Annotated in this window: 51 protein-coding genes and 1 riboswitch (1 of these 52 running past the window's edge); of the genes, 37 read left to right on the top strand and 14 right to left on the bottom strand. The window is 28.2% G+C overall.

Annotation, left to right across the window (positions count from 1 at the left end; translation table 11 throughout):
- Window positions 1–93: 93 nt before the first annotated feature.
- The gene (locus NNC19_RS09820; protein WP_310938467.1) at window positions 94–678 is read right to left on the bottom strand and encodes a hypothetical protein; all 585 of its coding nucleotides are present in this window, start codon (window positions 676–678) and stop codon (window positions 94–96) included.
- Between the two features lie 237 nt (window positions 679–915).
- On the opposite strand from NNC19_RS09820, the gene NNC19_RS09825 reads away from it, so the two are divergent.
- The gene (locus NNC19_RS09825; RefSeq protein ID WP_310938468.1) at window positions 916–1,275 is read left to right on the top strand and encodes a hypothetical protein; all 360 of its coding nucleotides are present in this window, start codon (window positions 916–918) and stop codon (window positions 1,273–1,275) included.
- Window positions 1,276–1,357: 82 nt separating this feature from the next.
- On the opposite strand, the gene NNC19_RS09830 is transcribed toward NNC19_RS09825, so the two are convergent.
- Both NNC19_RS09830 and NNC19_RS09835 read right to left on the bottom strand, forming a co-directional pair.
- Complete coding sequence (locus NNC19_RS09830; RefSeq protein ID WP_310938469.1) at window positions 1,358–2,560, bottom strand: ATP-binding protein; 1,203 nt, start codon at window positions 2,558–2,560, stop codon at window positions 1,358–1,360.
- Window positions 2,561–2,587: 27 nt separating this feature from the next.
- Entirely contained in the window at window positions 2,588–3,262 is a 675-nt protein-coding gene (locus NNC19_RS09835; RefSeq protein ID WP_310938470.1) for a response regulator transcription factor, read from the bottom strand.
- A gap of 151 nt (window positions 3,263–3,413) precedes the next feature.
- Between NNC19_RS09835 and NNC19_RS09840 the strand changes: the two genes are divergently transcribed.
- The 4 genes from NNC19_RS09840 to galU are packed head-to-tail and all read left to right on the top strand — an operon-like array spanning window position 3,414 to window position 7,726.
- A complete protein-coding gene (locus NNC19_RS09840) occupies window positions 3,414–4,352 on the top strand; it encodes a glycosyltransferase family 2 protein (protein WP_310938471.1) in 939 nt (312 codons plus the stop codon).
- A gap of 14 nt (window positions 4,353–4,366) precedes the next feature.
- A complete protein-coding gene (locus tag NNC19_RS09845; RefSeq protein WP_310938544.1) occupies window positions 4,367–4,786 on the top strand; it encodes a GtrA family protein in 420 nt (139 codons plus the stop codon).
- A gap of 17 nt (window positions 4,787–4,803) precedes the next feature.
- Window positions 4,804–6,843: a glycosyltransferase family 39 protein gene (locus tag NNC19_RS09850; RefSeq protein WP_310938472.1), complete on the top strand. Its 2,040-nt coding sequence runs from the start codon at window positions 4,804–4,806 to the stop codon at window positions 6,841–6,843.
- Window positions 6,844–6,868: 25 nt separating this feature from the next.
- Entirely contained in the window at window positions 6,869–7,726 is an 858-nt protein-coding gene (galU, locus tag NNC19_RS09855; protein ID WP_310938473.1) for a UTP--glucose-1-phosphate uridylyltransferase GalU, read from the top strand.
- A 64-nt stretch (window positions 7,727–7,790) separates the two neighbouring features.
- On the opposite strand, the gene NNC19_RS09860 is transcribed toward galU, so the two are convergent.
- The gene (locus NNC19_RS09860) at window positions 7,791–8,354 is read right to left on the bottom strand and encodes a TetR/AcrR family transcriptional regulator (RefSeq protein WP_310938474.1); all 564 of its coding nucleotides are present in this window, start codon (window positions 8,352–8,354) and stop codon (window positions 7,791–7,793) included.
- Window positions 8,355–8,680: 326 nt separating this feature from the next.
- On the opposite strand from NNC19_RS09860, the gene NNC19_RS09865 reads away from it, so the two are divergent.
- From NNC19_RS09865 to NNC19_RS09905, 9 genes are all read left to right on the top strand, one after another.
- Window positions 8,681–9,511, top strand: coding sequence for a TIM barrel protein (locus tag NNC19_RS09865; RefSeq protein ID WP_310938475.1), 831 nt, complete (start codon window positions 8,681–8,683; stop codon window positions 9,509–9,511).
- Window positions 9,512–9,825: 314 nt separating this feature from the next.
- Window positions 9,826–11,793, top strand: a complete 1,968-nt coding sequence (locus NNC19_RS09870; RefSeq protein ID WP_310938476.1) for a glycosyltransferase family 39 protein — start codon at window positions 9,826–9,828, stop codon at window positions 11,791–11,793.
- 64 nt (window positions 11,794–11,857) lie between these two features.
- On the top strand, window positions 11,858–12,376 hold the full coding sequence (locus tag NNC19_RS09875; protein ID WP_310938477.1) for a ferritin-like domain-containing protein: 519 nt from the start codon (window positions 11,858–11,860) through the stop codon (window positions 12,374–12,376).
- A gap of 46 nt (window positions 12,377–12,422) precedes the next feature.
- Window positions 12,423–12,522: riboswitch (purine riboswitch) on the top strand.
- A 63-nt stretch (window positions 12,523–12,585) separates the two neighbouring features.
- A complete protein-coding gene (gene add, locus NNC19_RS09880; RefSeq protein ID WP_310938478.1) occupies window positions 12,586–13,578 on the top strand; it encodes an adenosine deaminase in 993 nt (330 codons plus the stop codon).
- A 197-nt stretch (window positions 13,579–13,775) separates the two neighbouring features.
- Window positions 13,776–15,545, top strand: a complete 1,770-nt coding sequence (locus NNC19_RS09885; protein WP_310938479.1) for a DUF4173 domain-containing protein — start codon at window positions 13,776–13,778, stop codon at window positions 15,543–15,545.
- 71 nt (window positions 15,546–15,616) lie between these two features.
- A complete protein-coding gene (locus tag NNC19_RS09890) occupies window positions 15,617–16,105 on the top strand; it encodes a DUF2975 domain-containing protein (RefSeq protein WP_310938480.1) in 489 nt (162 codons plus the stop codon).
- Between the two features lie 8 nt (window positions 16,106–16,113).
- Window positions 16,114–16,320 (top strand): helix-turn-helix transcriptional regulator, encoded by a 207-nt coding sequence (locus tag NNC19_RS09895; RefSeq protein WP_310938481.1) that lies wholly within the window; start codon window positions 16,114–16,116, stop codon window positions 16,318–16,320.
- Between the two features lie 70 nt (window positions 16,321–16,390).
- The gene (locus NNC19_RS09900) at window positions 16,391–17,221 is read left to right on the top strand and encodes an AraC family transcriptional regulator (protein WP_310938482.1); all 831 of its coding nucleotides are present in this window, start codon (window positions 16,391–16,393) and stop codon (window positions 17,219–17,221) included.
- Window positions 17,222–17,324: 103 nt separating this feature from the next.
- Complete coding sequence (locus tag NNC19_RS09905; protein WP_310938483.1) at window positions 17,325–18,518, top strand: multidrug efflux MFS transporter; 1,194 nt, start codon at window positions 17,325–17,327, stop codon at window positions 18,516–18,518.
- A 63-nt stretch (window positions 18,519–18,581) separates the two neighbouring features.
- Here NNC19_RS09905 and NNC19_RS09910 read toward each other — a convergent pair whose 3' ends face one another.
- From NNC19_RS09910 to NNC19_RS09920, 3 genes are all read right to left on the bottom strand, one after another.
- Window positions 18,582–20,858, bottom strand: coding sequence for a SpoIID/LytB domain-containing protein (locus tag NNC19_RS09910; protein WP_310938484.1), 2,277 nt, complete (start codon window positions 20,856–20,858; stop codon window positions 18,582–18,584).
- 315 nt (window positions 20,859–21,173) lie between these two features.
- Window positions 21,174–21,854, bottom strand: coding sequence for an ABC transporter ATP-binding protein (locus NNC19_RS09915; protein ID WP_310938485.1), 681 nt, complete (start codon window positions 21,852–21,854; stop codon window positions 21,174–21,176).
- Window positions 21,847–23,004 carry an FtsX-like permease family protein gene (locus NNC19_RS09920; RefSeq protein ID WP_310938486.1) on the bottom strand — a complete coding sequence of 386 codons (1,158 nt, stop codon included), beginning with the start codon at window positions 23,002–23,004 and terminating at the stop codon, window positions 21,847–21,849. The genes NNC19_RS09915 and NNC19_RS09920 overlap by 8 nt, the downstream gene beginning before the upstream one ends.
- 177 nt (window positions 23,005–23,181) lie before the next feature.
- On the opposite strand from NNC19_RS09920, the gene NNC19_RS09925 reads away from it, so the two are divergent.
- From NNC19_RS09925 to asnA, 3 genes are all read left to right on the top strand, one after another.
- A complete protein-coding gene (locus tag NNC19_RS09925) occupies window positions 23,182–24,057 on the top strand; it encodes a helix-turn-helix domain-containing protein (RefSeq protein ID WP_310938487.1) in 876 nt (291 codons plus the stop codon).
- Between the two features lie 133 nt (window positions 24,058–24,190).
- The gene (locus tag NNC19_RS09930) at window positions 24,191–25,186 is read left to right on the top strand and encodes an HD domain-containing phosphohydrolase (RefSeq protein ID WP_310938488.1); all 996 of its coding nucleotides are present in this window, start codon (window positions 24,191–24,193) and stop codon (window positions 25,184–25,186) included.
- Between the two features lie 180 nt (window positions 25,187–25,366).
- The gene (gene asnA / locus NNC19_RS09935) at window positions 25,367–26,380 is read left to right on the top strand and encodes an aspartate--ammonia ligase (protein WP_310938489.1); all 1,014 of its coding nucleotides are present in this window, start codon (window positions 25,367–25,369) and stop codon (window positions 26,378–26,380) included.
- 40 nt (window positions 26,381–26,420) lie between these two features.
- On the opposite strand, the gene NNC19_RS09940 is transcribed toward asnA, so the two are convergent.
- Entirely contained in the window at window positions 26,421–28,013 is a 1,593-nt protein-coding gene (locus NNC19_RS09940; protein WP_310938490.1) for an FMN-binding glutamate synthase family protein, read from the bottom strand.
- A 290-nt stretch (window positions 28,014–28,303) separates the two neighbouring features.
- Here NNC19_RS09940 and NNC19_RS09945 point away from each other — a divergent pair, with 290 nt between their 5' ends.
- On the top strand, window positions 28,304–29,221 hold the full coding sequence (locus NNC19_RS09945) for a 2-dehydropantoate 2-reductase (RefSeq protein WP_310938491.1): 918 nt from the start codon (window positions 28,304–28,306) through the stop codon (window positions 29,219–29,221).
- 1 nt (window position 29,222) lies between these two features.
- Here the strand turns inward: NNC19_RS09945 and NNC19_RS09950 are convergent, their stop codons facing one another.
- Window positions 29,223–29,690 (bottom strand): hypothetical protein, encoded by a 468-nt coding sequence (locus NNC19_RS09950; protein ID WP_310938492.1) that lies wholly within the window; start codon window positions 29,688–29,690, stop codon window positions 29,223–29,225.
- Window positions 29,691–30,537: 847 nt separating this feature from the next.
- On the opposite strand from NNC19_RS09950, the gene NNC19_RS09955 reads away from it, so the two are divergent.
- Window positions 30,538–31,884, top strand: coding sequence for a glycoside-pentoside-hexuronide (GPH):cation symporter (locus tag NNC19_RS09955; protein WP_310938493.1), 1,347 nt, complete (start codon window positions 30,538–30,540; stop codon window positions 31,882–31,884).
- Between the two features lie 30 nt (window positions 31,885–31,914).
- Here NNC19_RS09955 and NNC19_RS09960 read toward each other — a convergent pair whose 3' ends face one another.
- The gene (locus tag NNC19_RS09960; protein ID WP_310938494.1) at window positions 31,915–32,844 is read right to left on the bottom strand and encodes a glucosaminidase domain-containing protein; all 930 of its coding nucleotides are present in this window, start codon (window positions 32,842–32,844) and stop codon (window positions 31,915–31,917) included.
- A 233-nt stretch (window positions 32,845–33,077) separates the two neighbouring features.
- On the opposite strand from NNC19_RS09960, the gene NNC19_RS09965 reads away from it, so the two are divergent.
- Entirely contained in the window at window positions 33,078–33,446 is a 369-nt protein-coding gene (locus tag NNC19_RS09965; RefSeq protein ID WP_310938495.1) for a hypothetical protein, read from the top strand.
- A gap of 101 nt (window positions 33,447–33,547) precedes the next feature.
- Here the strand turns inward: NNC19_RS09965 and nudC are convergent, their stop codons facing one another.
- On the bottom strand, window positions 33,548–34,369 hold the full coding sequence (gene nudC, locus NNC19_RS09970) for an NAD(+) diphosphatase (RefSeq protein ID WP_310938496.1): 822 nt from the start codon (window positions 34,367–34,369) through the stop codon (window positions 33,548–33,550).
- A 210-nt stretch (window positions 34,370–34,579) separates the two neighbouring features.
- On the opposite strand from nudC, the gene NNC19_RS09975 reads away from it, so the two are divergent.
- The 9 genes from NNC19_RS09975 to NNC19_RS10015 all read left to right on the top strand — a co-directional run bounded on the left by NNC19_RS09975 (window position 34,580) and on the right by NNC19_RS10015 (window position 44,946).
- Window positions 34,580–35,248 (top strand): response regulator transcription factor, encoded by a 669-nt coding sequence (locus NNC19_RS09975; protein ID WP_310938497.1) that lies wholly within the window; start codon window positions 34,580–34,582, stop codon window positions 35,246–35,248.
- A complete protein-coding gene (locus NNC19_RS09980) occupies window positions 35,235–36,215 on the top strand; it encodes a sensor histidine kinase (RefSeq protein WP_310938498.1) in 981 nt (326 codons plus the stop codon). Before NNC19_RS09975 ends, NNC19_RS09980 begins: the two co-directional genes overlap by 14 nt.
- 160 nt (window positions 36,216–36,375) lie before the next feature.
- Window positions 36,376–37,131, top strand: a complete 756-nt coding sequence (locus NNC19_RS09985) for an ABC transporter ATP-binding protein (protein ID WP_310938499.1) — start codon at window positions 36,376–36,378, stop codon at window positions 37,129–37,131.
- Window positions 37,132–37,229: 98 nt separating this feature from the next.
- A complete protein-coding gene (locus NNC19_RS09990) occupies window positions 37,230–39,101 on the top strand; it encodes an ABC transporter permease (RefSeq protein WP_310938500.1) in 1,872 nt (623 codons plus the stop codon).
- Window positions 39,102–39,125: 24 nt separating this feature from the next.
- On the top strand, window positions 39,126–41,105 hold the full coding sequence (locus NNC19_RS09995) for an ABC transporter permease (protein ID WP_310938501.1): 1,980 nt from the start codon (window positions 39,126–39,128) through the stop codon (window positions 41,103–41,105).
- 9 nt (window positions 41,106–41,114) lie between these two features.
- On the top strand, window positions 41,115–42,635 hold the full coding sequence (locus tag NNC19_RS10000) for a glycosyltransferase family 39 protein (RefSeq protein WP_310938502.1): 1,521 nt from the start codon (window positions 41,115–41,117) through the stop codon (window positions 42,633–42,635).
- Between the two features lie 86 nt (window positions 42,636–42,721).
- Window positions 42,722–43,264 carry a GNAT family N-acetyltransferase gene (locus NNC19_RS10005; RefSeq protein WP_310938503.1) on the top strand — a complete coding sequence of 181 codons (543 nt, stop codon included), beginning with the start codon at window positions 42,722–42,724 and terminating at the stop codon, window positions 43,262–43,264.
- 175 nt (window positions 43,265–43,439) lie between these two features.
- Complete coding sequence (locus NNC19_RS10010) at window positions 43,440–44,174, top strand: MBL fold metallo-hydrolase (RefSeq protein ID WP_310938504.1); 735 nt, start codon at window positions 43,440–43,442, stop codon at window positions 44,172–44,174.
- A 529-nt stretch (window positions 44,175–44,703) separates the two neighbouring features.
- The gene (locus tag NNC19_RS10015) at window positions 44,704–44,946 is read left to right on the top strand and encodes a prolyl oligopeptidase family serine peptidase (protein ID WP_310938545.1); all 243 of its coding nucleotides are present in this window, start codon (window positions 44,704–44,706) and stop codon (window positions 44,944–44,946) included.
- Between the two features lie 79 nt (window positions 44,947–45,025).
- Here the strand turns inward: NNC19_RS10015 and NNC19_RS10020 are convergent, their stop codons facing one another.
- Complete coding sequence (locus NNC19_RS10020) at window positions 45,026–45,409, bottom strand: L,D-transpeptidase (protein WP_310938505.1); 384 nt, start codon at window positions 45,407–45,409, stop codon at window positions 45,026–45,028.
- A 511-nt stretch (window positions 45,410–45,920) separates the two neighbouring features.
- On the opposite strand from NNC19_RS10020, the gene NNC19_RS10025 reads away from it, so the two are divergent.
- The 3 genes from NNC19_RS10025 (at window position 45,921) to NNC19_RS10035 (ending at window position 49,020) form a co-directional block, all read left to right on the top strand.
- Entirely contained in the window at window positions 45,921–46,946 is a 1,026-nt protein-coding gene (locus NNC19_RS10025; protein WP_310938506.1) for a pectinesterase family protein, read from the top strand.
- A gap of 191 nt (window positions 46,947–47,137) precedes the next feature.
- Entirely contained in the window at window positions 47,138–47,596 is a 459-nt protein-coding gene (locus NNC19_RS10030; protein ID WP_310938507.1) for a MarR family transcriptional regulator, read from the top strand.
- A complete protein-coding gene (locus NNC19_RS10035; protein WP_310938508.1) occupies window positions 47,593–49,020 on the top strand; it encodes a DHA2 family efflux MFS transporter permease subunit in 1,428 nt (475 codons plus the stop codon). Before NNC19_RS10030 ends, NNC19_RS10035 begins: the two co-directional genes overlap by 4 nt.
- 166 nt (window positions 49,021–49,186) lie before the next feature.
- Here the strand turns inward: NNC19_RS10035 and NNC19_RS10040 are convergent, their stop codons facing one another.
- A complete protein-coding gene (locus NNC19_RS10040) occupies window positions 49,187–49,924 on the bottom strand; it encodes a LysR family transcriptional regulator substrate-binding protein (RefSeq protein WP_310938546.1) in 738 nt (245 codons plus the stop codon).
- 4 nt (window positions 49,925–49,928) lie between these two features.
- Window positions 49,929–50,090, bottom strand: a complete 162-nt coding sequence (locus NNC19_RS10045; RefSeq protein ID WP_310938509.1) for a LysR family transcriptional regulator — start codon at window positions 50,088–50,090, stop codon at window positions 49,929–49,931.
- A gap of 344 nt (window positions 50,091–50,434) precedes the next feature.
- Between NNC19_RS10045 and NNC19_RS10050 the strand changes: the two genes are divergently transcribed.
- The 5 genes from NNC19_RS10050 to NNC19_RS10070 form a co-directional block, all read left to right on the top strand.
- Window positions 50,435–51,733, top strand: coding sequence for an MFS transporter (locus tag NNC19_RS10050; RefSeq protein WP_310938510.1), 1,299 nt, complete (start codon window positions 50,435–50,437; stop codon window positions 51,731–51,733).
- A 61-nt stretch (window positions 51,734–51,794) separates the two neighbouring features.
- Window positions 51,795–53,807: an FAD-dependent oxidoreductase gene (locus NNC19_RS10055; RefSeq protein WP_310938511.1), complete on the top strand. Its 2,013-nt coding sequence runs from the start codon at window positions 51,795–51,797 to the stop codon at window positions 53,805–53,807.
- Window positions 53,808–53,839: 32 nt separating this feature from the next.
- Window positions 53,840–54,604 carry an SDR family oxidoreductase gene (locus tag NNC19_RS10060; RefSeq protein ID WP_310938512.1) on the top strand — a complete coding sequence of 255 codons (765 nt, stop codon included), beginning with the start codon at window positions 53,840–53,842 and terminating at the stop codon, window positions 54,602–54,604.
- A 173-nt stretch (window positions 54,605–54,777) separates the two neighbouring features.
- Window positions 54,778–56,718 (top strand): hypothetical protein, encoded by a 1,941-nt coding sequence (locus NNC19_RS10065; protein ID WP_310938513.1) that lies wholly within the window; start codon window positions 54,778–54,780, stop codon window positions 56,716–56,718.
- A 69-nt stretch (window positions 56,719–56,787) separates the two neighbouring features.
- Window positions 56,788–57,671, top strand: the 5' portion of a protein-coding gene (locus NNC19_RS10070) for a hypothetical protein (RefSeq protein WP_310938514.1). The gene runs 529 nt beyond the window's last position; the window shows 884 of its 1,413 coding nt (coding positions 1–884); the start codon lies at window positions 56,788–56,790; its stop codon lies beyond the right edge, outside the window.

A 57,671-nucleotide genomic window follows, 5' to 3' on the forward strand; every position in this document is an offset into this window, starting at 1 on the left:
TCTCAGATTTGTAGAATCTGGGGTTTATTTTTTTCACAAAAATGAGCTGTGCACTAATTATTTAGTGCGACAGCCCCTACAATATATTCTATTCTATTTATATTGGCCTATTGAAAATTGTGAAACTTTCCATTCTTTATCAAAAGCAAAGCCGCATTCTACTTTGCTAAAGGTTTTTCCACTTTCTTTAGAATTTTTATCATTAACAACTCTAACAGTTGCAATAAAATTCACTGCAATTAAACTCTTATCTTCATCTCTTGTAATCTTTGTGTAATTAATATCTTGTAATTTAGATACATGTTCATTACTAACTAAATTATCAATTTGTTTTTGAAGTATATCATCAGAGAAATTGATTTTTAAGTTATCATCCATATAATTTACAAAAGTCTTTAATGTATCTATATTATCTGTTTTATAATCATTGTTTATAGTTAATTTTGCAAGAGTATCAGTCATTTCAACTATTTTGGATTTTTCTTCATCTGTAAATGTTCCACTAAAAGAGGTATCTTTTAATGCTTCCTTAGGATCCTTTGAAGTATATACTACATTTACATCAATAGAATTAGTGGGCTCAGTTCTTGATGAAAAGTTGTAGTAAAAGTAACTTATAATTCCAACAAGTGCAATTAGTATAAATATAATGTTTTTTTTAGTAATTTTTTTCTCCATTTAACTTCACTCCAATTTAATCAAATAGTACATTAGAACAAAAGTTGTCCTAATACACTATGTTTTTTATAAATTTTATCTTTTGTTGTATAGATGTGAATATTTTATATATCCATAGTATCATTTAGTTTTATAGATGCCAAGTAGTTTTTTGAATAGGTTATCATTTGATAATTTTCAATTCACAATCCAACACTAGCTTGAATATCATGGTAATCGAAAGGAGTTGGCTATAATATGGAACAACAACAAAATAATTACAACAATAACTTAGGTAATATGCATGAACAATGTGAAAAATGCATTAGTTTTCATATTACCATAACAATGAAAGATGGAAATACATTTGATGGAATAATTGAAAGAGTAGGAAATGACCACGTTGATATGCTAGTTGGTGAGGATGTAATGGAAGAAAATATAGGGAATGAACCTAATATGCAACGTCAATATAATTATGGTCGTCCAAGGAGAAGATTTAGAAGATTTAGACGTAGAAGATTTCCACTTGGAGCTTTAGCCGCATTGTCATTATTAGCATATCCACCATATCCATACTATCCACCATACCCATATTATCCATATTACAATTATTAAAATAAGAGATAGTTAATAATATACTTAAGAAGTTATAGATATATATCCTGTAGCCTACATAGATAGAAGGTTACAGGATTTTTCAACTAACTTTATTGGGTATTGTTATATGAAATTCTGTACCCTTTCCAACAGTACTAAAAACATTAATTTTACCTTGATGTTCTTCAACTATACATTTAGCTATAGATAAACCTATACCATATCCTCCTTGATTTCTAGAACTAGATTTATTAACTCTATAAAACCTTTCAAAAATTTTATACAGAGAATCTTTAGGGATTCCCTCACCATTATCTTTTACAATTAATTGAAATGTATTTTCTGCAATCTGCAAATCTACATGAATGTTACCACCAGGTGAAGTATGTTTAATTGCATTATCCATTAGAATGTTAATAAGTTGCTGTATCCTCCCCATGTTTCCATTAACCACAATATTGGGGGAATAATTAAAGATTAAGTTTAAATCTTTTTTTTCAGCAAGAGGCTTAAAAGATTCATAAACTTGAGATAATATTTTACTTATATCAAAGGGGTAAATTGGCATTTGTTCAATACCAGCTCTAGCTAAAAACAGAAGATCCTCAACTAAATTAGTCATTTTTGAAATTTCTCTTTGAATATTATTAAGCCACTTAATCTGGCTTTTTACAGTTTCCTCTTCATTTTCTAATACAATTTCAATATTGGAATTTAATATAGCTAGAGGAGTTCTTAATTCATGAGAAGCATCTGATATAAAGTTTTTTTTCTTTTCCCAAGAAATTCTAATGGGTATAATTGCTTTATTTGCAATATAAAAACTTATTATAAATACCAAAACTAGACTTATTAGACCAATAACTAAGGAAGTAATAATTAGATAGTTTAAAACATTACTTTCTATGCTATAATCTATAAAAACAATAATAAATCCGTAACTTTTAGGGGCTTTTAGAAATTTCAGGTGATAATTCTTTGTTGATATGTTTCCTTCTTGTACACCTTTTGAAATAACTATTTTTTTTAATTCTTCAATTTCTTCATTTGGAATATTAGAGTCAGGAGAGCAATTAAGTGTATTTTCTTCTGAATCTATTTCAATAAAAAAGCAACTTGATAACCCTTTCTCTATATCTGATAAAATAATTTCTTTTTTTGCAAATTCATTCATAACTAATGAAGCTTTCTTATCCATTGCTAATTTAAGACTAAAGTATAATCCAGAAAAAATCATTATAAGTACTATTGAAAGAAGTATAACATTCACTAATATTAAATGTATTTTTAATTTTTTAAACATATTCAAAAAGACCTTTCTCTCAATTCATTAAGTTTCTTTTAAACAATAACCACTTCCTCGAATTGTTTCAATGATAAATCCACAATTTATAGAGCAAAGTTTTTTTCTAAGATAAGATATATAAACCTCAATATTATTTAATTCTATTGAGGATTGAAATCCCCAAATCCTATCTAGTAAGTGCTCTCTAGTTATAACAATATCTTTATTTTTAATCATGATTTCTAAAATTTGAGATTCTTTTGAGGAAAGTTTTATTAGTTCGTCTTCAATTGTAAGTTCTCCTTTTAGTGGGCTAAAAATAGTTAGACCAACTTTAAGTTCTTCGTTATCTATTTTATCAGTTTGACGCCTTCCTAATGCCCTAACTCTTGCTAACAATTCAGCTTTAGAAAATGGTTTAACAAGATAATCATCAGCTCCACTATCTAGTCCTTCAACTCTATCTTCAATAGAATCTTTGGCAGTAAGAATAAGGATAGGAGTTAAAATTTTCTCGTTACGCAATTGTTTTAAGACTTCAAGACCATCTTTTCCTGGAAGCATACGATCAAGTATAATCAAGTTATAAGTGGCACTCTTTGCCATATTTTCCCCATCTATGCCATTGAATGCAGTGTCTACAATGTAGTTATTTTTCTTTAAAGTATAAACAAGTGCCTCTGAAAGAGGTATTTCATCTTCTATAAGTAAAATTTTCATCTATAAATTATTCCTTTCGTCAGTATTAACTAATATTATACAGTAAAGGCAAAAAAATATTAACAGAAAGTTAATAATTTTTTTAAGAAAAGATTAAGACAATAACTTTAGAATTTTGAGTAGAAAATAAATAAAGGAAAGGATGATATTTATGAATGATAAATCCATTCAATACTCTGTAGTAGTTCCACTTTATAATGAAGAATTAGTAGTAAGTGAATCATATAAGAGGCTTAAAGAAGTAATGGATTCAACAAATGAAGAATATGAGATTATCTTCGTAAATGATGGTAGTAAGGATAAGACAGCAGAATTAACAAAGGATATATGTAGCAAAGATAGTAGAATCAAATTTATTAGCTTTTCAAGAAATTTTGGACATCAATTAGCTATAACTGCAGGAATGGATAATTCTTCTGGTAAAGCAGTTATAGTAATAGATGCAGATCTTCAGGACCCACCAGAAGTAATGTTAGAAATGATTAAAAAGTGGAAAGAAGGGTATGAAGTTGTTTATGGAAAGAGAATAAAGAGGAAAGGAGAAACCTTTTTTAAAAAAGTTACAGCAAAAATATTTTACAGAACTCTTAGTAGTATGACTGATATTGACATCCCTGTAGATACAGGAGATTTTAGGCTTATTGATAGGAAAGTATGTGATGCACTAAAAAAAGTTCCGGAAAGGAATAGGTATGTACGTGGGCTTGTTAGTTGGTTAGGGTTTAAACAAGCTGGAGTTGAATTTATTAGAGAAGATAGATTTGCGGGAGAAACAAAATATCCTTTAAAGAAAATGATTAAATTTGCTACAGATGCCATTACCTCATTTTCATATAAGCCACTTAAAATAGGTACTTATTTAGGAGGATTAGTGTCAGCATTTAGTTTTTTGTATTTATTATTCATACTTTTTCAAAAAATGTTTACAAACTCTACTGTGCCAGGATGGACTTCTATTATAGGGATATCTTTATTTTTTAATGGAGTAATGTTTATGATGCTTGGAATAATTGGAGAATATGTAGGTCGCATCTATGATGAAGCTAAAGGTAGGCCTCTTTACATAATAGGAGAAAAGAAGGGGTTTTAATGGAAAAATCAAAAATTAAAATAATAAATAGGGGTATAGATTATATTTTTAATGGAAAACTAAAGCAAATAATTAGGTTTTCTTTTGTAGGTGTAATGAATACTTTGGTAGATTTTGTTATGTTTTCATTATTTAATGGACTTTTAGGTGTTAATTATACATTCAGTCAAATTATAGGATATAGCTCAGGGGTTATTAATAGCTATATATTTAATAAGAAATGGACATTTTCAAGTAAGAATAGAAAACAAAAAACTAATATAGAATTAATTAAATTCGTAATAGTGAATTTATGTTCTCTTATCATTACATTAGTAGTAATGAATATGTTAATTTCAAATTTTGGGGTTAATGTGTATTTATCAAAAGTAATAGTTATGTTTATTGCTCAAGTAGTGAACTTTTTGTCATATAAGATTTTGGTATTTAATTAGAAATTGGAGGAGAAAGAATGAATAAATTTAAATTAAATAAAGAAAGGATTGGATTGATTCTAATTTTAATTTTATCTGCTATATTAAATTTAGTAAACTTAAATATTCAAGGTTATTCAAATGAGTATTATTCAGCTGGAGTCAAAAGTATGCTAAATAGCTTTAAAAATTTCTTTTTTGTGTCATTTGATCCAACAGGTTTTGTAAGTTTGGACAAGCCACCAGTAGGATTCTGGATGCAAGCAATTTCAGCTAAAATATTTGGCTTTAATGGTTGGAGTATAATACTTCCACAAGCTATTGCTGGGGTTATTTCTGTAGGACTTTTATATTGTATTGTAAAAAAATACTTTGGAGGCATGGCAGGACTTATTTCGGCATTATGCCTTGCAATAACTCCAATTTTTGTTGCAACAAGTAGAAATAATAATGTTGATATTCAATTAGTTTTGGTATTATTAGTTGCCAGTTACTTCTTTTTTAAGGCAATTGAAAGTGAGAAACTTAAACATTTAATAATATGTATAATATGTGTTGGTATTGGCTTTAATATAAAAATGTTAGAAGCATATTTGATATGTCCAGCAATTTACTTTACATATTTAATTGCATCTAAGATTGAATTTAAAAAGAGAATTATTAATCTTGTTATTTGCTCTTTTGTGCTTGTTGCTGTATCACTATCTTGGGCTATTATTGTAGATTTGATGCCAGCATCAGAAAGACCATATGTAGGAAGTAGTTCTACCAATTCAGAAATTCAACTTATAGTTGGACATAATGGAGTAGAGCGAGTTAGTAGTAATTCAAACATGATGTCTCAAGCTATAAAAGGAATGCAAGGTATGCTTAAAAAGGCTGGAATGAAGACAACTAGTTTTGGTGGAGGTGAACCTGGAATAACCAGATTATTTTCAGCTCAAAATAGTCAATTGCCTGATCAGATTAGTTGGCTTTTACCATTTGCCATATTTGGATTCATAGCAGCTGCTTTAAAGGAAAAATTAAAGAAACCTTTTGATAATGAAAGAAAACTATCGATAGTATTTTGGATAACTTATCTTGTTCCACAATCCATTTATTTTAGTATTACAAGTGGTACATTTGAACCATATTACTTAACTATGATGGCAGTGCCAATTGCAGCTTTAGTTGGGATTGGAATTAAGTATATGATAGAACTTTACAAGGGAAATACATGGATGAGTTATATTTTACCAGTTGCCTTTATCATAGATGGCATTTTGGAGCTAGTAATACTTTCAGCATATTTAGATATTTCAAATGTTACCAAAGTATTGATGATAGCAATCATGTTGTTAAGTTTTGGAAGTGCGATTTTTCTTATTGTTAACAAAATAAAAAATAAAGTAAATATAGATCTTGGAAATGAAATTAATTTAAAAAAAGCATCAATAACTTTAGGATTAATAGGGCTTTTAATTACACCAACTGTTTGGTCAGGAACTACTTTAGTTTATAAGATGTTCGGGAGTGCTCCATCAGCAGGATTACAACTTAGAAAAAATGCAGAAAGTAAGATGATGAGTTCTATAATGAACATGGTAACTGGAAGTGCAGATGAAAATACATTTAAGCTTATAAGTTATCTTGAAGCTAATAAAGGAAATGAAAAATATTTGCTTGTTAGTTCCAGAACATCAGAAGTGTCAAGTATTATACTTAATACAAATGAGTCTGTTATGGCTTTAGGTGGATATATGGGAACTGATAAGATTATTACCTTAGATGAATTTAAACAAAAGGTTAAGGATGGAGAAGTTAGATTTGTCATTACTGATGGAATGAGTAATATAAAAGCTGGAAATAAAGAAACTTCTAGTAATACTGATATGTCAAAAAAAGCGGTGATGTCTTTAGGGGGAATGGAAAAGTCTAGTAACACTGAAATAGTAAATTGGGTTAAAGAAAATGGACAACTTGTAAATCAAAATAAGTGGTCTAATTCTACAGAGAAAGGTAAGGAAGGTTCTCAAGGGGCTATAATGGCAGGGTCTAAAGAGCTTTATGACTTAAAAGATTGTATAATTAATTAACTTTAATAAAGAGGAGTGGTGCCATATGAAAGTAAGAAAAGCAGTAATTCCTGCAGCTGGTCTAGGTACAAGGTTTTTGCCAGCTACAAAAGCACAACCAAAGGAAATGTTACCTATAGTAGATAAACCAACAATACAGTATATAGTAGAAGAAGCTGTTGCATCTGGTATAGAAGAAATATTGATAATTACAGGAAGAAGTAAAAGAGCTATAGAAGATCACTTTGATAAATCAGTAGAACTTGAAAATGAACTTGAAAGCAAGGATAAAGAAGAGTTACTTAAATTAGTAAAAAATATAAGTAATCTAGCTGATATATATTATATTCGGCAAAAAGAACCAAAAGGCCTTGGGCATGCTGTAAGTCTTGCAAAGACTTTTATTGGGAATGAACCTTTTGCAGTAATGCTTGGAGATGACATAGTAGATAGTGAAACTCCATGTCTTAAGCAACTTATGAACTGTTATGATGAATATAAAACTACAATATTAGGAGTTCAACCAGTTGATAAGGAAAATGTGGATAAGTATGGAATAGTAGATGGTGTTGAGATTGAAAATGAAGTTTATAAGGTGAAAGATATGATAGAAAAACCTAGAATTGAAGAAGCACCAACTAATATAGCTATTTTGGGAAGATATATAATAACACCTAATATATTTAATGTGCTTGAAAAGATTGAACCTGGAAAGGGAGGAGAAATACAATTAACTGATGCTTTAAAAGAATTAGCTAAAAAAGAAGCTGTATATGCTCACTGTTTTGAAGGAAAAAGATATGATGTTGGAGATAAGTTTGGATTTATACAAGCTACTATAGATTATGCTTTAAAGAGAGTAGAATTAAGAGAAAAACTTATTTCATATATTTCAACAATTTAATTTGAAAAAGACATTCCTAGAGTAATACTTTAGGAATGTTTTTTACATATTTACTTACATTACCTTAACTGCCAATTGTTCTTCCTGCAATATATAAAATTAATTTTGCTTCTTCTTCTGGTGGTTTCAAGCAATCTGAGAAAATCCATTCTTTAAGAAGTCTTACTGTTCCGTGCTGAACAAAGGAAGCAATTGCCTTCTTGTCATCCAAATCAAGATCTTCTGGAAGATGCTTAATAACCATCTCATCAAACTGTGGAAGTGAAATTTTGATGTGGGTAATTAGGTCATAATTATCTTGATCCAACACAAGCTTTGCAAATTCAAGATGGTCTTTAATATATTGTAGAACCTTGGTCAAACATTCATAGAAATCTTTACCTGCTGCAATATCATTTATAACGGCAAATGAGGTATTTTGTATGTACATTTCAGCAATTTCGTTTAATACATCATATTGACTACCATAGTGGTTATAGAACGTAGTACGATTAATTCCTGCAACTTGGCATAATTCTCGTATTGATATTTTTCTAATGTTATGTATTTTTAACATTTCTAATAAAGCCTCACGAATCAAGCGTTTTGTTAGCATGACCCTTTGATTGATATTATTCTTTTCTGACATAGCTCCTCCATTGAATTCGACACTTTTAAATCATCTGTCGGTTGTAAAATCGACAGATGTTGATATCATTATAGAGTACTTATGAAATAAGTCAATGAAAAGGGGATGTGAAAATGAAAAAATATATAAAAAAAATATTAAAAGTAATCATTGTGTGCATTATTTTGGTGATAATATTTATTACTGGATATGAAATCAAGGAAAATGTGAGAATTAATAAAATTGTTAACTCACACAAAACAGAGCAAAACGCAAACCAAAACTATGCTGTAAGAAGTAATGATGAGAATGACTCTAAACATATTACCACTGCAGTTCAACAGATTATGATAGGAACAATGTGTAATAATTATGATAATGCTTTACAGACATTAATTGATATGAAAAACGCAGGTTATGAATCTATAGAATTAAATGATTTTATGATCCACAAGTCTTCTATTATGGTAAAATTAATGACAAAGTTCTCAGGAATGCCTATTGGCAATGGTGGCAAGCTTGATTGGCCAAAGTTGATTAAAGAAAGTGGACTAAAGGTCATAAGTCTTCACAGTGATTTGGCAAGCATTGAGAAAGATGCTAAAGCTATAGCAGATGAAGCAAAAAGTTTTGGGACAGATACTGTAGTTATTACTGGTATGTACAAATTCGATTATAGTAGTTTGGAGGAAATAGAAAAACTTGCTGAACGTCTGAATCAGGCAGGAAAGGCTCTTTCTAAGGAAGGAATAAATCTTTTGTATCATAATCACAATTGCGAATTACAAAAGGTGACTCATGAAAAAACAGCTTACGACGTTATAATTGAAGAAACAGATCCTAAATATGTCAACTTCGAGTTTGATAGTTATTGGATGGCAGATGGTGGTGCTAATGTTTCAGCTTTGATGGAAAAACTGGGTAGCAGAATGAAATTATGGCATATTAATGATCGTGGTTGTACCAAATCGGGTCCCTATATGACGCCAATACTTGAAGAAAATGCTACAGAATTAGGAAATGGAAATATGGACCTAGATACGCTATCAGCAATAGCTATAAAAAACGGAGTAAAGGGTGTTGTATTAGAAACTCATAAGAATTGGGTAGATAAAGATCCAATTAAGAGTCTACAGGTTAGCGCAGAGTACATGCAGAGGAAGTTTGGTGACAAATAAAGTTATATTTTAAATAGGTTTCTTAATCTCTCAACTTCTAGTTTAAGATTTGAACCATACTCAAAAACAAACTATTTAGAATTAAATACATAAAAATTTATGAATTCAAAAAAAGTGTACCACTTTAAGTGGAGTTTTATAAAAAAGGACTACACAAATTCTAAAGAATTTCTATAGTTCGCAAATAAAATACCAATAAGATATAATGTTTATGTAGAAAATAGGTATTTTAGTAATTTTTTATTGCACTATATTACTGAAAATAATAATATTAATAAATAGTTTGTATTTTTATACGAGTAGGAGGATAAAATATGAAGAGATTTAAACTAACTAGAGAGAGGACTCAAATAACTTTAATTTTGATATTATCAACAATTTTAAATATAACCAATTTAAATATTCAAGATTTTGCTAATGAATATTATTCTGCAGGAATAAAAAGTATGCTAAAAAGTTTTAAAAATTTCTTTTTTGTATCTTTTGATCCAACTGGATTTGTTAGTGTAGACAAGCCACCAGTGGGATTTTGGATTCAGGCAATTTTTGCGAAAATATTAGGATTTAATACCTGGAGCGTTATTCTTCCACAAGCCATAGCGGGAGTAGTTTCTGTTGGCCTTATTTATTGCCTTATAAAAAGATATTTTGGAGCAAAGGCAGGAATTATTTCAGCTTTATGTTTATCAGTAACTCCAATTTTTGTAGCAGCAAGTAGAAATAATACAATAGATAATCAATTAGTTATGATAGTTTTAATAGCTAGTTATTTCTTATTTAGAGCAATAGAAAGTGGAAAACTTAAACATTTAATAATAAGTTTAATTTTGATTGGAGTTGGATTTAATATAAAAATGCTACAAGCATATCTTCCACTTCCAGCAATATATTTAACATATTTTATTGCATCTAAAATTAATTTGAAAAAGAGAATGATTAATCTTTCAATTTGTACAGTTATACTGTTAATTGTTTCATTATCATGGGCTGCTATTGTGGATTTAGTACCAGCATCAAACAGGCCTTATGTAGGAAGTAGTTCTAATAATTCAGAAATTCAGCTTATATTTGGACATAATGGAGCAGAACGTTTTAGCAAATCAAAAGAAGATGCAATTAGCACAATTCCAGTAGGGACTGGAGGAAACAAATCATCAATTGCTAGATTTTTTTCAAAGGGAGATGTATCAGATCAAATTAGTTGGCTTTTACCATTTGCATTGATAGGATTTTTAGCAGCGGCTTCAAAAGAAAAATTAAAGAAACCTTTTGACAATGAAAGAAAACTATCATTAGTATTTTGGATAACTTATTTTGTTCCACAATTTTTATATTTTAGTTTTACCAAAGGCACATTCCATTCGTATTACTTGACTATGCTAGCACCAGCAATTGCTGCTTTAGCTGGTATTGGAATAAAGTATTTAATAGAATTATATAAAGAATCCACATGGAAATGTTATCTTTTACCTATTGCATTTATGATAGACGGAGCTTTGGTATTAGTAATACTTTCATACTATTTTGAATCCTATAGTATTACCAAAATACTCATGGCAATGGTTATTGTTTTAACTTTTGGAAGTTCTATAGCACTTATCATTAATAAAAATAAAGATAAGTTGGAAGTTAGTACAAATTCAAATTTCAGAAAGGCTTTAGTTACTATAGGATTTATAGGACTTTTAATAGTACCAACTGTTTGGTCTGGAACTACAGTGCTTTATAAAATGTCGGGAAGTTCACCATCAGCAGGATTAGAGCTTACAAAGCCTAAAAATTCTAATAGTGAAGATGATGAATCAAATGAAGAGTCAATAAAACTTATAAATTACTTAAAAGCTAATAAAACTAACGAGAAATATTTATTAGTTACTTTACGAACATCAGGATTTGCTTCAAAAATTATTCTTGAGACCAACGAATCTGTTATGTCTATAGGAGGCTTTTTGGGAACTGATAATATAATTACTTTAGATCAATTTAAACAGATGGTGAAAGATGGAGATGTTAGATACATTATGGTAGAGAGTATAAATGATAAAATGAATGAAGGAATCTTTAAAATTCCAAGTACATCACAAGGTTCTACTTATGGGAAAAAATCTGAAAATACTGAAATAATGAATTGGGCTAAGGAAAATGGACAACTTATAGATAAAAGTGAATGGTCTAATTCCTCAGATAATAAAATTGCTAATAGCATGCCTGTATTCAATGAATTTAATGTGGGAGGGCAACTCTATGAACTTTATGATTTAAAAGGGTGTGTAGATAAGTAATATACACATAATCTTTTTGGTGTATTAATATAATATAAGAAAATAGAGTAGTAGAGGTGGAAATATGAGTTATACCACTATGAGGCAACCACAAGGTGTGCCAGTTTTTCAAACTAATTTAATAAGAGAAGCAATGATAGGAGAAATAGTTGCAATAAATGACTATAACAAACATATTGCAGATTCTAATATTGGTGAGATAAACGAAATATGGGAACATATTATGAAAGAAGAAAAGAAGCATTATAACATGTTTTTTGAAGTATTAAGAAGATATGATCATGTTCAATTACATAAGTTTAAGGAAACTAAAGAGCATATGCAAATTAAAGGTGAGAGATATCATGATTTGTATTGCCCTAAATATTCCAATGAACTAATATTAAATAATTTGAGAAATGATATTAAAGGAGAATTAGAAGCTGTTATACTTTATGAAAATAATTTAATGCAAATATCTTCAAGTGATGTGAGAAAAGTATTTAATGAAATTATTGCTGATGAAAAAGAACATGCTGAAGAATTAACAATAGTTTTAAATAAATATGATTCTCATGGTTATGGAACTATTGAAATGGAATGATGATGTAACTTGACAATGAGAATAAAATTCAGTATAATTCTATAAATTAATATTATAAATGTATTTTCGTATAACTCCAATAATATGGTTTGGAGGTCTCTACTAGGAACCAATAATTCCTAATTACGAAGAAGATGTATCTTGTATAAAGATATGTCTTCTTTGTAATTAGGAATTTTTTTATACAAAAATATATGTAGGAGGATAAAATGGATTTTTTAGAATTGCCAAAAATTGAACTTCACTGTCATTTGGATGGTAGTGTTAGAGCAGAAACAATAATAGATATAGCCAAGAAAGAGAATATAGTTATTCCTTCTTATGAAACTGAGGAAATAAAGAAATGTATTATTGCACCAAGTGAATGTACATCACTTGATGATTATTTGAAAGCTTTTTCTTTACCTAATTTAGTAATGCAATCAAAAGAAAGCTTAAGAAGAATTACATTTGAACTTTTTGAAGATGCTGCAAAAGAAAATGTGAAATACATGGAAGTAAGGTTTGCTCCTGTTCTTCATACAGTAAGAGGGTTAGAGATTGAAGAAATCATAGAAAGTGTAATTCATGGGATTAAAGAAGCAGAAGAAAAATATGAAATAAGTGGAAACTTAATTTTATCATGTATGAGAAATATGTCAGAAGAAAAAGCCATTGAAGTGATTGAAAAAGGTAAAAATTATTTACATAAAGGTGTTGTTGCAGTAGATTTGTGCGCAGGAGAAGAAGCAGGATTTTGCAGGAAGTTCAAGAATGCTATGGACTTAGCTAGAAAATATGGATATAGAATAACAATTCATGCAGGGGAGACTGGGATAGGAGAAAATGTATTAGAAGCAGTTGAACTTTTAGGTGCAGAAAGAATTGGACACGGTGTATTTATAAAAGATTGCCCTAAAGCATATGAAGTTGTTAAAGAAAAAAATATTACTCTTGAAATGTGTCCTACAAGTAATGTACAAACAAAAGCTGTAAAAATCATAAATGAACATCCAATTTATGATTTTTATAAAGATGACATAAGAGTAACCATAAATACAGATAATAGAAGTGTTTCAGATACTTGTATGTCTAAAGAAGTTCAAATAATATCTAAAGAGTTTGATATTACATATGAAGATTATAAGAAGGTTTATTATAATAGCATTGAAGCAAGTTTTTTAGATTTAGATTCTAAAGAAAATTTGAAAAAATTAATATAAAATAACATATATTTTGAAAGTCATATCATTGTTTTGATATGGCTTTTTCTATTGAAATTTGTCTTTCAATTAACTCCAAATAGAAATTCAAATAATAATTATCAATATATTTTTATTGAAAAACAATAAAAATATATTGATAATTGAAAAAGAAGGTGGTATTATTTAAGAAAATAATAAATTGGGAGAGACGTAATATGAAGAAAAATTTATACATTTTAAGGAATAGAAATTCATCCATATTAATTTATGAAGGGGAAAAATTGAAATACTTTGAAGAGGATGGTGAAGTAAATTTAGAAGAATTAGAAAAGTACTTAAAAGGTAAAATAGAATATAATTATTTAAGATTAATTTCAAAAAAAGAAGTTGTATATTACAGAGAAGATTATAGAGTTATATTAATAGATATTGTTGAATTTAAAGAAATTAAAGATGTAAATTCTATTAGAGCTTTAAATAAGATAACTTCAAAAGATATAGATTATAAAGATTTAAATCTAATTGAAATATTTTGTTCTTATGAATGTAGATTAAGTAATTTCAACAATGTGGAACTTAATAAAAAGGAAAAAGAGGATACAATAAAAAATACATTTATAGCAATAGCAATAGCACTTATTACAATTATATTTTTTATAGGAAGAGATGGGCTAAATTATTTTGGAATATCTGTCCCTCTAATAGTAGTGCTAACTTCTTTAATGTTCATCTTTTCTTTAGGAAAAGTAAAAAAAATAAATATTACTGGTGTATACTTTTTAATAATATCTATACTACTAAGTGCAACATATGGAATATTTACAAATACTTTTTTTAGGGTAATAAATATATTTATGATACCAATATCCTTATTAACAGGAATATATATGATGAGTTTTTCAGAAATGAAATTAAGCAGTAAAGATTTATTTGGTAATATTTTTCCTAATGTAACTATAGGAGTTTTTAATAAGCCCCATATTAAAAAGATTAGAAAAGCAATAAATGGAAAAGAAATTCTCAATTTAAAAAACAATAAATATAATGGAATATTAAAAGGAATTTTAATTTCTATTCCACTACTAATTATTCTTACACTTTTGTTATCATCAGCAGATGAAATGTTTGGAAGTATATTTGGTAATATCATAGCTAGTATTACAAATACGATTTTTATGATAAGTCCAAAAGGAAGTATATCAAAATTAATTGTATTTATCATAGTATTTATATACTTATTCTATCTATTTTCAAGTTTAAAATTTACAGTTAAATCAATGTATATGAGAAAAATAAATAAGTTAGATAAGAGTATGGTTAATACAATTTTAGTTCTAATAAATATACTTTATTTGATATTTACTTATATACAAATTAAATATTTATATATAAAGTATAATAGAGTTGATTTAACAGCAGAAGAATATTCAAACTATGCAAGAAGTGGATTTTTTCAATTAATTGTAGTAGTGATTTTAAATATTATTATAATTATTTATTTTAAAAGCAAAATAGACAAAAATAAATTAACATGTGGTTTAAATACTTTAATGACTGTAATAAGTATGAATATGGGCTTAACATCATTATATAAGATGAACCTTTATATAAAAGAATTTGGTATGACACAATTAAGATTTGTAACTAGTGTTTTTATGATATTTGTATTAATAATGCTAATTTTTATAGCTATTTCTTTATGGAAAAGCATTGATTTATTTAAATCCTTTGTGCTTATAGGCAGTATAATTTATTTAGGAATTAACTTCTGTAATATGGATAAATTAATTGCTGAATATAATCTAAATACAGTTATAAAAGAAGTAGATATGAGATATTTATCTAACTTATCATTAGATAGTTATGATGTTGTATTAGAAGCGTTTAATGAAGGGAAATTAGATAAAAATGATTTTAAAAAGTATATAAATCAAAAGAAAATTACTTCGAAGTGGTATGAATATAATTATTACAATAATAAATAAAATGTAAAGTATGCATTTATGTGGTATTATAGTGTTATAAATATGTTTAAAGTATACATTGGAGGATAGAAATGAACTACTATGGTAAAAAATCTTTATCAAGCATATTAAACATTATTCTTAGTATAATGCTTTTCTTTGGAGTTATATTAACAGGAGTTACTTATTATAAAACATTTTCTAGCGATATAATAAAAAATGTTCATGGGATAATATTAATTATTCTTTTAACAATAGGTGTTATTTCTACTTTTACAGTAGTTATAGAGCTTAAAAAGGTTATTAAAACTTTGGTTTTAGAAAATCCTTTTATTTGGGAAAATGTAAAGGCCTTAAAAAAAATAACTATTAGTTGTTTTACAATAGCTGGATGTTATTTGATAAATTTCTTGATGAATATAGGAAAAGAGAGCTTTAATATAATTTATATAGATGCAAAAGGTGTGCATACAGATGCTGAAATATTTATATTTTTACTAGTAGGATGTTTTGTTGGTATACTTTCCAAAGTATTTGAGCAGGCAGTTAAATATAAAGAAGATAATGATCTAACAATATAGGTGAGTATATGGCTATAATAATTAATTTAGATGTCATGATGGCAAAAAGAAAAATATCACTACAAGATTTGGCTCAAAGAGTTGGCATAACAAATGCTAATCTTTCAATACTTAAGAATAATAAGGCAAAAGCTATAAGGTTTTCTACATTAGAAGCAATATGCAAGGAATTAGAATGTCAACCTGGAGATATAATCGAATATACAGAAGAATAGTTTAGGGGTTATTTCATTTGAAGTAACCTCTTTATTAATTAATAAGCTTATTGAAGAATGGAGAGAAACGATGAACATAAAAAACTTATTTTTTCACATTCATTATTGTAATATGAGGCAATCGAATAGACCATGGGACTTTAATGCTAGGATATCAAGAACTCTTGACCACCATGAACTTATTTTTTTTACAGGAGGGATTGGAAATGTTACTGTTGAAAATAAAAAATATCAAGTTAAAGAAGGTATGATATTTTACTTTTATCCAAATTTATTTCATTCAATAGAGTCAAATAGTAAAGATCCTATATGTTTTTTTTCGGTACATTTTAGTTATATAAATGTACTGTTTAGTGAAAATAAATGGGATGTCAAACAGGAGACTAAGATGTTGCCTTTTAGTCATATGCAGGAATTAAAGGATTGCTACAAGATAAATGATATATTTAAAAAATTAGTTGATAGTTGGAATGATAAATTACCTGGATATGAGTTTATTACTAAGGCATTTTTGCAACAATTAATTTATGAAGTTTATAGAAATAAAAAAAGTGAAAGTCACAATTATTCTGTATCAGCTAAGGTAGAAAACATTATTAGTTATATGCATAAAAATATAAATAGTAAGATAACTTTAGTAGAATTATCTGATATGGTAGAGTTATCCCCAACTTATTTATCAAGAACCTTTAAAGATATCACTGGATATTCTGTAATTGAATTTTTTAATAAAATAAAAATTGATAAGGCTAAAGAACTTATTATTGATGGAAATAATAAAGTGAAAGAGGTAGCTAATAAACTTGGATTTAGTGATGAATTTTATTTCAGCAGAATATTTAAAAAAATAGAGGGTATGAGTCCATCAGAATTTTATAGCAAAAATGTCCATGAAGTTTAATATAGTGCATGGTATATAGCCAGTCTTTTGGTTAAAATTATGATAGTATTGTTAATCAGTTTTACAATAACATAAGTACAAAAGAAAGAAGGCTTATATATTCATGAAAATGTGGAAAAGAAATTTAATAGTTTGCTGGTTTGGTATGTTTGTAACAAATGTGGGAATGAGCCAAATAGCACCTGTAATGCCTCTATATATAAGGCATCTTGGAGTTCAAGATACAACTTTGATTGAACAGGTTTCAGGAATTGCTTTTGGGATTACTTTTATAGTTTCAGCTATTTTTTCTCCAATTTGGGGACGTGCTGCTGATAAGTTTGGAAGAAAGCCTATGCTTCTTAGAGCAAGTCTTGGAATGTCAATAGTTATATTTACTATGGGATTTGCACAAAATGTATATCAGCTTGTGGGACTAAGGATATTACAGGGAATTATAACAGGGTATAGTACAGCGTGCACAACACTTATTGCTACACAAACAGATAAAGAACATGCAGGATGGGCATTAGGTTCACTTTCAACAGCATCTATTGCAGGATCATTGCTTGGGCCAATGATTGGTGGGTACATAGAGGAGAACTTTGGCTTACAAAATGTATTTTTTATAACAGGGTCGCTAATGATGATTGCATTTATTACAACTGTAATTTTTGTAAAGGAATCATTTAATAAAGAAGAAAAGAAAGTTCTTAGCGCTAAAGAAGTATGGAGCTTAATGCCAGATACAAGTATAATTATTACAATGTTTTTAACATCTTTTGTAATAACATTAGCATTATATTCTATAGAACCAATTATAACTATATATGTTACTCAGTTATCCAGTCCAAATAGTAGTCATATAGCTTTAATATCAGGAATGGCATTTTCAGCTTCAGGATTGGCAAGTATAATTGCAGCACCAAGACTTGGTAAGCTTTCAGATAAAGTGGGACCACAGAAGGTTATGTTAGTGACACTTATAGTAGCAGGAATAATTTTCATTCCCCAAGCATTTGTAAATAATCCTTGGCAACTAATGGGTCTTCGCTTTTTGTTGGGACTAGCAACAGCAGGTCTTATACCTTCTGTTAACACATTAGTAAAGAAAATTACACCAGATTCTATTACTGGTAGAATTTTTGGATTTAGTGTATCAGCACAGTATTTAGGCGTATTTGGTGGTTCCATTTTAGGAGGTCAAGTATCAGCCTTATTGGGAATAAGATATGTATTTTTCATTACAAGTATATTACTAATTATAAATGCTATATGGGTTTATAATTCAGTGTATAAAAAATTAGAATTAATATAAAAATAATGCACCTCTAAATATTAGAATTTGAATCTAATATTTAAGGTGCATTTTTTTATTTCATTATTTTATGCCAGTAATTTTAAAAATAAGAGCATCATTTAGAGCTTTTAAGGTAACTGCGTCAACAATGCCTGTTGGCATAATGAATTTTGATTTTTGGAAACTTACTACTGCATTGTAAGTTTTCGTTCCAAATACTCCATCAATAGTGCCTATTTTATATTTTAAGTTACTTAAACCAGTCTGAATTTGTGTAACATCATTTCCAGTCATTCCAATGGAAATAGGAAGTGTTGATACTACAACTGGCTCTCTTTTTATAGTCAAAGTATATTCATTAACATCATCATAGTTAATATCAGTTAGTGTACTTTTTACAAAAACTTTTACCAAATAATCTCCATACGTAGCTGGTGTAAATACACAATTATATGATGCACTATAATCTTGAGAATATGTTAATATTCCAGATGAATTATATACTTCAAATCTATAGACTGGTGAAGTTGTATTATCATATTTAGCCTGTGTGGACATTGTTACAGGTCTCTTTTCATATAAAGTGCCACTAAATGTAGTGTTTATAATTTGTGGCTTTGAACCTACAGTAAAATTCAAATTGGCAGTATTATCAAAAGTTTCAGTAGAAATTTTATCTCTTATATATAAGGATAATGTGTAATTACCTATAGTAGTTGGAGTGTAGGTTAATGTGCTTAACTCACTAAAATCTTGAGTTAATAACACTACACCATTGCTACTTAATTCATATTTATATAAGTAACCTGAACCTGAACCATCACTAATAATGCTACTAAAGTTTATTGGTTGATTAACTGAAATTGTTGAGTTATTAACAGTTAAACTATTTATAGTTGGTTTGTTATAAGCTATAAAAGAAACAACTTTTTGTTTATCAAAATCATTTTTGGAAAGCTTATCTTTAACATATAATGTTACATTATAATTTCCATCTAAATTAGGTGAATAATCAAATGAACTATTTTCTGAGTAATCTTGAGTAAATACAACTGTGCTATCTTTTGTAACTACATATTTATATAAGTAACCAGAACCAGAACCACCAATTACTGATGTGCTTGTAGAAACAGCTTGCCCAACAAGAGTAGAGGTTTTATTTAAATTAAATTCGCTAATAGTAGGTAATAAACTTTGTGTATAAGAGCCATCATAGTAGAAATTCAATATTGTTGTATAGTCTTGTCCAGCTTGAGCTCTAGCTTTTGCTCCTAGTTGGCTTAATCCAATACCATGACCATACCCCTTTCCAGTAAATAAGTAACTAGATGTACTACTATCATAACTTACATTGTACATAGCACTTGGTAGATTTAAAAAGCTATAAGCTCTACTTTTTACAAAAGATTTTCTAGTTTCTGTACCTAAAGAATTAATGTATATTACATCAATATTAGATACTCTAGTACTTGTATAGCGAGTTATACTTGCAAGATCTAATTTTACAAATTTATCTGCACTTGTTAAATAACCTTTGGATTTTAAAAGTGAGTCAATTTGTGCATTGGTAAGAGTAATGTTTCCATTTGGCCAATTATTATTATCAAAACTATCTGCTTTAGCCTTTAAATATGGAAGTGCAGTAGTCCAAACATTTTCAGATGCTTCACTATAGCCACCATTACTAGCTGAATAATACGCACTTACAAGAGTATCATTATATAGTTGAACCATTCCAAAAGTATCATTGACAGCTTTAATTACATTAGTATATGTCTCATTGTATCCTTGATATACTTGGGTGTCAGTAGTATCTGTAAGATCATAACCACTAGCGTTATATAGTCCAATATTATCAAGTGTATAATTTCTTGCTGAAACTGCTTGAGATTTTAGAGCTTCAAGCGGAAAATAATCAGACATTTCAGCACCAACAACACCTTTTAAGTATTCTTCTATGTTTAAAGAATTAACTGGAAATATCAATCCATTAATTATTTTAAATTGAATACTTCCAAGATATTTATAAGTCTTGGTGCCACTTTTAATAGTTATAGTATTGATTTTGTTAAGAGGTTCAAGAGTAAAACTATCATAACTTACTCCATTAAATATAATTTTACCAGTATTAATACTTAAAGTATAACTAGAACCTGAAGTAAGAGCTTGTCCATTAAATGAATATGATCCATTTAGTGTAATAGACATACTTGTTGCACTCATACTTTTTAAACCAATACGTATATCATTGTAATATGCAGAGTTTTGATAGGCAAAAGCCTTTTGAGGAATATTTACTAAAACTGTTGTAAATAAAAAAACAATAGCAATGAAATTTGCAAAAAATCTTTTCTTCATTTTCCCCTCCTAGATACGAATATGTAATCTTATTTTTTTCGTTTATAGTATATAAGTAAATACACTATATATATCGAAATATATCAGAACATAAGTAGATATGTATTTATGGACATTTAGGAATAACATGACTAAAAAGATAGGCATTAGATTAATAGGAGAGAAATGCACAAAAGAATTATTTTTGAGAATTCTTGCAGTCAATTGGTTTAAAGGGGGAAGAAGAGATGATTGTAAGATATGAATTTAGTATTATATATGCATGAGAAAAGGTGCCCTAAATAGAAAATTAATCTTTCTATTTAGGGCAGTTCCTTATTTATCTGATATTATTTTACCATCTTGTATTTCTATAATTCTATCAGTTTTTTCAGCTATTCTTCTATCATGCGTTATTATAATAAAAGTAGTATTATAAGTTTCATTTATTTTTTTCATCAAATTATATATATTTTCAGTGGATTCCGAATCAAGGTTACCAGTTGGCTCATCAGCTAATATTATTTTGGGATTATTCATAAGTGCCCGTGCTATAGCTGTTCTTTGTTGCTGACCACCAGACATATTATTAGCTAGATTATTTTTAACTTTACTAAGGCCAACAAGATCTAATAATTCTTCAGCTCTCTTAAGTGTATCTTTTGATACTTTTGAAGATTTAATTTTATATGGCATTAATACATTTTCAAGAGCTGTAAATTCAGGAAGAAGATAATGAAATTGAAATATAAAACCTATAGTTTCATTTCTAAGTTTAGCAAGTTCATTTTTCTTCATATCTCTAGTGGATTTACCATCTATAAAAATTTCACCTTTAGTTGGTTTGTCTAATGTTCCAATAAGATTTAAAAGTGTACTTTTTCCACTTCCAGATGAACCTATTATAGAACAAAAACTTCCTTCTTCTATAGACAAATTCATCTTATCAATTACTTGAGTTTTAATAATTGTACCATATGTTTTGTTTATATTTGTTAATTCAATAATGTTAGCCATTTTTTATCACCTCCATTGGATTAAGTTTAGAGGAACGTCTTGCTGGAATTAATGAAGCTATGGTTGCTGAAATAATTGCAATAAGAGCAGATAGGGCTATAAATCCATAATCGATATAAAGGGCAATTACTGGAGTTCCATCAGGGTTAAGCGCAAATTTAGTAAAAGTAAAACTTAAAAGTAAACCTAGAATTATTCCTAAAATTCCACCAAGAACCCCAAGTATAAGGCCTTCATAAAGAAATATTAAACTAGCACTTCTATCTTTTATACCCATAGCTTTTAAGATACCAATCTGTTTTGACTTCTGAATTACTGTTATAGCTAATATACTAGCTATTGCAAGAGCAACGGAGATTAAAACAAAAACTTGAATCATTATACTAGAAATACTTTGACCATTTAGGCCACTTAATAATTCTTCATTTTGTGATTTCCAATTGTCAGTTTTTAAATTGCTACTTAGTTGTTGTGACAAATTAAGTGATATTTCATCAGCTTTGAAGACTTCTTTTACCTGCATTTCAATACTAGTAACCTTATCTCCTATAGAAAATAATTCTTGTGATGTTTTTATTGTAGTTATTATCCATGACTTGTTTAAAGAAGCAACATTTAAGTTGAAAAATCCAGTTATAGTAAGCTTATTTATTTGTCCAGAATTTGTTATAACTTCAATGCTATCACCTACATTTAAATTCAATTCATTTGCTAAATCTTTACCAATCATTACTTCATTATCATTTTCAGGTTCATTACCTTCATAAATTCTAGATTTAATATTATAAATTTTATCAGATTCATCTATATTCATCCCTTTCACTAGTACAGAATAGTTTTTATTATCTTTCTTTACAAGTGCAGGGCCATCTGATGAAACTGAAAGATTTATTATCCTATCATCTGAAGAACTTATAGTTTCTTTAATTTGGGTATAATTATCTATTAGTTTATCATCATTATTAGATGATACAGTTATCTGAGGAGAATTGCCTATTGTTTTATTAATAAGACTTTTTTGTAAGCCTTGAATCAATGAGCCGATAAAAATTTGTACAGAAACTCCAACTGCAATTCCAAGTGTTATAAGTAAAGTTTGTCCTTTACTAGATTTTAAGAATCTTACAGCTATGTTGAATGGTAGGTTCATAATTTAGCCTCCTTTTATATAATTTGGATAAGTGAAAAATAATTTCTTTTTAATAATAATTATTAACTGTATATAAATCATATATCACATTTTGAAATAAATCAAGTGGAAATGTTTGATTTATTGATACTATACACAAAACGTGATAATATTATTTTAATGAGGTGAAAAGATATTATGGGGATGGAATTATCAAAATATATAAGAGAGCTTAGAAAAGATAAAGGATATACTCAAAAAGAGTTAGCGGAATTTTTAAAAGTTGGACAAACTACTGTGGCTAATTATGAGCAAGGGACAAGAATTCCAGATATAGAAAAATTAATAAAAATAGCAGATTTATTTGATATTTCGATGGATTATCTTTTAGGAAGAAATCAAAAAAATATGAATTTTAATAATGTAGAAATTAATGAGATAAATGGTCAAAAATTAGAAGAAATTTATTTAGATAGTCTTTTAAGAGGGGATAGGGATTATGCTAGAAATTTTATATTAAACTTATATGAAGTTGGAAAAAGTATTGAATATATATTTTTTGATGTTATAGAAAAAGCATTAAAAAGAGTAGGTGACTTATGGGAAACTGGAAAAATGGATATATGGCTTGAACATTTCATATCAGAAAGTTGTATTGATATTATTAAAGAGGTTAAGATAAGAGCGAAAAATAATAAAAGAGGGAAGCAAGCTAAGATAATGTTATTGAATGCTAATGCTGAATTTCATAATATTGGCGTAAGAATGATTAGTGAGATGTTAGAAATTGAAGGTTTTGAGGTAATGTTTTTAGGATCTAATGTGCCAGTTCAAAGTCTTATTGATGGAATTGAACTAAGAAAACCTGAATTTATAGCCATTTCAACTACTTTAGAATATAATATAGATTCTTCTAAAAATATGATATTTACTATAAAAAATTACTTTGGAAAAAAATCTCCTAAAATATTAATTGGTGGGGCAGCATTTAAGAATTTAAAAAATCCATGTGATTTTACAGGAGCTGATTATTATTGCAGAGAATATAAAGATATAAAGGCATTATTAAAATAATATAAAGTTTAAAGATATAACTTATTATTAGAAAATAAGTTAGTAATATTTGTGAATTTAAAAATGACTATTTATACTTATTTATTTTTATGTTATGTTAATGAATATATACCAATTTAAGAGGTGACAAAAGATGAAGTTGGTCTTAGCAAATGATAAATTAGTGGGAGAGGTTTTAGCTAACCCAATATATACAGAAAGTGGAATGCTATTTTTAAATAAAGGAAATAAAATAAGTGATAATGTTATAAAAAGATTAAAGAAAATGGGGGTAGCCACTTTATATATTGAAGATGGTAATGATGAAATTACATTACAAGAAGCTTTACCTGCACCTATAAAACTTAAAACGATAAAGGCATTAAAAGCATTATTTGAAGAAATAAGAAAAAAAGAACATATTGATGAAAAAAAGGTCATTGGAATAATCAATGAGATTATTAATAATATCAATTTATCAGAAAATGCTACAATTATAAATAACTTAATTCAGAATGACGAATTATCTCAGCTGGCAGTACATTCACTAGATGTAACAATCTTAACTCTAATGGTTGGAAGTAGAAAAAATTATGATAATGATAAATTGGTGAGACTTTGCACAGCTGCATTATTACATGATATAGGTAGATTATTTATAGATGAAGAAACTCATGTAAAAAAAGCATATGAATTACTAAAAAGAAATCCATCAATTATGTCTACAACATATATGGCTGTCTACAATATGTATGAAAGAGAAGATGGAAAAGGTTTATTTGGAGTTAGCGGTGGAAAAATACATGAATTTGCAAAGATACTAGGTATATGTAATGAATATATTGATTATGTATATAACTCAAAAAAAGAAGAAGCAATGCTTCCTCATGTTGCAATGGAAAGAATCGCAGTTGATGCAATGAACAGATACGGTAGAGAGATTTATATGTCTTTTGCAAAATCAGTGTATTGTTATCCTAATGGATTGCAGGTTAAATTAAACAATGGAAAAATTGCAGTAGTTACAATGCAAAATAAAGGAGTTACAACAAGACCGATTTTAGTGATTAATAGTGGAGATAAGTTTGAATTTTGTAATTTAATAGAGGAAAAGAATTTAACTTTATTTATAGAAGAAGTAATAATTTAATTATTTGATATATTTTTTGATTTTAAGCTGTGGAAGTATCCATGGCTTTTTTGCATATAATAATTATGATTGGCAAAACTGTATTTGTGCTAATGGAATTTTGTATATTAAAATATAAATTTTTGTGGGAGGTGAAGAGTTGCTATAAAAATATACTATATATTTTGAGCAATAGAAACAATGACAAGAGAATTAATCATACCAAAAAACTACAAGTCTTTAATTAGTGAAATGGAAAGCCAAAGGGCAATAAAAAAGATAAAGGATTTTTTTCAACAAGAACTTGCTTATGGTCTAAATCTTAGAAGAGTTTCAGCACCGCTTTTTGTGACACCTGAAAGTGGATTAAATGATTATCTTAATGGAGTAGAGAGAACTGTTGATTTTACATTAAAAGAAATGGATGAAAAGAAGGTTGAAATTGTACAATCACTTGCAAAGTGGAAGAGAATGGCCTTAGGAAAGTACAAAATAGAACCTGGTAATGGAATATATACAGATATGAATGCTATAAGAAGAGATGATGATATGGATAATCTTCACTCTATTTATGTAGATCAGTGGGATTGGGAAAAATCTATTAATAAGTCAGATAGAACAGAGGAATATCTTAAAGAAACAGTAATAACAATTTATAATGCAGTTAAAAATTTAGGGGATTATGTTAATAGGTTATATCGTGATCTTCATACAGATTTACCAAATGAAATATTTTTCATTACAACACAAGAACTAGAAGATATATATCCAGATTTAACTGCTAAGGAAAGAGAAAATGCTATAACAAAAGAAAAACGAGCTGTATTTATCATGAAGATAGGGAGCTTATTAAAATCAGGGAAAAAACATGATGGTAGGTCTCCAGATTATGATGATTGGGAATTGAATGGTGATATTTTACTTTGGAATGATGTTTTAGAAATTGCCTATGAAATTTCATCAATGGGGATAAGAGTTGATGAGGAATCTATGGAAAAACAACTTAAAGTTTCAAATGTAATGGAAAGGAGTGAATTACCTTTCCATAAGGCTATATTGAATAGTGACCTACCATATAGTATAGGTGGTGGAATAGGGCAATCTAGACTTTGTATGTATTTTTTACGTAAGGCTCATATAGGTGAAGTGCAGGTTTCTGTATGGCCAGATGATATGATAGAAGAATGTAAATCAAATAATATATTTTTATTATAATAATTTTAATGGCTGTAGTTAAAGAGCTACAGCCATAAACTTAGCTATTTAAAATCTTAATAGCTTCATCTCTATAAGAATCCATAATATAAGGAATCTTAGTTACATTAGTACATTCTTCAGTAAGACTCATAAGGTCTTTTCTAGACAAAGAAGGAACATCAAAACATCTTGCTCCTGCCATAAGTTGTTGAAGCCCAACCTTAATTTTATCAGAATAACTATAAATACCGATAGCTCCAAGAGGAATATTTTTTATTTCTTTAGAACCTACTAAATCTTTAATTTTTTCATAACAAACAAATATTTCTTCAGGAGTTTTACCAAATTCACTAACTGTTTTAGGAAGGTTGTTAGATTTAATCCATTCATCTATATTCTTTCCTACCATACCAGGAATCATAAGAGCTCTACCCATACAAACTGCTTTTACAAAAGGTGAACCTAAAGCTAATGCTTTAAATATTCCATCTTCAGAAGAAAAACCTCCAGCAAAAGCAACATCAGGAACTTTTTCACCCTTATCTTGCAAGAGTTTTAAGAATTCATAGGCTGCTGAATGTAAGTAGATAGATGGCATACCCCATTCTTCCATCATTCTCCAAGGACTCATTCCAGTGCCTCCAGAAGCACCATCTATAGTTAATAAATCAATTTTAGCTTTAGAGGACCACTTTATTGCCATGGCAAGTTCTCTAAGACCATAAGCACCAGTCTTTAGCGTTATTCTTTTAAAACCTAGATTTCTAAGTCTTTGAACTTCTGTCATAAATCCATCTTCGCTAATAAATCCAAGACGACTATGTCTTTCAAATTCTTTGATTGAACCATCTTTAAAAGATGCTTGGTTAATTGGATCAGAAGGATCTGGAGTCACTATATATCCTCTTTTTTGTAATTCTAAAGCTCGGTCAATACTATTAACCTTAATTTCGCCTCCTATACATTTTGCTCCCTGACCCCATTTTAATTCGATTGTTTCTATTCCATGTTTTTCTATAATATATTCAGCTACTCCAAGCCTCGTATCTTCAACGTTCATCTGTATAAGAAGTTCTCCAAATCCTTTATGATATCTTTTGTAAACTTCTATTCGTCTATCCATTTCAGGTGATAATTTTACCTTATTATTGCTATCTAATACAAGTCCAGGATCAATTCCACAAACATTTTCTCCACAAACAATAGTTATTCCAGAAATTGCAGCACCTATAGCAAAGTGTTCCCAGTTGTTTCTTGCAATTTCAGTTGAGCCAAGCGCTCCTGTAAAAATAGGAACACTCATTTTTACTTTTTTGTTCCATCCATATTCTGTTTCAGTATTAACTGTAGGGAAAAGAGCATTATCAGAATTTGCCACAGCGTCATTTGGAAGTCCTTTGCCACCTAGTGCATAACCATGTATGTTTAAATGTGAATAGTCTACTGGATAATCTTTATCTCCACCAGCAGTTATTTCTCCAAAAGGGCCTGGATAGATAAGTTCTCTACCACGAAAAGTAGATTTAAATACTTCACAGTTTCCACGGCATCCATCAATGCATCTTGAGCATAATCCACTTGAAGGAACTACGTTTCTTGAACGATTAAAAGTTCTTGTACAATCATTTGAATTTGGTTGTTCTAAATTCATTTATAACCTCCTTGTATAATTTAATACTTAATAAAAAGATTTATAAATAAATTATATGAATAACTTAATAAAATTAAGCAAATTTAATTAAAAATTAATATTAGTTTTAAAGTTAATATGATCTTGATTTTAATTTTTATAGGAAAATATACGCATTTTATTTCATAAATTTTGTTTTTGGGTTTATATGTTGAGAAAGCATGACAAGTGTGTCAATATAACATGGTATGTGAGTAGATTATATTAGAAATTAAATTATATAGATAAAAGAAAGAGAGTGATTAGGTACTATGAGAATTACGATTATTGGTGCAGGAGCTATGGGAAATTTGTTTGGAGGATATTTATCTCTTGAGAATGAAGTATATATGATTGATGTAAATAAACATATAATAGATTCAATTAACCATAATGGTATAAATATTTTTGAAAAGAAGCTTCAAAGAACAATAAATTATAAAGTACAGGCTTTAATTGATACTTCTAATATTGGAGAAATGGATTTAGTAATAATGTTTGTAAAGAATATTTACACTATTTCTGCATTAGAGAGTAATAGAAGTTTATTTGGAGAAAATACCTTAGTTATGTCTTTGCAAAATGGTGCAGGGAATGATAGAGATTTAGAAAAGTTCATTAAGAAAGAAAATATTTTAATAGGAACAACTGAACATAATTGTCGTAATCTAGGCGAAGGTAAAATTTCACATGATGCTATAGGAGTAACAAATATTGGAATGATTATTTATAATGAAGAAAAACTTTCTAAAATTGAAAAGGTTTTTAAAGAATGTAATATAGAAACAAAAATATATGAGAATATTCAGGAGATAATTTGGAGAAAATTATTTATTAATATGTCACTTAATTCCATTACTGCAATCTTACGATGTAAAGTTGGATATATTTATGATAGCAAGTACGCAACACACATTTTAGAAAATATTTTATCAGAAGCAGTTGATGTAGCGATTGCAGATGGAATGGATTTTAATAAGGACGAAATAATTAAGAATATCCAAAAACATATTCATGAGGATTTTTATGAAATTATCACATCTATGAATCAAGATGTTTCAAATAAGAGGGAAACTGAAATAGATCATATTAATGGAGCTGTTGTAAAAGCAGGAAAGGAATATGGAATTCCTACTCCCTACAATGAATTTGTAGTAAATATAATTCATGCTATTGAAGGATTGTATTAAATTATAAGGAGTTAATTTTGTTTTGTAATTTTTCTATTTCAGTCATTAAAGTGTTTATGTGAGATTCTAACTCATCTATTCTTTTTGTAATAGATGAGTTTTGGCTATTTTGAGTACTGCTATTTTGGTTGGTATTGCAAAATGGATTATTTACATTGTAATTATTTGGACAAAAGTATCTTCCGGGTCCCCCTTGGAAATATTGTTGTTGAGCATTATAAGTTAGTATCACTTGTCCAAGTAGCTCAAACCAATTTCCTAAGGCATTTTGAACATTAAAGGGTATATTACCTGAAATTATTTCTCCAAGTATTCCGCTTATTGCAACAAATAATTCTGGATTTAAATTTTGAAATCCATTTGGTATATCAAAACATCCTGGGTTATTTTTAGTTTCTGAATTGTTTGGATTAGTATATCCACAAGCTTTTAATAAATCTTCAAAATTGCTCCATCCATTAAAATCCATGACTTCCTCTTAATATAAGTACTTTCATTTATTATATTTATATCATATTATAATTGTTACTTTAGTATATGGAATAATATGGGATTTTAATTTATTAACAATGATTAAGAAATATTAAAGATTTTATGTAAAATTAGATTTTTATTCTTCAACATAGAGTTGTAGGATATTATATTTTGCATAAATAATTAATAAACTTGTATATTTCTGATGCATTTTGGTAATGGAATTGTGCTATATCACTTCTGGTATACAAGATTAAACGGTAAAAATTACAGGTTAATTTATATATACTTATAGAAAAGATTATCTTTTAAGAATAAAAATATAGATATAACTCAGTGATTATGCGGAAATTTAAAAGTGCAAAATAATTAACAATATCATTGCTAATTATTTTACTGTTGTATTTTGTATAAACATGTAGTATACTAAAAAAAGAAATTGGTATTAGAGTGTAAATTGTTAACGTATGCAAATAAAATTAAAATTTAAACATTCATTTTTAAAGATTTTTTTGATAATTATTAAAAAGATTAAATACATTAGCCATTGATTGTTAACGTGTACAGAAAAAAATTGAATTTAGAACTTTTTAGAAATTTATTTGTGATTTATTAAACAATCATTAAAAAAAGGAAATATCCTAAAAATTGCTAAAGTATTTAAAAAATTATAAATGAAAAATAAAAGATGATTATCTTTGTTATATAGTTTAAGAGTTGATACTTAGTATTAATTTTGAGTAAAAACTCATTTTGTGAAAACCTTTATAAATAGAAATTTTGTAAAGAGTAAGTAAATAATAAAAAATGAGATGAGAAATTATTTATAAGGAGAAGATCTTATGAAAAAGCTATCTTTAAAAGAGAAAATTTCCTATGGGTTTGGTGATTTTGGAAATGGATTCATGTTCGATTTAGGACAAGCATACCTTTCTAAATTCTTTACTGATGTATGTGGCATACCAGCTGCACAAGCAAAGAATATATTTGTATTTACAAAAATATTTGATGCATTTATGGATCCGATAGCAGGGTCGGTAATTGATGCTAGAAAGCCAAGTAAAACTGGTAAGTTTAGACCAGTTATGATGATTTCAAGTATTATACTTGCAGCATTAACAGTGTTTACATTTACTATGCCTGATATGTCAGTAGGTAATAAATTAATATATGCATATGCAGCATATATGATATGGGGGCTTGTATATTCTTTTACAAATATTCCATATGGTTCTTTAGCATCTGTTATGACACAAGATGTTAATGATAGAAGTCAAATGGCAACATTTAGACAAGCAGGGTCTTTAGGTGCTCAGTTAATTACTGGAGTTGCATTTGTACCTATATTAACACATTTTACAGATCCTAAAATTGGATATCCTATAGCAGCAGCTATTATGGCACTAATAGGAATAATTGCATTCTTTATTTGTTTTAAAAATACTAGAGAACACATTCAACCTAAAGCAAAAGTACAAGAAAAATTAACTTTTGCAGATTATAAAGGAGCAATATTTGCTAACAAACCATTAATTGCTATAATCATTATGACTTTATTTACAATATCAGCTATGAATGCAAATAACCAAATGATGATATATTACTGTCAATATGCTCTTGGTAATGTTGAACTTCAACCAGTTATAAATACAATAATGATTGGATGTTCTATAATAGGAATAGCAGCTATTCCAAAGCTTGTTTCTAAGTTCGGAAAAAAGAAAACAGCTATGATAGGATTTGCTATTAGTATAGTTGCTAATGGATTAAATTTTATATTACCAGCAAACTTCTATACTTTCACAGCACTTGTTACTATAGGATACATAGGATTAGCTATACCAAATGGTGTAACATGGGCTATGGTATCAGATTGTATAGATTATAGTGAATGGAATACTGGAAAGAGAAAAGAAGGAATAATCTATTCTGCATTTAACTTTGCAAGAAAGATAGCACAATCTTTAGCAGCATATGTTACTTTAGGAGCACTAGGATTAACAGGATATGTCCCAAATGCAGTACAAACTTCAAGTGCATTATTTGGAATGAAAGCTGTAATGGCATTATATCCAGCAGTTGCATTAACTTTAGCAGCAATTGTTGTATTTGTATTATATGATTTAACAGATGAAAAATTCAATTCAATTGTTAAAGAGTTACAAGAAGGAAAATTTAGAAATAATTAATAAGTAGAATAAATTAAAGTGCAGAGTGAATTATTTTTCACTCTGCACTTTGTTGTCTATAAGTTGTAAATTATTTTCCCTTATTATATTAGTTATTAAATCAGCATAAATATTATTTCCTTTTTCATCTTCTATTGTACTATAACCAGCATTTTCAATAGCCTGAGCCTGTTTTATATATTGTGAATAATTGAAGACACCACTTTCTTTATAACGTTTATTATCAGAAATAAATTTGCCATAATCATCTAAAGATTCATTTATATTGTCATAACTTCTAAAATTGTCTTTTATAGTTTTGTTGTAATATTCAGATGTAGTCATATTTACACTTTTTCCCTTCCAACTATTATCAGCTTTTATTCCAAATAAATTATTTGCTTTAGTACTGAGTTCGGATTTTCCCCAACTTGATTCTAAAACAGCTTGAGATATAGTGATAGAAGGAAGAATCTTATATTTTTTATATATTTCAATTGCTTTTGGAGTAAGTTCATTAATAAATTTTTTAGTTTCAGAAGTTTCTTTTAAATTATCTGGAACTAAACCAATATGGGTTAATTGCTCTATATATTTGTAAGTCTTTTCTTTTTGCGATTTTGTAAATGATAATTCATTTAATATATAATCTAAACTGACAAGTGTGAAGTTATTATTACTATTGTTTGATTTAAAAAAAGTTTTTCCTAATTCTTGAATGCTCTCATCAGTAGATTTTGAAAGATCTTTTTTATATCTTACATAATCAATTGCTGCTAGATATTGCCAGTTTACTTGAAGCTTGTCTTCGCTTATGGTATCAGTTGAATTAATATAGAGTTTGATTTCTGAATTATTTAATTTTATCCTGTCATTTTTTTGATAAAAGTATAGTATTGTCAATCCAATACATGAAATAACAAGTAGTGAAAAGATTGTTTTAACTATCCTTAATAATTTTCTTCTAAATTTTTCGTTCATATATTCCTCTTAATATTTCTATAAATTATTAATCAATAAGACATTTATTAAATGCTTAAGACATAATTATAGTATCATAATAGTTGTTGGATTTTGACATATTAAAGCAATATTAATAATTTCTTAAATATTTTAAGCTTATTTTATTAACTGTTCTTTATAAGTGTTTACATATGAATGAGAAATGATATACAATATATGTATTGTTATATATATTATGGGAGATAATTGAAATGAAAAAAATAAAATTTGGAGTTGTTCTTTTGGTTGTAGTTTTAGGAATAGGAATTTATTATTATAAGTTTATTTCAGATTTTTCTTGTTTAGCTGATATTAAAGGTGATATTACATCAACGCAAAGTAATGGTTCAGAAGCAACTTTTCAAGTTGAAAAGGGTGAAAAAATTAAATTCGTTTGCAACTCTGTAGTTCAGCAAGGAAATTTGAAAATAACTTTAAATGATGCAAATGGGAGAGCAATAAAAGACTTTGATATAAATAAAAAATATTCTGAAGAATTTACTTTTGAAAGTCATGGAGAATATGGAATATCAGCTAAGTATAGTGATTTTATAGGAAGTTTTAATGTTAAATGCAAATAAAAAAATTAAAAATTATATATGCTAAAATAAGAAAAGTTGAAAAACTCTCCTTTTTCTCATAAGCAAATTTGTTCATGAGTAAAAGAGGAGTTTTTTACAAGTTAAATATCACCTTTAAATTTACATATCATTTCATTAGTAAGACTGATTCCATCATATTGAACTTCAATTTTTTCTCTTTCAACCCAAATTGCTTCAGAAAGTTCATTTTCATCTAGAGTTATTTCTGAATTACCATCAAGTTCAGCAAAATATCCAATAAGTAAACTTTCTGAGAATCCCCATGGTTGAGATTTATAATATTTTATATTTTTAACCTTAACTCCTACCTCTTCCATAACCTCTCTTTTTACAGTTTCCTCTGGTGTTTCACCAATCTCTACAAATCCAGCAACTAGAGCATATCTTGTATATTCTCTACCAGCATACTTGGTAAGAAGTAATTTATCACCATCATAAATAGCAACTATAACAGCAGGAGAAATTTTTGGATAAATCATATTATGACAATCTTCACAAAGTAGCATTCTTTCTTTTTTATCAGCTACTAATTCATGTCCACATCTACCACAATATTTATTATTTTTATACCATGAATTTAAATGGTAAGCTGTAACACCTGCATAGGCATAATATTTTGGGGAAGAAGTTCTCAATAAGTTTATATTTTCAAAGGTAAAACCTTCGATTTTTATTTCACTTTCTACTTGAGCTAGAAAAAAGTCATGTTCATCTATTCTAAATAAATATATATAATTAGCTTTTATATTTTGAAAGTCACTATATTTTGGATAAGTTATAACTCCATTAGCATTATTTGATAGAATGGTATTTTCTTTATAATATAAAATAAAGCTATCATTATTAGGTTTTTTTTCTATATATTCATTATGAAGTATATTTGGATGTATATCTTGAATCATATTTTTACGTCTCCTCATTTCATTAGATTTGTCAAATAGCTGTGAACAAGCTTGTCCAATTCAATCTGCTATTTAAACCCATGTAATTATTTTACCACTATATAGACCTATTGCAACAATACAGTTTCTTATAATGTATATAAAAAATATGTTATAGTTATTGTAGTAAAATAAGTTAAATTATAACATGATTAATTAAAGAGGATAGAGATGAGAAAAAGAATTTTATTGATAGAAGATGATATTAAGTTAACAAAGTACATGGAGGAATATTTAACTGCTTATGATTATTCAATCAAAACTATTAAAGATTTTGATAACATACAAGAAGAGATAAGTAGTGCAAAAAGTGATTTAATACTTTTGGATATAAATCTTCCAAGGTTTGATGGATTTTATTTTTTAAAAATAATTAGAAACAATAGCAACATACCTGTTATTATTGTTTCTTCAAGAAGTGAAGAAGGAGAACAAATTAGAGGGATGGAACTTGGAGCAGATGATTATATAACAAAGCCATTTAGTATGGGAATACTATTAGCAAAAATAAATGCTATTATTAGAAGGACAAATACATCAAAAGAAAATATTATAGAAGTTAAAGGAATAAAGCTTATTTGTGAAGGAATGGAGATAATGATAGATGAGAAAAGCATCCCCTTATCAAAAAATGAGTACAAGCTACTAAAGCTATTTTTTATAAATCATGAAAAGGTGGTTACAAGGGAAGAATTACTTGAGAATTTATGGGATGAAGATGATTTTGTAGATGATAATACATTAACAGTTAACATAACAAGGCTAAAGAAAATGTTGAAGGATAATAATGTACAATTGGCTGTGGAAACAAAAAGGGGGATTGGATATGTCCTTAGGTAAGTTAATAAGAATTACATTAAATAAAGAGAAAGTTTTTATTTCTCTTTATTTATGCAACTTGTTTTGTATAATGCTGTTTTATTATTTTATTTATGATAAACATTTTATAGCTTATCCTATTTTATTAAGTTCATTCTTCTTAATTTTATATTTGAGTTATAAATTATACATATATAATTGCTTCTATAGTTCATTAGAAGAAGCAAAAACAAGTCCAGATTATAAAGTGAAGGACAGTGTGTTTGAGGATATATTTGAAGATATTAAAGAAATACATAATAGTTATATTTCTAAGATATATACTTTGGAGAATAATAGAGTAGAAAAGGAAAAATTACTAACAGAGTGGATTCATAATATGAAGACTTCAGTTGCAGTGATGAATTTAGCTATAGATAAATTGCCAAATAAAGATGTGATTTCTGATATAAGATATGAAAATAGTTTATTGCAGAAAAATTTAGAAGGTGCATTAAACCTATTTAGGCTTGAGGAGTTTTCAAGAGATTATGTGCCTGAAGTTATAAATTTAAAGGAACTTGTGAAGAAAAGCATAAATTCACAGAAAAGAAATTTTATTTATGGTGATATCTTTCCAGATGTAAGAATTCCAGAGAATCATTTTATTTTATCAGACAAAAAATGGAGTGAATATGTATTAGTTCAGATTATAAGTAATGCAATAAAATATTCATATACAAAAGGAAAAGTAAGTTTTAGAAGTGAGGAAACTGATAAAAACATTATGCTCTACATAGAAGATACAGGAGTAGGAATAAAAACAGAGGATTTACCAAGGATTTTTGATGTGTTTTTTACAGGTAGTAATGGTAGAAATGAGGAAAAGTCTTCAGGAATAGGATTGTATATGTGTAAGTGTATTTGTGATAATTTAGGTGATAAAATACAGATTGTTTCAGAGTGGAATAAAGGGACAAGTGTTAAGATTACTTACATAAAAAATTAACAACCTTTCATCAGTGTAAGGTTAGGTAAGTTAAATCGATTTGTGAATATATAGATTGATAATATACTTTAGATAAGGCATATGTAAGAAAATAAACTAGCATGCTGACTTGTTGTTTTCTGGAATATACCTAAAGTTAAGGAAAGAAGTGAGAAAAGTTATGAGAGTTTTAGAGTGCAAAAAAGTAACTAAAATATATGATGCTTATAAAGGAGCAGACGTTGTAAAAGCTTTAAATGGGATATCATTTATGGTTCACGAGGGAGATTTCTTAGGGGTAATGGGTCCAAGTGGAAGTGGTAAAACTACATTATTAAATATATTAGCAGGAATTGATAAATCCACTGCTGGAGAAGTGTTAATAGGAGAAAAAAATACTCAAAATATGAAAAAAGATGAGCTTGTTCTTTTTAGAAGAAATAATATTGGTTTTGTTTTTCAAGAGTTTAATCTTTTAGATAGTTTAACTGTAAAGGAAAATATTGCGTTCCCATTAACATTGGATAGATTAAAGCCTAAGGTAGTTGAGGAGAAAGTTAATGAATTAATTGAGTATTTTGGACTAGAACAAGTTAAGAATAGTTATCCATATAACATTTCAGGTGGACAAAAACAAAGAGTAGCAGAGGCTAGAGCTTTAATTAAAGAACCTAAAATAGTACTTGCAGATGAACCTACAGGAAATTTAGATTCAAAATCATCAGCTAATATAATGGAGAGTTTTAAAAAGATAAATAAAGAGAAAAAGTCTACTATTGTCATGGTTACTCATGATCCATTTGCTGCGTCCTTTTGCACAAGAATAATATTTATAAAAGATGGGAGTATAAAACTTGAAATAAATTCAAATGGAAATAGAAAGGAATTCTTTGACAAGGTAATGGAAGCTCAATTGGTTATGGGAGGACAAGAGTAATGGAGTTCTCATCATTAATAAGGAAAAACATTAAGTATAACATGAGGAATTATACATCCTATCTTATTGGGAATAGCATAATACAATGTATTCTTTTCATGTTTTTTACTTTATCTTTTAGTCCAGATTTCATGAATATAGATGAACCTGCTTTTATAAAAAATGACTTTCCACCAGTAGTTGTTTTAATGGTAGCCTTTTCTATTACATTTATTATTTTTACTACAGTATCATTTACAAAGTATAGGGGAAAAGAATTTGGGGTCTATTTCACAATAGGTTTGACATGGAAAGAAATAATAAAAATACTTTTTTATGAAAATATTATAATTTCTTTAGTATCTTTTGTGTTGGCTTCAGTTGTTGGAAGTGTATTTTCAAAGCTTTTTCAAATGGCTATATGGAAGATATTAAATGTGGATAGTATAAGTATTGCTTTGAATTTTAGAGTTTATGGAGCAATAATATTAATTTCCTTTAGTATATTTTTATTTACTAGCCTATATCAAATGTTCTTTTTAAAGAAGTATTCAATTGCCAGCATATTGAAATCAAAGTCAAAAAGGGATGTAGGTAGTACTAGCACTGCTTTGGGAATATTAGGAATTGTAATTCTTATAATTTCTGTAATTACAATTAATATTTCTTTTGGCAATTTTTATAATAATGGAGGAATTATAACTTATTCTATAATTGGGTTAATAATAGCCATTTATTTATTAATTGGATATTTTATGACTCTAATCTCAAAGATATTGAAATTGTTTAAAAGTTTTTATAATAATAATATTTTATTTGTTAAATCACTTTCACATAGATTTATTTCATATAGAAGAGTGCTATTTGTAGTTACATTAATGGTTGCAGGAGCTATAACATGCATATCTATAGCCTATAGTAATTACAAATCAACAGAAGAAATTGTTAATAAACAATATCCATATGATATTAGCTTTATAGTTGATAAAGGTCAAAAGAGTAATTTAGATATTAAAGATATTACCTTTAGTAATATAGAGGGAGTAAAAAAATATATAGAATTAGAAGGAATTAATATGCCTGATATAAGAATATCAGAAGATAAATGTAAAGTGTATGGTAGTAAATTATTAGTAATAAGTGAGGAGAGTTATAAAACACTAGGAAAAGATGCATTAAATTTAAAAAGAGGTGAAGTCCTATTTTCATATGCTGATAAGGGTATGAATTCTAATCAAGAAGGATTCATTTTAGATTTAACTAATAAAGGAATAAAGAGCAGTGGAGTATCTTTTAATTCTTATAAAGAAGAAAATAATTCAGATAATTATATATACATTAAAAAAGAAAATAGAATAGATGAAATTACTAATTCAGTAAATTATTTGGCAAATCACGATTATTTTAGATGTGATGCCTTAGTTGTTAGTAATGAAGATTATAAACTAATGAAAGAAAAAGTAAGTGATGATATGGTTAGTTACGATATTCTCATTAATGTTAATAATAATGCTGAATTTGAGAATTTAAAAGATAAATTAGATGAGAGTTTAGGAAAAAAAGTTAGTAATTCATTAACAATAAAAAAGGATTTCTTAAATCCAGAAATAAAGGAGAATAGTTTCTTACTGTTTGTATGTAGTTTTATAGGGATTATGCTTTTAATAGGAAGTGCAGCAGTTTTATACTTTAAAGCTATGACAACCATAGAAGAGGATAGGGAAAGAAGTAAACAATTAGTTAAATTAGGTTTAACTAAGAAGGAAATTAGTAAATTATCTATACAGGAATTAGGAATAATATTTCTTGTTCCTCCTGGTATAGCATTGGTGCTTGTTGGATATTTATTGTATGAAATTTTTAGTGTTATTAACGATGGTGAGAATTTGTGGAGATATAGTTTAAATGTTTTTATAGTGTATTCTATTATTCAAATTATTTTCTTTATTTTAACTAGTAGCAAATATAAAAGGCAACTTAATAGAGATTAGAATAATAGGAGGAGTAAAAGAATAATGGAATTTTCATATTTAGTTAGAAAAAATATTAGATACAATATAAAAAAATATATAGCTTATCTCATTGGAAATAGTTTAATTCAATGCATACTGTTCATGTTTTTTACATTAGTTTATAGCAAAGAATTTATGGAATCAGATAAAACTACTGCAATAAAATCAACTTTTTCTAGTGTAATTGTATTTATGATGGCTTTTTCAGTTTTATTTATTGTTTTTACAACAATGTCTTTTACAAAGTATAGAGGAAAAGAATTTGGTGTCTATTTTACAATAGGTTTAACTTGGAGAGAAATAATAAAAATATTATGCTATGAAAATCTTATAATTTCTTCAGTTTCATTCGTATTTGCATCTATTAGTGGAAGTTTATTTTCAAAGTTATTTCAAATGGCTATATGCCGTATATTAAAGCTTGATAATGTAAGTATTACTATAAATATTAAAGTATATGTAACTATATTAGTAATTTCAGTTTTTATATATTTATTTATGATATTATATCAAATGGTATTTTTAAAAAGATATTCAATAGTAAATATATTAAAGTCAAAATCAAAAAAAGATGTAGGAAGTATAAGTGTTACTTTGGGGATAATTGGCTTAATGATTTTTATAGTTTCAATTTACACATTTAAAACTGCTTTAAATAAGATTATAAATGCAAATATAGATGGAATGAATAATTTATTTGTATTTTCAGCTTTAGGGATAGTAGTAGCTGCATATTTATTAATTGGTTATTTCATAGCTGTGATTGCAAAAATGCTAAAGATTTTTAGAGAATTTTATAATAACAATATTCTATTTGTGAGTTCCCTTTCTCATAGATTTATATCTTATAGAGCAGTATTATTTATAGTTACATTGATGGTTGGTGTAGCTGTAACATTTATAACAATTGCATATAGCACCTATATATCAACTAAAAGACAAAATGATATAAGATATCCTTATGATTTTAGTTTAGTTTTTAGCAAAGAAGAGATAGGTAATAAAAATATTAAAGATTTTATGCTGAAAAATTTAAAAAAGGTTAATAATTACAACGAATTAGAAGGAGTAACTATCCCCAATATTAGAATAGTGGACAATCAATGTAAGTGGCAAGGATTTTATATGTTAGTTATAAGTGAAGCTAATTACAAAAAAATATCTAGCGAAGACTTAAATTTGAAAAAAGGGGAGGTTTTATTTTCTTATCCTAAAAAGGCTATGACTCCACTAAATGAGGATTTACTTTTAGATTTAACTAAAAGTAAAATAAATGAAATAGAAGTATCATTAGAGGATTATAAGAAAAATCATAAAGCAGAAGATTATATGTATATTTGCAAGGAAAATATAAGATATAGAATGTCTATACTTTTAAATTATAATTATGACAGATTAAATGTTTTGGTTGTAAATAATGAAGATTATAATGTGATTAAAACTAGATTAGGTGATGAAAAGGTTACTTATGATGTGTCTATTAATGGAATCTTAGAAAATGATGATTATAAAATGTTAAAGAAGAAGGTACAGGATAGTTTTGGAGAAAAAGTTTCTGATTCATTAATTATAAAAAAAGAACTTCTTGAAAAGGACATAAATGAAAATGGATTTCTACTATTTGTTTATAGTTTTATGGGTATGATGCTTTTGATAGGAAGTGCAGCAGTTTTATATTTTAAAGCTATAACAGATATAGAAGAAGATAAAGAGAGAGGTAGTAAGCTAAGGAAAATAGGCTTAAGTAAAAGAGAAATAAACAAATTATCTATGCAAGAGTTAGGTGTTATATTTTTCACTCCTTCTATTATAGGGTTAGTAGGCTCAGGATATTTTTTAACTAGTGTTTTCAATATTATGAGTGATGGTGAGTATATGAAAAAAAATAGTTTAACTATTTTTATAATATATTTCATAATTCAAGTTATATTCTATTGTTTAACTAGCAGTAAATATAAAAGAGAAATTAATCAGAGTATATAGGAGGAGATTATGGAAAGTAAATTTAGCGTTATATGTACAAATTTCATGAATAAAACAATTAGAAAATTATTATATTTAATTTTAATTGGAAACATAGGAGCAATAGGATTAAGTATTATTGGGTGGAATAAGAGTACAATACCATTTCTGATTATAGGAACAATTTCTATATTTATAGGATATAAAATAATTAGAGCCAATATATCTAATGTACAAAAACTGAGTCTTATTTTGATAATTGCACTTACTCTTCGGCTATTATGGTTTTTGAATATTCCAAGTGTGCCAGTTTCAGATTTTAGTCTAATAAATGAAGCAGCTATTAGCTTTTTAAATGGAGATAGAAGTATGTTTAGGGGAACTGAATATATATCAAGATTTCCTCATCTTACAGGAATGCTTCTGTATATGGCTTTAATAAATTTTTTGTTTCCTATAAAAAGTATAATAGTTATGAAATTTATAAATCTATTTTTAGGGTTAATAGATATAATTTTAATTTATCTAATAACTGATCTTATATTTAAAAATAAGATATATGCACAAATTTCAGCATTTATGGCTTCAGTATTCCCCCCGCTTATAACTTATACAACAGTATTTTGTAGTGAAAATATTGCAATGCCATTTTACTTGCTAAGTATATATTTATTTGTTCATCATTTAAGAAATAGAAACAGTAAATTTCAACTTTTACTATGTGGTGTGATTTTATCTATAGGCAATTTTTTTAGAACTATAGCAACAGTGATTTTAATAGCTTATATATTATATGTGATAATATATTCTTTAGGGGCTATTTATGAGAAATTAAGAGATATAGTTATATTAATTATTTCATATATATCAATAACTCTTATAATTAGCACAACACTTCAATCTTTGAATATTATAGAAAAGCCCCTTTGGAAACCAAGTGAATCTAAAATAACAAGTGTATTAAAAGGAAGTAATTATAAAAGCTTCGGAAGATTTAATAGTGAAGATGCAGATTTTATAAATGAACATTTAGATAACTATGAAGAATTAAAAGAAAAGTCTAAGGAAATAATTTTAGATAGGTATAAATCACATTCTATATTTGATACTACATTATTTTTAATAGAAAAATTTACATTACAATGGAGTGTTGGTGATTTTGAGGGCCATTTTTGGGCTCAAACAGATGTGCCAGAAGAAGATATAAAATTCCCCATAAAACAAATAGAAGGTTCATTAGCATTTCAATTAATATATTTTATAATAGTGACTTTAGTATTTATAGGATTAAAGAATGATCAAGTTTTAAGACATGTTAAAGAAGCAAATTTACTTTATCTAATAATAGGTGGGTATGGACTAACCTATTTAATAACAGAGACACAGGGAAGATACTCATATATATGTTGTTATATTATAATATTTTTATCTATAGCTGGAGTAGACAGTGTAATGCAAAAGTTTAAAACTAAATCAAGAAGTGGTGTTATTCAAGCTGAAATTCTGAGGGAAAATGAGTCTGCTATAAGTAATAATGAAAACGTTTTCTAAGTTTAAGGGGATCTAATATAAATAATAAGAAGTATATATGTTATAATTTTAAGTACAAATTTTGTTAAAAGAAGGAGGTTATGAGTATGGTTATTAAAAGTAAAACAATAGAGGGAAAGAATTTAGCATGGTTACTTCGTTCACCAACAAAAGATGATGCAGCAGAATTATCAAAGCTAAGGGTCAAAATTGATGGGGAGACAGAAAATTTAGATAGAGAGTTTGGAGAAGGACTATTAACAAGAGAAGATTTTGAGGAATTAATACATGAAGATTCAAAAGCAGAAAAAAATATATTTTTAATTGCAGAAGTGGATGGGAAAATAGTTGGCTTTTCAAGATTAGAAGGAAATAATCTAAGTAGATTTAGGCATAAGGCAGAATTTGGAATATGTATTTTAAAAGAATATTGGGGATTTGGAATGGGAAAAATTCTTATAGAAAACATTTTAGAGTTTGCAAAATCAGCAGATATAAAAAAGGTATCATTGTATGTAGTAGAAACAAACACAAAAGCAATAGAACTATATAAAAAATATGGCTTTGTGGAAGAGGGAATATTGAAAAAAGATAGAATTCATAAAGATGGTCATTATTATAATACTGTAGTTATGGCTAAATTTTTATAAGGGACATGAAAATAAATAATAGGTCCAAATTTGCCATGAATATTTTTTGTCAGGCAAGGAAGCAGATTGGTCTCATAGCGGGCTATTAGGGCAATCTGCTGACGCAGGATGATGGAAAATAGTCCGGCGAATTGACCTGTTATTTTTTGATTGTTCCTAAGGGAGTAGATTAAAGATGAAGATATCTAATGGAGTTGAAATGCTTGAAATAAAGGGAGAAGTGCGTGGACAAGCGAAGGTAATATATCCTACACTAATACATGATGAGGATAATGTAATCTTAGTTGATGCTGGGTTTCCAGAACAGTTTGATATAATACGTGAAGAGATTGAAAAGGCTGGTGTATCATTTGATAAATTAAAGACGATTATATTAACTCATCATGATATTGATCATGTTGGAAGTTTAAAAAAGTTTGTAGAGACGTTACCTGAAGTTAAAGTGTTAACTCATGAAGAAGAAAAGCCATATATTAATGGAGAAAAAACTCCACATAAATTAGCTCAACTTGAAAAAAACTTTGATTCATTACCTAGTAATATGAAGATGTTTGTTCAAAGTTTTAAATCTGGTTTTGAAAATTCCAGAGTTGATATAGATAAAACTTTTATAGATGGAGAAGAGTTACCATACCTAGGTGGAATAAAAGTTATCTATACTCCAGGACATACTATTGGACATAGCTCTTTATATATTAAAGAAAGCAAAATTCTTATAGTTGGAGATAATTTAATGGTGGAGGATGGAAAGCTTGTTAAGGCTTCTTCATCAATTAATTTTGATAACAAATTATATGAAGAGTCTTTGAAAAAATTTAAGAATTTTGATATAGAATCAGTAATTTGCTATCATGGTGGGCTATATAGAGGCAAGGTAAATGAACGTATAGAACAATTAATAAATGAATAAAAGTTTATAAAATCTTATAGGTTACATTTATGATAATATTCCTATATTCTTCTCCATATATATGGAGAGGAATATAGGAATATGAATTCCTCAGCTTTCATAAGTTCATAAAAAAATGTCTATCATAATCTAAAGCGCATTTATTAAAATAAATATCCATATTATCAATTTTAAAATTCATATCCATTCCTCCAAAATATAATATAAATCATACTGGTTACAAACATAACCTAATCACCCCTTAATATGATAATTTTTATTTGAGATACTAATTTGTAAGTTTTAAAATTTCAAATCCTGATTACATAAGTCGTATTGAGTTGGAAGGTTTATAATTAATTCAAGTTTGGTAAAGATACTTTTAAGAAAATAAGAACTACTTCAGGAATAATAAAATATCTTTCTAAGTGTTAAGTAAACATTTATACAAGGATAAGTATTAAAATATATATATGCAAGGGATAATGAAAATTGCTATATCTAATCAAGCATCTAGTAATGTGATGTTAGAATATCAATTTCAAATTTCATTGTTAAAGGAAAGGAGTGTATTATTTCTAAAAATGATGATATAGATGAAAATAGAATTTACATTGGTGGATGCTCTAATGGTGGTTATATGACACTACTAATGATTCGAGATTACCCACCATATGAATACAATGGACATTGGTCATGGATTTATGTTTATAACAATGAATGTGAAACAATAATTGATGGGGAAAAAATAAGAATTATGGAGTGGATGGCTAATCAATCATTAAATAAATAAAATTATATATAAAAAATAGAAATAGAAAGATGGAGTTGTAATCAGAATGATTTGAAAATCATTTTGATACAACTTCTTTTTAAATTATCTTTACAGATGTTCCAACAGGTACTAAGTTGTAAATTTCTATTATATTTGGATTATAAGTTCTTATGCATCCATTAGATACAGCTTTTCCTATAGAACTTGGATTATTTGTTCCATGAATACCATAATCTCCATTAGGAGCATTTAGCCCTAGCCACTTAGCTCCAAATGGACCACCAGGATTTTCAGCTTTATTGATTATTTTGAAATTTCCTTTAGGTGTAGGGCTAGATATTTTACCAACTGCAACAGGATAGGTTTTGAATAACTTACCATCTTTAAATAAAGATAATTTTCTTGCAGCAACATCAATTGTAATACTATAGTTAGAAGAGCGATATAGATTTTCTTGGTCTTTAAAAAAGTATATAAGCATGTTTAGTCTCCATAAAAAAATATTCATACCGTCTATAATATGATAAGAAATGTGAGCTGTGAAAAAGAACATACTAATTTATATAATGCTTGTATACAAAATATAAAAAGCATAGTAAAATTATACAAGGAGCTATAAGTAGTTTGTAAATAGATATATAAGAAAGTTTGGTTATATATGTTTACAAGTAAACTTAATAAAATAAAGGGGGAACAGAATTAAAAATAAAAAAGTAAACTATCATTATCTATTTTAGATATAGATTTAAGTTTTGTTTTGAAAACGTGTGCAGTAAAAAAGTATTTCAAAACATAAGAAAAATCTAAACCTTGTATACAGAAAATACTATAATCAAACACAGTACGAATGGAAACGATTTCTGCGTGATGGGGTTAGTGAATTAAAAAATGGTAGTAGTTCTAATTGATAGATGGAAAAGTACTCAGATATTAGTTATAAGGAGAAATTAACCAAACTTTATGCTCTAAATATAAAAAGTGAGGTAATAAAAATGAAATTAAGAAAACGATTAGGTTTTATGATGATTTGTTCTTTAGTTATGTGTGGATCAGTAGGTAGCATAGCAAATGCTAAGACATTGCTTAACAAAAAGATAGTTGTTTCAAAAGATGGAAAAGGGGATTATACTACAGTTCAAGAAGCTATTAATGCTGTGCCAGATAATAATGCTAGTTGGTATACAATAAATATTAAAGATGGTGTTTATAAAGAAGTAATTACAGTTCCATCTAGCAAAAAATTTGTTCATTTGGTTGGAGAAAGTGCAGAAGGAACTGTGTTAACATATGATAACTGTAATAGTATTTCAGGATCGACAGAAGCATGTGCTAGTACATTTTTAGAAGGTGATGATTTTTATGCAGAAAATATAACTTTTGAAAATTCATTTGATTATAATAATTCAACATTACCTAATAAACAAGCAGTAGCATGTGAACCGATGGGGGATAGACAAGTGTTTCGTAACTGCCGTTTTACAGGATATCAAGATACACTTTATGTTAGAAAAGGTAGACAATATTTTCAAGATTGTTATATAAGTGGACATACTGATTTTATATTTGGAGCATCAACAGCAGTATTTAAAAACTGTGAAGTATATTCAAAATATAAAGTAGGTGCAAGTGTAACAGCTCCAAGTACATTAACAGAAACTCAATATGGACTTGTATTTCTAGATAGTAAATTCATAGGTGATTCAAGTCTTCCTACTAATTCAATATACTTAGGACGTCCATGGCATCCAAGTTATGTAAAAGAACCTGTATGGTCAAGTGCTACTTTTATACGTTGTAATTTAGGACAACATATTAATAGCAATGGTTGGACTAAAATGAAAAATGTAGAGCCAAGTACAGAAAGACTTAGAGAATATAAAAACTATGGACCAGGTGCAGTAATTAACGAATTTAGACCTCAACTTGCAAAATCAGATGCAAAAGAGTATAAGATTAAAAAATTATTAAAAGGAAATGATTCATGGAATCCTGAAAAAGTAATTTCTTCAGTAAGATGATATTTAAAGAGCTTAAAAGTGACTTAATATAGTTGTTTTTAAGCTTTTTTATTTATAAAAAATAAGCTAATTCTAATAGATTGTATGTAAAAAAATCTAATAAATTTTAATATAAAAAAGAGTTTATTGACTCACAAAAAATAGTTATCTATAATAATTACTATAAGTAACTATTTAAAGGAGGCAAAAAAATGAATTATAATGATATAAATTTTGTTGGTAAAATAGTAAACTCTTTGCTTGCTGCAAAAAAAGCTATAGAATTTATGCCAGAGCTGCCTAATCAAATGAAAACTAGTCACATTAGAGTACTTCATACCATTTACAAAAATCGTAATGAAAATCAATTTGTTCGAGTGAGTGATGTGAGTATAAGTATGGGGATTACAAAACCAAGTGTTACAAAGCTAATAAATGAATTAGTCAAATTAGGTGCAGTGAAAAAATCTGTATCTGATACTGATAAAAGAGTTATATTAGTAGAACTTACTCTATTTGGAGAGGAATGTGTTCAAGAGTATGTTTTAAATTACCATACTAAGTTAGCAAAATATTTTTCAAAGCTTGATGAAAAGAAGTATATTTCTATGATCGAAACTATAGATTTCATCTATCAATCAATGGAAGAAGTATCAAAGGAGGAGTCATGAATAGTACAATTCAAAATAATATGAAAAAATTACAAGATAAAGAAAGTCAGTTCAATTTAATTATTGCTATAGTGTCAATTGCTATACTCTCTTTCATGGGTATATTATCAGAAACAGGGTTAAATATTTGTTATGCTGTACTAATGAATGAATTTAATGTATCTGCTTCATTAATTCAATGGCTTACTACAGGATATTTGTTAACATTGGCAATTTTGATTCCTATTTCACCTGTGTTACTGAAGAATTTTAGAACAAAAAGATTATTTCAAACAGCATGTACTATTTTTATAGTGGGAACACTTTTTTGCACTTTCTCTTGGAATTTTAGTATATTGCTATTAGGAAGAATAATACAAGCTGTTGGAACAAGTATAGCACTTCCATTAATGACTAACATTATATTAGAACAAGCTCCTAGTGAACAACGTGGATATCTTATGGGAATTGTTGGTCTTGTAATTAGCTTTGCACCAGCTATGGGGCCAGTTTTTGGTGGGATAATTATTGAACTGATAAATTGGCATTGGATTTTTATTATTATGATTCCATTTTTGGGTGGATCATTTATATTAGGTAGTAAGTATATTATTGATATTAATTTAAATGAAAAAATGACCTTGGATTTTTTTTCAATCTTTTTTTCAGCTATTGCTTTTGGAGGAATTGTTTATGGATTTAGTACATCTGGCGATACTGGTTGGTCTGATTTGAAGGTGATTTTTTCAATTGGTATTGGAATATTGAGTATGGTCGCTTTTGTATATAGACAGTTAAATTTAAAAAATCCGCTTATACATGTGTCTATATTTAAATATCCTATGTTTTCTGTAGGGGTTGCTATTGTTATGATAAGTATGATGACAGTCTTAGCAGCAGGATTTTTATTGCCTTTACTTCTTCAAAAGTCTTTAAAATTTTCAAGTCTAATTGCTGCATTGGCAATGTTACCTGGTGCTATTATGAATGGAATTATGTCACCTATTACTGGAAAGATTTTAGATAAGTATGGGCCTAAGATATTACTATCTACAGGTTTTTTGCTACTTACTAGTACACTCATTGTTTTCTCGTTTATTAATAATACATTTATTATTATAATAATTACTTATACAATTTTTATGTTTGCTGCATCAATGTTAGCAATGCCAGCACAGACAAATGGATTAAATCAATTACCACGTCAATATAATGCAGATGGTTCTGCAATTATGAATACTTTACAACAAGTATCGGGAGCTATTGGAACTGCTCTTGCTTCCAGTATTTTAACTAATAGGAGTGAAGTATATTTGCATCAATTTTCAAATGTGACTCCAGATATTATAGCTCAATCTGTTGCAGTTGGAACTCATAAAACCTTTATATTTTTTCTAATAATATCTTTTATAGGTTTTGTTATGGCACTATTTACTAAAAGGTAGATGGTGTTATGCTAAACTCAATTCTTTTTGAATCTAGTCTAGAAAAGTTTAAAGCATCAATATGTTAAAATTCATTGAACTTAAAGAATTACTTAGTTATAAGAGGAAGCTAAATAGAATAATTATTTGGCTTCTATTTTATTACACAATATGTAGACATTCAATTTTAGTAATTAGATTGAAAAATGGATTTGTTAATTTGGGAAGCCAACTTTGAAAAAGAAGGTACAAGCAAATTTGTATTATTTTTATTCCATACTATGTAGCTATTATGTGATGTGTTAAGCTTGATACTTCGAATAGTGGAGTTATTGTATAATCGAAAAAGTGAATCTGCAATTGTAATACCTAGTCCTAATTCAACAGAAAGCATTTGAGATTCTACATTAGGAACATATTTTATTTTTTTTGGTGATAAATTATTTTCTTTACACCATAAGAAAAAAATATCTTTAGCTTTTGGGAAAACATCAGAAGATAAAACAATAAAAGTTTCATCATTTAAATCTTTAAAATCAAAGGATTCTTTAGAAAAAATAGGATTATTTGAATTCACATAAAGTAAATGTTTTGTATTAAGAAAAATACTTGAGCAAAGATTAGTACTCTTTTCTAAAAAAGAATCAAGTGTAATAATAGCATCTAACTCATCATTGTATATTGCTTTTATCAAATTTGATGGAGTATGGCGTTCTATATAATATTCAACATTAGGAAATTGTTTATTGAAAGACATAAATATTTTATTTAATACATTACTAAGGTCCATTCCTTCTACACATCCTAAACGGAGTTTCTTACACCTATTATCATAAATATTTTGTGATTTTTTTATAGCTTCCTTATATAAATTATTAAATTCATTGAAAGTTTTATAAAAAATTATTCCAGCAGGGGTAAGCACTACATTACGATTTGAGCGAAAAAAAAAGGGTGAATCCAATTTCTTTTTCCAATGATGCAATTTGCTTGCTAATAGCTGGCTGGGAAACAAAAAGTGCATTTGCAGTGGCTGTAAAACTTTTATAATTCGCAAGTGTTAAAAAATATTCGATTTGAAGAGTATTCATAATTAATCCTCCTAAGTGATTTAATTGCTGTATCAATAGCTTATTTTGATATCTTTTGTGGAAAGATTTGATTTTATGGAAAATATAATCTTATTATGTAAATATTATAACATTATGAAATATAGGTGTAAATGAATTGCATTATAAAATAACAAGAGGAGATATAACCATATAGTTATAGAATGATGATAAATGGATATTTTACGTCAGAAAATTAGTGTGATACGATAAATTTACATAATATTAACATATAAGTATATAAATGAATTTCAAAAAGTTATTTAAGGAAACTGCTAGAAGCGTTATACAAGAAAGGATAGTAAATATATGAAGGAGATGAATTTATGAGTGAAAAAAAATTAACGCCAGAATCAGCTAAATGTTTTGAATACTCCCAATATAGATGGTTTATGCTAGCAGCTGCAGTTTTGGCTATGTTCTGTGCACAAATTGCAACTATGTCATTTGCACCAGTTATGGGAACAATTGCAGAAGATTTAGGAATTAGTTTAGGAACTGCTTCATTTGGATTTATGGGAATGAATTTATTTTCAACAGCAATAGGTGTCATGGTAGCAGGTTTACTAGCAGATAAGATAGGGATAAACACTGTAATATTAGGTGGATTAGTATTAATTTTACTAGCAAACTCGGCTTTTTCTATATTTGGATACAGTTATACTGCAGTTGTAATTATAAGAATGATTGAAGCAGTTGGAGTTGCACCAGCACTAATTGCTATTCAACCTATAGTTGCATACTGGTTTCCAGATAAGGAACATGGCTTAGCTTTTGGACTTAATGCATTCTGCATATTAGGACCAGTACTTTCAGGAGTAATTGGATCAAAACTTATATTAAGTGCTAGCAATTGGCAGAATGGTATGCTTTATTATTCGTTAGTTTTTTTTATAATTACTATTTTAGTAACCATTATTATCCTAGGAGCAGGAAAACATCTTCCTCCAACAATGGAAAGTAAAAAAAATATCAAAAAGGAAGTGAAATTTGATTTTAGAAAAGTATTCAGATATCCAGCATTTTGGATAGGGCTTTTTATTATGATATTAGCTAATTGGACAACCCAAACATTTAATGATTTTAGTCCAACCTATTTGGCTGTAGATGCACCAGTGGGAGTTGGATATGGAGCAGAAACAGCAGGGTCATTATCAGCATTAACTTGGGTAGGAATGATGTTTGGCATGTTTTTTTCAGGATTTTTGATAGATAAAGCTTTTAAGGGGAAGGCCATGCCAATAATATTAATTGGCTTTATTTCAAACATCATTTTAATAAATGGAATATTATCATCATCAGTTTATAGTTCAAAAAGTATTCTTACAATATGGTTAATGGTTGCTGGTGTTTTTAGTCCTTTTGTATCAGTTGGAAATCAATGCTTTTCTGTAAAAGTATTCACTCCTAATGTAATGGGAAAAGTATCAGCAATTTGGACATGTGCAGGTAATTTTGCAGGTTCAGCAGGAGTGATGGTAGGATCCTTTGCTCTTCATGTTACTGGAAATTATAAACTGTCATTTGCATTAATAACTACAATATGTGCTCTTGGAGTAATAATAGCTTTATTTTCAAGGCAAAGACAAGAAAGAATCAATATAGAATCAAGTATAACTTTTTAGATACATAAAAATAGTTTTTGAATAAGTTAATTAAATAATTAGAGCGTAGGGAGGAAATTAAATGAGTAAAAAATATAAAAATCTTATGTCACCATTAAAAATTAGAAATTTTGTATTAAAAAATAGAATGGAAGCTTCAAATTCATTACCACATTTTTTACAGGGGCCAGAAACATACCCAGCTGATTCAGTTATAGCACATTATGAAAACAAAGCGAAAGGAGCAGCTATTACCACATGTATGGGAATCAATAATTTTACTATTGGAAAGCAGTTTCCTATGGATATGGATTTTGGACATTTTCCAGATTATGATTTGTATGATTGTAACTCACAGAATTATTTGATGCAATTAGCAGATTCCATACATTATTATGATTCTATTGCATGTATGGCTATATTTGTTGGCCCACCATCTTTTTATCCACTTATAAAGAAGAAAAAGGTAGATGAAAATGTAGAATATGATTATGGGAATGGGAAGGTTTCAGCACCACCAATGGAAGAGTTTGAAATTGAAAAAATTTTTGCGCATGGTGAGCCTGTAGAGTATGACGAGAAAACATTGGATAAAATTTGTGATTCTTATGCAGAGCAAGCGTGGATTCTTCAAATGCTTGGTTATGAGATGGTTAGTATTCATTATTGTTATGGTGGAAATCTTCCATCCAGATTTATGTCACCACATACAAACAAAAGAACTGATAAATTTGGTGGTAGTTTAGAAAATAGAATGAGGTTTCCTCTTATGGTATTAGAACGTGTACGTAATAAAGTTGGAAATAACTTCTTAATTGAAATTGAATGGTCAGCAGAAGATTTACCAGGAGGATATACATTAGATGATACAGTTACTTTTTTAAATAAAGCAAAAGAATACATAGATATTGTACAACTTCGTGCAAGTTCTGTTGATCCTGCACATCCAACTGGATTTAACTTGGAAGAAACACCATTTTTACATTATTCAGAATATGTAAAGAAAAGGGTAGAAGGTTTAGTGGTTGGAACTATTGGAGGATACCATTATGTAGATACATGTGAAAAAGTTATAGCAGAGGGTAAAGCAGATTTAATTAGTATGGCAAGAGCTTGGATTTCTAATCCTAATTATTTTGAACTTGTAAAAGAAGGGCGTGGAGATGATGTAGTGCCATGTTTACGTTGTAATAAATGTCATGGTCGTGGAGAGAAAGACCCATTTGTTTCAGTTTGTTCTGTAAATCCTATTATTGGATTAGAACATAAAATTCAACGTATGATTGAGCCTGTTAAGAGGAAAAAGAAAGTAGCTATTATAGGTGGTGGACCAGGAGGTATGAGGTGTGCATTATATCTAAAAGAAAGAGGTCATGAGGTAGTAATATATGAAGCTGGAGATAAACTTGGAGGAGCAATTAAACATTCAGATTATGTATCATTTAAATGGCCTTTACGTCATTTTAAAGATTTTTTGATAAGTCAAGTTGAAAAAAATGAAATTGCAGTAAAAATTAACACTAAGGCAACACCAGAGATGATAGAAAGAGAAAATTATGATGTTATTATTACTGCACTTGGGGCAGTTTCAGTAAAACCATCAATTCCTGGCATTGATAGAGATAATGTGTTCTTTCCAGAGAAAGCTTTTATGGATTCAGATATATTAGGAAAAAATGTAGTTGTTATTGGTGGCGGTGAAGTTGGAGTGGAATCAGCAATGCATCTTTGTGAGAAAGGACATAATGTTACTGTGTTGGAAATGAGAGATAGATTAGCAGCAGATTCAACTAAAATTCATTATAGTGAAATGTTTAAGGCTGCATGGGAAGCACTTCCAAACTTTAAATCTGTTGTGAATGCAACTGTAACTGAAGTTAAAGATGGGGAAGTTGTATATAAAGATGAAAATGGAATAGAATTTTCTATTCTGTGTGATAGTGTAGTTGTATCAGCAGGGATGAAATCACTTACAGATGAAGCATTAAAATTTGCAGGTATTTCTGATGAATTTTACATGATTGGAGATTGCAAAAAACCTGCAACAATACAACAAGCTATGAGAAGTGCATTTTCAACTGCAATGAGAATCTAGATTAAAAATAAAATAGGTATGGAGGAGTATTGATGGATATTAGATTTGATGGGAAAACAGTAGTAATAACAGGTGGAGCAAGAGGAATAGGGTATTCCTGTGCTGAAAAAATGATTGAAAGTGGTGCTAAAGTAGCAATAGTAGATATTGTTCAAGAAAATATAGATATAGCTATAAGAAAATTAGAATCAAAAGGAGTCATAAAAGGGTACAAGCTAGATATATCAAAAGCATCAAATATTCCTTCCTTAGTCACAAAGATTAGAGAAGAATTAGGAGAAATAGATATTTTAGTACAAGCGGCTGGAATATTAAGTTCTAATCTTGGAACAAAAGTTACTGAAAAAGAATGGGATGATGCATTGAACATAAATGCAAAAGGAAGTTTTTTTATGATGCAAGCAGTTGTAAACCAATCTATGATTCCACAAAGTTCAGGTTCAATTATTAATTTTGCATCAATAGCTGGATTAAGGGGAATGCAAGAACCTTTATGCTCTGCTCATTATAGTGCAAGTAAAGGAGCAGTGGTACAAATAACTAAACAAGCTGCGGTAGAATGGGGGAAGCATCAAATTCGTGTAAATGCAGTAGCTCCAGGTGGTGTTAAAACTGAAGAAATGAAAAATGCAATATCAAAAGATATGAGTAGCCTTACAGATAATATTCCGTTAAAAAAATTATCAGAACCTAGTGACATTGCGTGTGGCGTATGTTTCCTTGCAAGTGATGCTGCTGCAATGATAACAGGGCACATACTTGTTATTGATGGAGGAGGCTATGCTTTAGGATTTTAGTCTATTACATTAATGGACAATCAAAAAAATAACAAGTCAATCCGCCAGACTATTTTCCATCATCCTGTGTCAGCAGATTGCCTGATGAAAAATATTCATGGCAAATTTGGACTTGTTATTTATTTTCATGTCCCTAAATTAATATAATAAAAAAATAATGAGGAGGAAAAGTAATGAAAAAGAAAAGAATTATTATTTCTTGTGTAGCTATTGCTTCTATAATGAGCAGTACATCTTGTTTAACTTTTGCTACAACAATACCATCTAGTACATTATCTATTACTGATACTTTATCAGTTACAGAAAATTCTAAAACAGTTGAAGCAAACACTACTTGGACTATTGACAAAACTACAAAACTACAAAAATTAATTATTGGTGAAGGTTCATCAATTGCTGCACCAGAAAGATATGATGTAACATTATCAGTTAATGGAGTTGGAAAGGCAATTGAAAAAGGCACATATAGAGGAGATATTGTTCTATCAGTAACAAAGCAAAATGTAGTTAAGTATTCTCCAAGTCTTACACATTATTTCAAACAAGCATTATATGTAGATTCTACAGGTATTGTATCAGATAAATCTGTTAAAGCAGAAGTTGTTGGTGGAAATGTAACAAACACTTCTGCAGATAATATTAATATCAAATCAGAAGAAGAAAAATTTAACGCTATATATGTGCCAGGTGGGACTTATAGTATCAATGATTCTAGACTTAGTTTAATTGGTAATGGGGGTAATGATTTTGCTGGTTATGGTGCAGGTATTATGTCTACAGGTAAAAATACAACAGTAGTAGTAAACAATACCAATATAGACACTCATGGTGCAATTCGTACAGCTGTTGTAGCTGATGCTGGCAGCAATATGATAGTTAAAAATTCAAATATCAGTGCTAAAGATGGAGTTCTTCCATCTGATTATAAGGCAAATGTACAACCGGGATTAATGAAATCAGCCCCTTGGATGCTTGGAATTTCAGGAAATTGCAGAGCTACTAATGTATTAGGAGAAAATACTAAAGCTACGTATATTAATTCTTCAGTGTCTGCTGAAGGATGGGGAGCTCTTTCAGTAGATGCTTGTAAAAATGTAAAGCTTACTGCTATTAATAGTAAAATTGCTGTTACAGGTAAAAGTGGATATGGAGCTTATGCAATAGGTGATTCTATAGATAGTTTTTATGGCTGTAAAATTAATGTACCTGATTATGGATTAATAGTTACAGGTGGTACTGGAAATTTTGGAGCTAGCACATCAGAAAAATTAAATACATTAAACTCAGATTTAAGTCTTGGTCTTACTTCTGGTGAGTTGAAATCTTTGCAAGAGACACAAACCACTGTAAAATCCAATAGATTTGGTGTTATGTGGCATGGCAATGGTACAGTTAATATTAAGGATGGTACAGTCTTTGAAACTGGAGAAACTTCTTTTTTAATTAAGGGAGCTGCTGCAAATATTAATATGGATGGTTCAAAAGGTGCTCATGTAAAATCAGCAAGTGGAGTTATCCTTCAATTAATGGATAATGATGATCCGGGTGCAGTTATGAGTGATGGTGTAATGTATAATACAGGTGTCTATAAAGAACCAACTGGAGATGCTACTTTAGATGAAAGTCATGATACTACTATAGTTACAAAAGATACAGATACTATAGCTAATTTTTCAAATACAATTTTAAAAGGTGATTTTTATAATTCTACACGTGGTGGAACTGCTACGGATTTTATGGGGAATAAGAAAAACTTAGCAAAAAATCTTTCTCTTAATTTTGATAAAACTAAAATAAATGGTGTGATTTCTGCATCTAATTCTAAACATGCAAAAGATACTATAACATCTGAGGATTATGAGGAATTAGGAGAGGTTACTAATGCTGTTAGCAGTGCTGTTAATAATGGTGTAATAGTATCATTAACTAATGGTTCCAATTGGACTGTTACTGGTAAGTCATGTTTGACAAGTTTAACTATTGATAATGATTCTAAAATTACTACTCCTAATGGATATAAAGTTACTATGAAAATTGATGGAAATGAAACTGAAATTAAAGCTGGTACTTATAAAGGGAATATAGTTATTACAATTGATAAAACTGCTGAATAAATTAGATTTTTAGTGTGATTGATAGAAAATTCAAAATAATATTAACGAAAAAATTTATAGAGGTGAAATATGAATAATAGAAAGAGATTAAAAGGATTTATCGCTTGTGCCATTAGTGTTTATATGTTGACTACAATATCTTCTAAAGTCATGGTAGCAGCTGCAGAAATTCCAGCAGGAGGGCCACCAGCAGCAAGTATTACCCCAATTACTTCTGCTGCTGTATATATAAAAGATGGAAAATATACTTTGGACAACTCTATTACATCAGCAGTATCAGGAAGTGATGTTACAGGGAGTGCAGCAAAAAAAATAAAAATCTTATCTGATGTAGAAAGCTTAAATGGGCTTTATGTAACAGGAAGTAATTCTAATTATTTATTAGAAAACTCTAAAATTTTACTTTCAGGAAATGGAAGTGATGATTTTTCAGGAGTTGGAGCAGGAGCTATGGTTAATGATGGTGGCACATTAACTTTAAGTAATTCGCAAATAATTACAAATGGTTGCATAAGAAGTGCAACAGCTGCTACTGATAATAGCACAATAAAGGTATATGATTCTACACTTATGGCCAATGGTGGGGCATTACCAAGTGATTATGTGGCAAAAATTGGACCAGGAATGATGACCCCTCCAACTGGTTTAGCTGTAACTGGAACTGCACGTACCTGTCTAACTATGAATAATTCTAAAAGTTATTACTACAATTCAAATATTATAGCAGATGGTTGGGGAGCACTTTCAACTGATTCTGCAAATGGATATGTTTACCTTGAAGCAAATAACTGTAGGGTTAAAACAATTACAAGTGGATATGGAGCTTATGCAGATAATGGATGTCATGATGCTTTCAATAATTGCAAATTTGATAGTGCAGCTATGGCATTAATTATGGCAGGAACTAATGATGCTACTTTTAATAACACAAGTGTTATTTGTAAAACAAATTT

It is taken from the genome of Clostridium sp. SHJSY1 (genome assembly GCF_031626875.1).
Taxonomy (GTDB): Bacteria; Bacillota; Clostridia; order Clostridiales; family Clostridiaceae; genus Clostridium.

Coding starts and splice junctions, on each gene's coding strand:
- NNC19_RS09820 (WP_310938467.1), bottom strand. CDS start 678: ATGGAGAAAAAAATTACTAAAAAAAACATTATATTTATACTAATTGCA.
- NNC19_RS09825 (WP_310938468.1), top strand. CDS start 916: ATGGAACAACAACAAAATAATTACAACAATAACTTAGGTAATATGCAT.
- NNC19_RS09830 (WP_310938469.1), bottom strand. CDS start 2,560: ATGTTTAAAAAATTAAAAATACATTTAATATTAGTGAATGTTATACTT.
- NNC19_RS09835 (WP_310938470.1), bottom strand. CDS start 3,262: ATGAAAATTTTACTTATAGAAGATGAAATACCTCTTTCAGAGGCACTT.
- NNC19_RS09840 (WP_310938471.1), top strand. CDS start 3,414: ATGAATGATAAATCCATTCAATACTCTGTAGTAGTTCCACTTTATAAT.
- NNC19_RS09850 (WP_310938472.1), top strand. CDS start 4,804: ATGAATAAATTTAAATTAAATAAAGAAAGGATTGGATTGATTCTAATT.
- galU (WP_310938473.1), top strand. CDS start 6,869: ATGAAAGTAAGAAAAGCAGTAATTCCTGCAGCTGGTCTAGGTACAAGG.
- NNC19_RS09860 (WP_310938474.1), bottom strand. CDS start 8,354: ATGTCAGAAAAGAATAATATCAATCAAAGGGTCATGCTAACAAAACGC.
- NNC19_RS09865 (WP_310938475.1), top strand. CDS start 8,681: ATGATAGGAACAATGTGTAATAATTATGATAATGCTTTACAGACATTA.
- NNC19_RS09870 (WP_310938476.1), top strand. CDS start 9,826: ATGAAGAGATTTAAACTAACTAGAGAGAGGACTCAAATAACTTTAATT.
- NNC19_RS09875 (WP_310938477.1), top strand. CDS start 11,858: ATGAGTTATACCACTATGAGGCAACCACAAGGTGTGCCAGTTTTTCAA.
- add (WP_310938478.1), top strand. CDS start 12,586: ATGGATTTTTTAGAATTGCCAAAAATTGAACTTCACTGTCATTTGGAT.
- NNC19_RS09885 (WP_310938479.1), top strand. CDS start 13,776: ATGAAGAAAAATTTATACATTTTAAGGAATAGAAATTCATCCATATTA.
- NNC19_RS09890 (WP_310938480.1), top strand. CDS start 15,617: ATGAACTACTATGGTAAAAAATCTTTATCAAGCATATTAAACATTATT.
- NNC19_RS09895 (WP_310938481.1), top strand. CDS start 16,114: ATGGCTATAATAATTAATTTAGATGTCATGATGGCAAAAAGAAAAATA.
- NNC19_RS09900 (WP_310938482.1), top strand. CDS start 16,391: ATGAACATAAAAAACTTATTTTTTCACATTCATTATTGTAATATGAGG.
- NNC19_RS09905 (WP_310938483.1), top strand. CDS start 17,325: ATGAAAATGTGGAAAAGAAATTTAATAGTTTGCTGGTTTGGTATGTTT.
- NNC19_RS09910 (WP_310938484.1), bottom strand. CDS start 20,858: ATGAAGAAAAGATTTTTTGCAAATTTCATTGCTATTGTTTTTTTATTT.
- NNC19_RS09915 (WP_310938485.1), bottom strand. CDS start 21,854: ATGGCTAACATTATTGAATTAACAAATATAAACAAAACATATGGTACA.
- NNC19_RS09920 (WP_310938486.1), bottom strand. CDS start 23,004: ATGAACCTACCATTCAACATAGCTGTAAGATTCTTAAAATCTAGTAAA.
- NNC19_RS09925 (WP_310938487.1), top strand. CDS start 23,182: ATGGGGATGGAATTATCAAAATATATAAGAGAGCTTAGAAAAGATAAA.
- NNC19_RS09930 (WP_310938488.1), top strand. CDS start 24,191: ATGAAGTTGGTCTTAGCAAATGATAAATTAGTGGGAGAGGTTTTAGCT.
- asnA (WP_310938489.1), top strand. CDS start 25,367: ATGACAAGAGAATTAATCATACCAAAAAACTACAAGTCTTTAATTAGT.
- NNC19_RS09940 (WP_310938490.1), bottom strand. CDS start 28,013: ATGAATTTAGAACAACCAAATTCAAATGATTGTACAAGAACTTTTAAT.
- NNC19_RS09945 (WP_310938491.1), top strand. CDS start 28,304: ATGAGAATTACGATTATTGGTGCAGGAGCTATGGGAAATTTGTTTGGA.
- NNC19_RS09950 (WP_310938492.1), bottom strand. CDS start 29,690: ATGGATTTTAATGGATGGAGCAATTTTGAAGATTTATTAAAAGCTTGT.
- NNC19_RS09955 (WP_310938493.1), top strand. CDS start 30,538: ATGAAAAAGCTATCTTTAAAAGAGAAAATTTCCTATGGGTTTGGTGAT.
- NNC19_RS09960 (WP_310938494.1), bottom strand. CDS start 32,844: ATGAACGAAAAATTTAGAAGAAAATTATTAAGGATAGTTAAAACAATC.
- NNC19_RS09965 (WP_310938495.1), top strand. CDS start 33,078: ATGAAAAAAATAAAATTTGGAGTTGTTCTTTTGGTTGTAGTTTTAGGA.
- nudC (WP_310938496.1), bottom strand. CDS start 34,369: ATGATTCAAGATATACATCCAAATATACTTCATAATGAATATATAGAA.
- NNC19_RS09975 (WP_310938497.1), top strand. CDS start 34,580: ATGAGAAAAAGAATTTTATTGATAGAAGATGATATTAAGTTAACAAAG.
- NNC19_RS09980 (WP_310938498.1), top strand. CDS start 35,235: ATGTCCTTAGGTAAGTTAATAAGAATTACATTAAATAAAGAGAAAGTT.
- NNC19_RS09985 (WP_310938499.1), top strand. CDS start 36,376: ATGAGAGTTTTAGAGTGCAAAAAAGTAACTAAAATATATGATGCTTAT.
- NNC19_RS09990 (WP_310938500.1), top strand. CDS start 37,230: ATGTTTTTTACTTTATCTTTTAGTCCAGATTTCATGAATATAGATGAA.
- NNC19_RS09995 (WP_310938501.1), top strand. CDS start 39,126: ATGGAATTTTCATATTTAGTTAGAAAAAATATTAGATACAATATAAAA.
- NNC19_RS10000 (WP_310938502.1), top strand. CDS start 41,115: ATGGAAAGTAAATTTAGCGTTATATGTACAAATTTCATGAATAAAACA.
- NNC19_RS10005 (WP_310938503.1), top strand. CDS start 42,722: ATGGTTATTAAAAGTAAAACAATAGAGGGAAAGAATTTAGCATGGTTA.
- NNC19_RS10010 (WP_310938504.1), top strand. CDS start 43,440: ATGAAGATATCTAATGGAGTTGAAATGCTTGAAATAAAGGGAGAAGTG.
- NNC19_RS10020 (WP_310938505.1), bottom strand. CDS start 45,409: ATGCTTATATACTTTTTTAAAGACCAAGAAAATCTATATCGCTCTTCT.
- NNC19_RS10025 (WP_310938506.1), top strand. CDS start 45,921: ATGAAATTAAGAAAACGATTAGGTTTTATGATGATTTGTTCTTTAGTT.
- NNC19_RS10030 (WP_310938507.1), top strand. CDS start 47,138: ATGAATTATAATGATATAAATTTTGTTGGTAAAATAGTAAACTCTTTG.
- NNC19_RS10035 (WP_310938508.1), top strand. CDS start 47,593: ATGAATAGTACAATTCAAAATAATATGAAAAAATTACAAGATAAAGAA.
- NNC19_RS10045 (WP_310938509.1), bottom strand. CDS start 50,090: ATGAATACTCTTCAAATCGAATATTTTTTAACACTTGCGAATTATAAA.
- NNC19_RS10050 (WP_310938510.1), top strand. CDS start 50,435: ATGAGTGAAAAAAAATTAACGCCAGAATCAGCTAAATGTTTTGAATAC.
- NNC19_RS10055 (WP_310938511.1), top strand. CDS start 51,795: ATGAGTAAAAAATATAAAAATCTTATGTCACCATTAAAAATTAGAAAT.
- NNC19_RS10060 (WP_310938512.1), top strand. CDS start 53,840: ATGGATATTAGATTTGATGGGAAAACAGTAGTAATAACAGGTGGAGCA.
- NNC19_RS10065 (WP_310938513.1), top strand. CDS start 54,778: ATGAAAAAGAAAAGAATTATTATTTCTTGTGTAGCTATTGCTTCTATA.